Raw genomic sequence first — 56,579 nt, 5'->3', positions numbered from 1 at the left:
GCCGCTGTCGGCCAGCACGAAACGCAGCTGCAGGCCGATCAGCCCGAACACCCAGGACTCCAGCAGCAGGTCCACCGCGCGCCAGACCGCCGTCTCCTGCAACCGGGTCGCGTAGCCCGCGCGTGGCGCGTTGTGGCCCAGGTACAGGCCCGCCGCCACCACCGCCAGCACGCCCGAGGTCTGCGCCGCCTCCCCGATCAGGTACGCGCCGAACGGCACCAGCATGCCCAGGCCGCTCTCCAGCAGGCTGTCGCGCAGCCGCAGGCGGATCCAGTGCACCACCACGCCGATCAGGTAGCCGATCAGCGTGCCGCCCACCGATGCCGCCAGGAACGTCACGATGCCCGTACCCCACGACATCGCCTCGCCCGTGGCCGCCGCGACCGCCACCTTGTAGGCCGTCAGCGCCGTCGCGTCGTTGACCAGGCTCTCCCCCGTGAGCAAGGTCATGATCCGCCGCGGCAGGCCCAGCTTGCGGCCGATCGCCACCGCCGCCACCGCGTCCGGCGGGGCCACGAGCGCGCCCAGCACCAGCGCCGCCGGCAACGGCAGCGCCGGGATCACCAGGTGCGCCACCAGCCCCACGCCCAGCGTCGTGGCCAGCACCAAGCCCACCGCCAGCAGCGCGATCGGCCGGATGTTGCGGCGGATGTTGACGTAGGAGCTGTCCAGCGCCGAGGAGTAGAGCAGCGGCGGCAGCACGATCACCAGCACCAGCTCGGGCTCCAGCCGGAAGTCCGGCACGCCCGGCGCGAACGACACCGCCAGGCCCACCGCCACCAGCAGCAGCGGCGCCGGCCAGTCCAGCCGGCGGGCCACCGCCGTCACCGCCAGCGATCCGGCCAGCAGTAGGAGAATCTGCACACCTTCCACAGCGGGAGCGTATTGAGGACCGCCGGGTTCCGTGCGCCGGCCGCCGGCCTCCGACCGCACCTGTAGGCTGTTCGGTCGTGCGCGTCCTCGTCATCGGGTCTGGTGCCCGGGAGCATGCCCTGTTGCTGGCGTTGGCCAAAGACCCGGCCGTGACCGCGTTGGCCTGCGCCCCCGGCAACGCCGGCACCTCGGCCGTGTCCGAGACCTACGGTGTCGACCTCACCGACCCGACCGGCGTGGCCGCCCTGGCCAAGGAGTGGAACGCCGACCTGGTGGTGATCGGGCCCGAGGTGCCGCTGGTCGCCGGGGCCGCCGACCCCGTGCGCGACGCCGGCATCCCGTGCTTCGGGCCGTCCAAGGAGGCCGCCCGGATCGAGGGCTCCAAGGCCTTCGCCAAGGACGTCATGCTCGCCGCCGACGTGCCGACCGCCCGCAGCGAGATCGTCGACACCCCCGCTCGGCTCGACGCCGCCCTGCGCCGCTTCGGGCCCACCTGGGTCGTCAAGGACGACGGTCTGGCCGCCGGCAAGGGCGTCGTCGTCACCAAGGACTACGACGTCGCTCGGGCCCATGCCATGCACCTGCTCGACGGTGGGCACCCCGTGCTGCTCGAGTCCTTCCTGGACGGTCCCGAGGCCTCCCTGTTCTGCGTCGTCGACGGCGCCACCGTCGTTCCCCTGCTGCCCGCCCAGGACTTCAAGCGCGTCGGCGACAACGACGCCGGGCCCAACACCGGTGGCATGGGCGCTTACAGCCCGCTGCCCTGGGCCCCCACCGACCTCGTCGACGACGTCGTCGCCCGCTGCGTGCAGCCCGTCGTCGACGAGCTCGCCTCCCGTGGGGCCCCCTTCTCCGGGCTCCTCTACTGCGGCCTCGCCCTGACCTCGTCCGGTCCGCAGGTCATCGAGTTCAACTGCCGCTTCGGCGACCCCGAGACCCAGGCCGTGCTGGCCCTGCTCAAGACCCCCATCGCCGGCCTCTTCCTGGCCGCCGCCGAGGGCCGTCTCGCCACCCATCCCGCCCTCGAGTGGGAGGACGGGGCCGCCGTCACCGTCGTCATCGCCGCCGAGGGCTACCCCGGCCGTCCCCGCACCGGCGACGTCATCACCGGCGCCGAGCTCGACGGCGTCCTCCACGCCGGCACCCGCCGCCGCGACGACGGAGCCGTCGTCTCCGCCGGCGGCCGTGTGCTCTCCGTGGTCGGCACCGGCCCCACCCTCGCCGCCGCCCGCGCCGATGCATACCGCCTCGTCGACCGTGTCGAGCTCACCGGCTCCCACCACCGCACCGACATCGCCCTCAAGGCCGTCGACGGTGAGGTTCGCATCCCCTCCTAGGGAACCCCCGCACCCCCTCCCACGTCGAACACAGGCACGGCACACACCATCGTTGGTAGCCTGCGAACCGGGTCCGACTAGTCACGAAGCGTGCGGGGGCGGTCTTCATGGAAAAGGCGGAACAGGTCGGCGCCGACCTCGGCGTCATCAACGCCATCACGGCGCCGTTCGCTCCGGTCGCCGACGAGTACGCCGGCATCGCCGGCGGCCAGATCACGGTCAACCACGACACGGTCCTGCAAGCCGGAAAGATCATTCAGCAGCAGGTCGACCAACTGAACGCGATCACCCGACCCAAGCTGCTCAACATCGACACGGGTGTGCTCGGCAACGATCTGGTCAGCCAGGCGGCGACCGAGGAATGGTCCAAGCTCCTGGCGACCAATGAGGACTCGTACACGAACCGGATCGGCCAGTACATCGACGGCCTCGAGAAGCTGGCCGAACAGCTCAGGACTGCGGCGCAGCAGTACGGCTTCACCGAGGAGCAGATCAAAGACGCGTTTGGAGCCAAGTAGTGCGAGTCGGTACTCGAGTCGGTGTCGCGGTCGTGCTGGTCGGCGTTGCGGCGGCCGGCTGCACAACCCAGGATCCAGGCACCGCGAGCCCCGGATCGACCTCGACGGCGGGCAGCCCGTCGGTATCGGTTCCCGCGCGCCCGAAGAACCTGAACGTGGCGAATGTCGACCCGTGCACGGTGCTGTCCGCCGACCAGATGGCACAGCTCAAGGTCAAGAGCAGCGCTCCTGGCCCTGGATGGGACCAGACCGGTGCGACATCGAGTTGCTCGTTCCAGGTGACCGACCCGGTCGCCTACACCATGAGTTTGCGGCTCGACCCGAAGCGTGGCATCGATTACTGGCTCACCTATACCGGCACCTGGACGGCTCGGCAGACCACGGTGTCGTCGTTTCCGGCGGTGCAGACCATCGTGAAGGGCGACAACTGGGACACCGCGGTCGGCCACCGTTGCGAGACGATAGTCAGCACGGCCGACGGACAGGAGCTGGTCGCCGCGGTCCTGCCGCACAGCGGCAATCTCAGCAACACCCAGATGCTTGACCTGTCGAAGCAATTGGCCAGCCTGGCGTTGGCGACGTTGCAGGCGAAGAGCTAGGGCGGAGGACGACCATGGCATCGAAGCTGGGTGACATCCGATTCGAGGGTTTCTCCAACGCGCAACTCGCGGATCAGGTGAACAAGCTGAAAGAAGGACAGGGTGCCGCCGCGTTGCACCCGGTCATCGACGCGCTACACAGCATCGCCCAGGACCTCGACGCCACGAACCAGATCCTCACCACGCAACTCGGCAAGATCGGGATCGACTGGCAGAGTGTGGCCGGCCAAGGTGGCCACCAGGTGTTGACCTCGACGGTGAATTACGGTGACCAATCGCAGTACCACATTGACACCGCGAACTCCGGGCTGACGACGCAGAGCGATTCCTATGCGGTGGCGAAGAGCGCGCCGGCGCCGTCCAGCGACACCAACAAGACCTTTGTCGACAACGCGGCTGGCTTCTTCGGGTATCAGACCGACCATGCCAAGGACGTCGAGCAGGCGCAGGCCGACCGCGATCAGGCGATCCAGCAGCTGAATGGCTATCAGCAGAACTCCGCCGATGCGATTGCCAGCACTACGCCGATGAGTGCGCCGCCGACCATCGGGTTGACGGCGCAGCCGGTGCAGGGCACGTCGATCGGGCAGGTGGGCTACAGCGGAACGGCCGGGGGCTATGCGGGCCCGGGCGGCGGTGGCTATGGCGGCGGGGGCTACTCCCAGGTGGGAGGCCCAGGCGGCGGCGGATATGCGGCGCCGGGGGCGGTTCCTGGGGGCGGCGCGGGTGGCGTGCCGGGGCCGGGGGGCGTGTCGGGGGTGGGCCCGGGAATGGGTCGGCTGCCGAGCGCGATGCCGCCGGCGGCGGCAGCGGCGAGTGGGCTGCTGGCGGAGGAAGTGGGGCTGGGGGCGGCGCTGGCCGGAGGCGCGGGGGCGGTGGCGGCGGGGGCCAGGAGTGGCAACCCGAGCACGATCGTGCGAGGCGGCGGGACGAGCGGGGCCCCCGGGGAGAAGGCGAACACGCCGAGCAAGGCGAGCGCCACTGCCGGGGCGATCGACGAGGAGCAGGCGGCGCAGGCGAGGGCGGCGGAGCGGATCGCGCCGGGCAAGCCGGGGGCGTCGATGATGCAGCCGGGAGCGGCCGGCGGCCGGGGCAAGAAGGAAGAGGACAGCGAGCACGACCGGAAGTACACGGTCGAGGAGGACCTGTTCGGCGAGCAGCGGATGGTGGCGCCGACGGTGCTCGGCGAGGACCCGGACGCGTAGCCGGCGATGGAGCCGACGGTTCTGTCCCTCCTGGACTTCGACGTGCTGTGGGAGAGCGAACGCTTTCCCCGCCGGCACGTGGCGCTGAACGTGCCGAGCCCGGGGACGACGCACACGGAGCGAGCCCGGATCGTCGCGGACGCGTGGCGGTCGCTGGAGCAGCGGGGCCTGGCCGAGCACGGCCGGGCCACCCCGGACGTGTCCGACGACCTGGCGCTGCTGGCCTACCCGAGGCGGGCGGTCTACGGCTTCGTCTGGGCCCCGGATCGCAAGATCACGCTGCTGGCGGCCTCGAACGGGAACAGCGCGCTGATGGGCGTGGTGGACGGCGACGAGGTGTGGCTGATCCGCACCCGTGACGACGCGATCGCCGACGCGGCGGTGTCGGTGGCGGGCGAGATGCCGCCGGGCCCGGGCCAGTCGGTGAGCCTGCCGACGAAGCTGCTGACCAGCGCGGACAGCCGGGCCCATGGCGATCCGCAGCGGCTGGTGCTGGAGCTGACCGACGAGGACGTGCCGCTGGCCCAGGCCCAGACCCTGGTCGGCATGGTGGCGGGCATGACCACCCGGGGCCAGTTCGGGGTGGAGACGGCCCGCGGCGCGGAGCGGCCCCGGCGGGCGGACCGGGTGGTGGCCTTCCACGACACCCCGAACGGGCGCTACCTGCATCTGGTGAAACCCAGCGCGGACCGCACGGAGTGGAGCACCATCACACCGGCGGACAACCAGCGGCTGGTGGTCAGCGTCCGGGAGCTGCTCGACGAGGTCTGATCACCCGTCGGGCTGAATCTGGAACCGCGAGGCCGAGCCGCCCGTCAGAGTTACGCGAGAAGGGGGGCGCCGTGACGGCCACGAAGTACAACTGGGACGCCATCGAGGCCTGCCGCAGCGCCATGAACGCCCAGGCCGGCCAGTACGGCGGCGTCGGCGACGGCTTCCAGGGCGGCGCGACCAGCGCTGACGTGTTCGGCAAGCTGACCGCGTCGGCCGGCTTCGCGAGCGCGATCGACGGCTTCGCGAGCACGGTGCACGGCGAGCTGCAGGCGGCGGAGAACCTGCTGCGCAAGGTCGAGTCCGCGCTGGACTCGATCGAGACGGCGATGCAGGACCAGGAGAAGCAGAACGCGAGGGGACTGACGGCGACATGAGCGCTGCCGACGACGTCGCGGGCCTGCCCGGTGGCGGCGAGGTCGCCGAGATCGCCCGCAAGGTGGAGACGGCCCAGCCGCAGTCCATTCGGGACACGGCCACGCACTGGCGGGACGCCGCGACCAAATGTGACGGCCAGGGCAAGTCGGTGACCTCGGCGGTGACCGCATTGGACGGCGCGTGGGCCGGCGGCTCGGCCGACGCCTTCACGGCCTACATGGGCAACTTCGGCAAGGCCGGCACCTCCCTGTCGGAGGCGCTGACCAACGCCGCGGCGGCGCTGGAGTCGGCGGCCGGCGTGCTGGAGCAGGCCAAGTCCGCTGTGGACAGTCGCTGCGAGGGTCTGCTGGGCGAGGTCCGCACGTGGGACGCGGCGCACCCGCAGCCCAAGGACGGCGAGCGCGAGGCGGCGATCAAGCCGTTGTGCGACGCGGCCAAGGGTGACGTGCAGAAGGCCGTCGACACGGCTAACAACGAACTGAGCAACGCTCTCAACCAGCTCAAGGGCGCCACGAACGTCGGCACGAAGTTCTCGACGCTGCCGGCCCCGGGCGACCAGTCCTTCTCGCCGGGCCCCGGCCGCACCATCGACTGGAAGGCCAAGCCGGATCCCGGCCCGGCCGCCACGGCCACGCAGGGCGCCGAGCACCACGCGCCCGGCGGCGGTGGTGGCGGGGGCGGGGGCGGGGGCAGCTATGGCGGGGGCGACGGTGGTGGCGGGGGCGGCGGCCTCGGCCCCAGCGGCGGCCCACCGGCCGGCGGGGGCGGCCCGGCCCCGCAGGGCCAGGTGAAGGAGTGGATCGAGGAGGCGATGAAGATCCTCCAGGAGAACGGCGTCGACACCTCGAAGATGAGCGAGAACGACATCTGGGCGATCATCCAGCACGAGTCCGGCGGCAACCCGCACGCGATCAACATGTGGGACTGCGTGCCCCTGGACACGATGATCCTCACTCGCCGGGGTTGGTTGAAGCACGACGAGGTCCGGGCGGGTGACCTGACGATCGGCTACGACCCGGTCGCCCGCCACAGCGGCTGGACGCGGATCACGCGAGTGGTCCGTCACGCCAACGCGCCGCTGGTGCGAATCGGCAACTCCCGTTGGCACGCCACCACGACGCCGAACCACCGATGGCTGACGTGGCCTCGGGTCTCGTGGCGGCAGGACGGGTTGCCTGCGGTGTGCCCCGAGTGCGGATGGACGTCCCGGTCGGTGGAGCACGCGGTGAACGGCGTCGCTGTTCACCGGCACAAGATCCACGGCGTGGTCGCGCCGCCGCAACGGCATGGCAATGCGACCGACCCGCGGTTCGTCGAGACCGCGGACATCGGCAGTCGCGATCGCCTCATGCTGTCCGCGCCTGCTCGGACGGACTCGTGCCTGGATGTCTCGATCCGTGAAGCGGCGATCCTCGGGTGGATCGCGGGTGACGGCCACGTGGAGTCCCGCAAGCACAGGCCGTCGATGAGCATCGCGCAGTCCAAGCCCGCCATGGTGGAAAAGCTCGTCAGGCTGCTCGACGGCGTGCCGCACGCGGTGTACGTCGATGATCGAGGCGGTTGCGGACCCCGTCACCAGTTCCGCTTCGACCATCGCTACACCCAGGACTTGCTGCTGAGGGCTGGGCACCCGAAGGCCGCCGCAGTGGAGCAGGTCCTAGCGATGTCCACGGACCAGCGCGTCGCCTGGCTGGAGGCGCTGACGGACGCCGAGGGCAGCGCGATCACCGGCCCTGGCTACACAAAACCGCAGGTGGTGATCTACCAGGCCCCGGGAACGGTGCTCGACGCGGCGACGCTTGCCACCTATCTGTCCGGCGCCCGGCCTCGAGTGCTGCACACGCGCCGAACGGTCGACCGCGACCGCTGGCAACCTGAGGCCTCGGTCCGGCCGAACACGCCGGTCGTCACGGGCGCGTTCCTGCGTAAGGAGGACTTCGGCCGAGCCGATGTCTGGTGCGTCACGACCGAACTGGGCACGTGGACGGCGCGTGAAGGCGACCACGTGTTTCTCACGGGGAACTCCAACGCCAAGGCGGGCCACCCGTCCAAGGGCCTGATGCAGTGCATCGACTCCACGTTCCAGTCGAACAAGCTGCCCGGCCACGACGACATCTACAACCCGGTGGACAACATCATCGCCGGCGTCCGCTACTCGATCGCCCGCTACGGCTCGGTGTCCAACGTGCCGGGCATCCGCTCCATGTCGCACGGAGGCGCGTACCAGGGCTATTAAGGTGTCGACATGGTCGTCGCCAGGCGTGCGGATGTGCCGCCGTTTCACGTGATGGACGTGGTGTCCGCCGCCGCCGAGCGGCAGCGGACCCACGGTGACGTGCTGTCGCTGGCCGCGGGCCAGCCTTCCACGCCCGCGCCGGCCCCGGTGCTGGCGGCGGCGCACCGCGCGCTGGAGACGCAGCCCTTCGGCTACACCGAACAGCTCGGCATCCCGGAGCTGCGCACGGCCATCGCCGGCCACTACAAGACGCGCTACGACCTGGATGTGTCGCCGGAGTCGGTGGTGGTGACCACCGGCTCGTCCGGCGCCTTCCTGTCGGCGTTCCTGGCCGCCTTCGACGCCGGCGACCGGGTGGCGCTGCCCCGGCCGGGTTATCCGGCGTACCGCAACATCCTGGCCGCGCTGGGCTGCGAGGTCGTGGACCTGCCGTGCGGGCCGGAGACCGACTTCAAGCCGACGGTCGAGATGCTGGCCGCCCAGGGACCGCTGCGGGGCGTGGTGATCGCCAGCCCGGCCAACCCGACCGGCACCGTGCTCGAGGCGGCCCGGCTGGCCGAGTTGGCGGCGTGGTGCGAGGCCAACGGCGTGCGCCTGGTCAGCGACGAGATCTACCACGGCATCAGCTACGGCGAGCAGCTCGACTGCGCCTGGCGGACCTCCCGCGAGGCCATCGTGGTGAACAGCTTCTCCAAGTACTTCTCGATGACCGGCTGGCGGCTGGGCTGGATGCTGGCCCCGGACGAGCTGGTCCGGCCGGTGGACCGGCTGACCGGCAACTTCACCCTGTGCCCGCCCGCGCCCAGCCAGCACGCCGCGGTCGAGGCGTTCACGCCCGAGTCGTACGCCGAGGTCGACGCGCACGTGGAGCGCTACCGGGCCAATCGGGACCTGCTGGTCAAGGGCCTCGGCGAACTGGGCATCGACAAACTCGCCCCGGCCGACGGCGCGTTCTACGTGTACGCCGACGTCTCGCACCTGACCGACGACTCGATGGCCTGGTGCAAGCGGCTGCTGGCCGAGACCGGCCTGGCCATCGTGCCGGGCATCGACTTCGACCCGGTGCACGGCGACCGGTTCGTGCGGCTGTCCTTCGCCGGCGCCATGCTGGACATGGAGCGGGCCCTGGAGCGGCTCGCCGGGTGGCTCCCCAGGACCTGACGCCCCTACATCAGGGCGACCCTGATCTGTCCCTGATCTGGGGCCGAAAAGCCTCCGACCGTCAGACCCGGATGGCAGGCTGGTGCCAAGGCAAACCGCTGAAGGAGACCGCCATGTTGTTCGTGGGCATCATCGCCGTGCTGCTGATCGTCTGGCTGGCCATCACGGTGCTCGGCGCCGTGCTCAAGGGCCTGTTCTGGCTCGCCATCATCGGCGGCCTGCTGTTCATCGCGACCGCCGCGTACGGCGCGATCAAGAACCGTTCGCGAACCTGATCAGCGTCGGGGCCAGCTCCTCGGCCGAGGTCCACAGGTGGGCCGACAGCCCGACGGCCTTGGCCCCGTCCACGTTGACCTGACGGTCGTCCACGAATAGGCAGTCCGCCGCCTCGGCCCCGAGGGTGCCGAGCAGGGACCGGTAGATCTCGGCGTCCGGCTTGGCCATCCGCAGGTCGCCGGAGAACACCACGTGCGTGAAGTGCTCGGCCCACGGCTGGCGCTCGGCCACCCGGCCGAACGAGCCGGGGGCGTTGGACAGCAGCGCCAGCCGGGCGCCCATGCCGGCGAGCCGGCCGAGCAGCTTCACGGTGTCCTCGTCGGTGGGCAGCCAGCCCTCGATGTCCATCCGGGTCAGCTCGTCGGACAGCGCGTCGTCCACCTCGACGCCGACCGGCCCGCAGACCGCCCGCCAGTAGTCGATGTCCGGGCAGCCGCGGTCGTAGGCCTCGCGCGCGGGCCAGTAGTGCGGCTCGAAGACCTCGGCGGCCACGCCGACGCGGGCCGCCATCGCCGGAACCGCCTGCGTGTGCCGGCTGATCACGCCGCCGTAGTCGAAGACCAGCCAGGGCTCGTTGCTCAACTCGCGCTCCCGATTCGGTGCAGGGCTTCCTTGACGTCGGCGGTGCTGAGGTCCCGATGGGTGACGAAGCGGACCTGGCCGGACATCGGCCCGGTCTGGATGCCAAGGCGGCCCAGCATCTTGATGGCGTTGCGCACGTCCGGCACGGCGGCCAGCACGATGTTGGTCTCCGGGGTCCGCACGCTCCAGCCGAGCTCGGTGAGGCCCTCGGCCAGCAGCTTGGCGTTGGCGTGGTCGTCGGCCAGCGCGTCGATCCGGTCCAGCGCGACCAGCCCGGCCGCGGCCATGATGCCGCCCTGCCGCACGCCGCCGCCCAGCATCTTGCGCACCCGGCGCGCCTCGACGACGAACTCCTCGGTGCCGGCGACGGCCGAGCCGACCGGCGCGCCCAGGCCCTTGCTCAGGCACACCTGCACGCTGTCGACGCCGACGGCCAGCTCGGCCGGGGCGACGCCGAGCGCCACCGAGGCGTTCCACAGGCGGGCGCCGTCCAGGTGCACGCGCAGCCGGCATTCCCGCGCGGCGGCGACGAGTTGCATGTGCGCCTCGAGCGGCATCACGGCCCCGCCGGCGGCGTTGTGGGTGTTCTCCAGCGACAGCAGGGTGGTGTGCAGGCCGTCGTAGCGCGGCTCGTTGCCGGCGACGTCGTGGATGGCCGCGGCCGACATCCGGCCGGGGCCGGCGTCCCAGTCCATCGGGTGCGGCATGCCGCCGGCGATCCAGGCGGCGGTGCCGAGTTCGGCGTCCAGCACGTGCGACCCGGTCGCGGCCAGGAACCGGTCGCCCTTGCGCAGCTGGAGGAACAGCGCGATCAGGTTGCCCATGCTGCCGCTGGGCACCCACAGCGCGGCCTCGGCGCCGAGCAGCCCGGCCACCCGCTCCTCGAGGGCGCGCATCGTGGGGTCGTGTTCGAGCACGTCATCGGCCACCTCGGCGGAGGCCATCGCGGCGCGCATCGCCTCGTCCGGCTTGGTGACGGTGTCCGAGCGGAAGTCGAGCAGCGGCTGCTGGGTCACGGTCGGATCACACCACATCGGGTAAAGGGGGCCAGCACCCACCCGTATGGCGGACGTCACCGCGAGCATGCAACCGTAGACGCCGACCTTTCCGTCCGGTGGGTGTCGACACGAAGAGCAGAGAGAGCCCGCGTGGAGCAGCGCGAGGAGCAGGAGTTCGCGGAGTACTTCGCGGCCCGGCGCGATGCCGTGCGCCGGACCGCGTACCTGATGTGCGGCGACTGGCACCGCGCGGACGATCTCGCCCAGACTGCGTTCGTCGCGCTGCACCGGAAGTGGAACAAGATCAGGGACCGGGAGGCCCTGGACGCCTACGTCCGCCGGACGGTGGTGCGCGCGGTGATCGACGAGTCGCGCCGGCCGTGGCGCCGGGAGCGCTTCACCGACCAGCTGCCGGACCGGCCGGACGCGACCGGCGAGATCGGCGACGCGGTCGCCACCAGGCATGTGCTGCTCGACGGGTTGCGCAAGGTGCCGCCGCGCCAGCGGGCGGTGCTGGTGCTGCGGTTCCTGGAGGGACTCGACGTCGCCGCGGCGGCGAAGGTCCTCAAGTGCACCGAGGGCACCGTGAAGTCCCAGACCGCGCGGGGCCTCGAGACGCTGCGGGCGGAGCTGGGGGACGTGCTCGACGACTTGCGGCCGGCGACGTGACCGTGACGAGGAGGTGGAAGTGATGGACGAGCAGCAGTTGGCAGACAAGTTCCGGGACGCAGTCGGCGAGGTGCCGCCACCGTCCTTCGACACCCAGGACGTCCTGGTCGCGTCCAAGCGGGCCACGGCCCGGGCCCGCAAGCGCTTGCAGTCCGGCGTCGGCGTGGCGTTGGGCGTGGTGCTCATCGGCGGTGTCCTGGTGCTGACCAGGCCGTTCGGCGAGAACCCGGCCAGCACGAGCAGCGCGGGCGCCGCCGCGGCCCCGAACTCCTCCTCGTCGCTGGCGCTCGGGCCCGACGACACCACCGCCCAGGGCGGGGCCGGCGGCGGCAAGATGGGGCCCAACACCCCCGAGACCGGCAACGTCGCCAACTGCGGGCCCGCCGACCAGGGCCTGGCCGCCGCACTGGTCGGCGAACTGCCGATCGCCACCGGGGCCGAGGCGCTCGCCGCCGACCTGGGCTGCCCGGCCGGCTCGGCCGGGGTGGCGTTCCAGCTCAACGACGGCACCAGCGCCGGCCGGCTCGAGCTCGTGCTGGTGCCGGCCTCGGCGCCCAACGACCCGAAGACCGGGGCCAAGCCGGCGGTGAAGGTGACCGGCGGCGGCTCGGTGACGGTGAAGACCCGCGGCGGCGGGGCGCTGACCCTGGCCAGCCTGCCGATGAACGGCTCGGCGGCCGGCCCGTACGTCGGCCAGCTGTCCGACATCGCGGCCCGGCTCGCGACCCGCTACTGAGCACTGGCACCATCGCAGGGCATGACCGCCGCGAGCACCCCCAAGGGGGAGCGCCGCCGCCACGAGCTGGTCGCCGCGGCAGCGGCCCTGCTCACCGAGGGCGGCTTCGACGCCATCCGGCACCGTGCCGTCGCCGAGCGCGCCGGCCTGCCGCTGGCCTCGACCACCTACTACTTCGACTCGCTGGACGACCTGATCGAGGCCGCCGTCGAGTTCAACGGCCGGGCCGAGCTGACCGACGGCCGGGCCCGGCTGGCCCGGATGCTGGCCGGCGAGCCGACCGACGTCATCGAGTTCGTGCTGGACCAGCTGATCGGCGAGAGCGACAGCCAGGCCGTGATGCTGCGCTACGAGCGCCTGGTCGGCACCGGCCGCCGGCCCTACCTGCGGCCGCTGATGCGTCAGATGGGCGTCGAGCTGCACCAGCTGCTGCTGGAGATCCTCACCGCCGGCGGCTTCCGGATGGATCTCGAGCGGGTCAACCAGCTGATCTCCGTTGTGGACGGCGCGGTGGTGAACGCCCTGATCGAGGTGCACCCCGACCCGCGCGGGGCGGCCCGGCGCATGCTCTTGTCGGTCATGCCCGACCTGGGTGACCAGTAAGCTTGTTCCACGTGACGACCAAGCCGCTCATCCCCAACGTGCTCGCCGGCCGCTACGCGTCGGCCCAGCTGGTCGGCCTCTGGTCGCCGGAACACAAGGTCGTGCTGGAGCGGCGGCTGTGGCTGGCCGTGCTCAGGGCCCAGGCCGAGCTGGGCATCGACGTGCCGGCGACCGCGGTCGCCGACTACGAGCGGGTGCTGGAGCAGGTCGACCTGGCCTCTATCGCCGCCCGGGAGCGGGTCACCCGGCACGACGTGAAGGCCCGGATCGAGGAGTTCAACGCCCTGGCCGGCCACGAGCAGGTGCACAAGGGCATGACCTCCCGGGACCTGACCGAGAACGTCGAGCAGTTGCAGATCCGGCAGTCGCTGGAGTTCGTCCGCGGCAAGACGGCGGCGGCGCTGTCCCGGCTGGCCCGGCTCGCCCTCGAGCACTCCGATCTGGTGATGGCCGGCCGTTCGCACAACGTGGCCGCCCAGGCCACCACCCTGGGCAAGCGGTTCGCCTCCGCGGCCGACGAGCTGCAGGTGGCCTTCACGCGGCTGGAGGAGCTGGTCGAGCGCTACCCGCTGCGCGGCGTGAAGGGGCCGGTCGGCACCGCCCAGGACATGCTGGACCTGCTCGGCGGCGACGCGGCCAAGCTGGCCCAGCTGGAGCACAAGGTGGCCGAGTTCCTGGGCTTTCGCCGGGTGCTGACCAGCGTCGGCCAGGTGTACCCGCGGTCGCTGGACTTCGACGTGCTCTCGGCCCTGGTGCAGCTGGCCGCGGCCCCGTCCAGCCTGGCCAAGACGATCCGGCTGATGGCCGGGCACGAGCTGGTCACCGAGGGCTTCAAGCCGGGCCAGGTCGGGTCGAGCGCCATGCCGCACAAGATGAACACCCGGTCATGCGAGCGGATCAACGGACTGGCCGTGATCCTGCGCGGCTACCTGTCGATGACCGGCGAGCTGGCCGGCGACCAGTGGAACGAGGGCGACGTGTCGTGCTCGGTGGTGCGCCGGGTCGCGCTGCCGGACGCGTTCTTCGCGCTGGACGGCCTGCTGGAGACGCTGCTGACCGTGCTCGACGAGTTCGGCGCCTACCCGGCGGTGGTGGCCCGCGAGCTGGACCGCTACCTGCCGTTCCTGGCCACCACGAAGGTGTTGATGGCCTCGGTGCGGGCCGGCGTCGGCCGGGAGACCGCCCACGAGGCGATCAAGGAGAACGCCGTAGCGGTCGCGCTGGCCATGCGTGAGCAGGGGCTCGAGCGCAACGACCTGCTGGACCGGCTGGCCGCCGACGAGCGCATCCCGCTGGACCGGGCCCAGCTCGACGAGCTGCTGGCCGACCGGCTGTCGTTCACCGGCGTGGCCGGGGCCCAGGTAGACGCGGTGGCAGCGGAGATCGCCAAGACGCTGGAGCGGTTCCCCGACGCCGTCGGCTATGCCCCGGAGCCGATTCTGTGAGCGAGCTTGCGAGCGAGCCATTCAGCGCAGGACGTCCGCGAACGCGGACACCGGGCGCTAGCGAGGTGCCGCGCGTGAGCGAGCTTGCGAGCGAGCCATTCAGCGCAGAGCGTCCGCGAACGCGGACACCGAGCGCTAGCGAGGTGCCGCAGTGAACCCCCGGGTGTCGGCCCTGGTCAGCTACCCGATCAAGGGCTGTGCGGGCACGCCGACCGAGGTCGCCACCGTCACGCCGACCGGCCTGCGGCACGACCGGTCGTGGATGGTCGTGGACGCCGACGGCGTGTTCCGCAGCCAGCGCAACGAGCCCCGGCTGGCCGTGGTGCGGCCGTCGGTGCTGGACGGGCAGTTGCGGCTGACGGCGCCCGGCATCGAGGACCTGGTGGTCGACGTCGTGCCGGACGGGCCTCGGCGACCCGTCCGCGTGCACATCTGGGATGGCGTCGGGGTCGATCAGGGCGACGCGGCCGCCGAGTGGTTCAGCGAGGTGCTCGGCGAGCCGTCCCGGCTGGTCGGGCTGCCGCCGGAGCACACGCGGCCGTCCAGCGGCGAGCACGCGGGGCTGGTCGGGTTCGCCGACGCGCACGCCCTGCTGGTGACCTCGCTGGCCTCGCTGGACGGCCTCAACGAGCGGATCCTGGCCCGTGGCGCCGAGCCGGTGCCGATGGACCGGTTCCGGCCCAACATCGTGATCAGCGGCTGGCCCGAGCCGCACACCGAGGACCTGGTGCGCCGGATGGCCATCGGCGACGCCGAATTCGGCTACGCCAAGCCGTGCGTGCGGTGCGCGGTGCCCATGGTCGACCAGGACACCGGCAAGCGCGCCGGCCCCGAGCCGATCCGCTCGCTCGCCCAGTACCGCCGTGACCCCGGCGGCGGCGTCACCTTCGGCATGAAGGCCGTCGTGCTGCGCCCCGGCTCCGTCGCCGTCGGCGACGAGGTGCTGGTCGAGCGGTGGAGCGAGCTGGCTAGTTGCGCAGCCGAACCCGCCTGACCCGGTAGTCCGGCGACAACGTCAGCTCACGGCCGCCGCGCAGCGCCACGTGCAGCAGGTCCCCCGGGGCCGGCTGCGCCCGCGCCACCTGCGCCGCCGGCCCGATGCCGCCGTAGGGCCGGAACCAGTCACCCGCCCGAAGTTCCGACGCCGCCGCCGAATCCAGGTTCACCGCCCACGAACACGGCTGCACGTAACGAGTCCACACCTCCCACAGCGCGAAACCCGCTGCCGCGCAGGCGATCGGCAGCCACGACGGCCCGAACGGCAGCGCCGCCAGCAGTCCCGCCAGCGCCGGCCAGACCCCCGAGCTGATCGGCACCCGCCCCACCTGCACGAATCCCGTGGTCCGGACCATGCCGTCGGCACGCAACCCGCGCGGCGTCCGGCCATCGGGAAGTCGCGCGGTCATGAGGGGTGAATACGTGCCGCCCGAGGGCCCGTTTCGCCGCCTCCGCCGGGTTCACTCGAACGGCCGGGTGACCGCGCACCTAGTCGCGCAGCTCCACCGGAGTGATCCGGAAGTCCGGCGCCAGCGTCAGTTCCCGGCCGCCGCGCACCCAGATCCGCAGCCATCCGCCCTGATCCAGTTGCAGCGCCTCGACCTCGGCCACCGGCCCGGCCGAGCCGTAGAGCCGGAACCATTCGCCGGGCGTCAGTTCGGCCACCGGCCTGGCCTCCAGGTTCACCACCCGGGACGACGGCCGCACCCGCAGCGTCCAGATCTTCCAGCCCGCGTATCCCAGTGCGGCGGTGAGGAAAGGCAGCCACCCCAGCTGGAACGGGAGGGGCAGGAAGAACCCGGCCAACACCGCCCACAGGCCGGAGCTGATCGGCTTGCGGCCGATCTGCAACCAGCCGGTGGTGCGCACGATTCCGTCGGGGCACAAGCCGCGCGGCGCGCTGCCGTTGGGAAGGCGCACGGTCATGTCGTTGTCGGGCAACCACATGGTCATGCCGCCCTCCATCGAAGCCTCGAATCGGTGGCGGTTCGGCTGCACACCATGGGTTTCCCGGTCTTGGTGACCCCGGTCGCCCCCTCGGTCGAGCAGAACGCGCCCGGGGTGACGTACACCGGCTCGCTCGGCGGCGGCGCCGGTGCTTCGGTCGGCGGCGGTGGCGCCGGCTGATGGGTGGCCGGCGGCGGCTGGTGCGTGGCCGGCGGCGGCGCGGGCGCCTCCGTCGTGGTGGTCGTCGTGCTCGTGGTGGTCGGCGCGGTGCTGCTGGTCGTGGTCGTGCCGATGGTCGTCGCGGTGGTGGTGATGGTCGCGACGACGGGCTGGGCCCCGGGCTGCTGTGCCGGCACCTTGGGGCCGAACAGTCCGAAGAGGACCATGAGCGCCACGAAGCCGCCGCCCACCGACGTGAGCAGGCGCGACCACACCGGCGTCCGCCACCACCAGCGCGCCAGCGCGGAGGGTTCGGGGTCAGCGGGAACGGTCATGCGTGATCAATAGGTCGCAGTCCCGACGCCGTTAGGGCGGCTCCGCCGGGTTCACTCGAACGGGCGATGGGATGCGCACGTTAGGCTGCCGCTCGTGCCCGCTCTCACTGACTACGCGCAGATCGCCGCCGGCAAGGTTCGCGAGCTCTACCGGGTGGACGACGAGCTGTTGCTGCTGGTGGCGTCCGACCGGATCTCGGCATTCGACTGGGTGCTGCCCACCGCGATCCCGGACAAGGGCGCGGTGCTGACCGCGATGAGCGTGTTCTGGTTCGAGGCGCTGGGCGACATCGTGCCCAACCACCTGGTGGCCGACGACGACCCGCGGATCCCGGCCGAGGTGCGGGGGCGGGCGCTGCTGGTGCGGAGCCTGGACATGATCCAGTTCGAGTGCGTGGCCCGCGGCTACCTGACCGGCTCGGGGCTGGTCGACTACAAGCGCACCGGCGCGGTGTGCGGCGTGGAGCTGCCGGCCGGGCTGGTGGAGGCCTCGCGGCTGGCCGAGCCGATCTTCACCCCGGCCACCAAGGCCCCGATCGGCCAGCACGACGAGAACATCAGCTACGAGGAGATGGTCGCCGACGCCGGCGAGGAGACCGCGGCGGAGCTGCGCGACCTGACGATCAAGGTCTACAGCCGCGGGGCCGAGATCGCGGAGAAGGCCGGGGTCATCCTGGCCGACACCAAGCTCGAGTTCGGCCGCGACGCGTCCGGCCGGATCGTGCTGGGCGACGAGGTGCTCACGCCGGACTCGTCCCGGTACTGGCCGGCCGAGGGCTACGTGGCCGGCAAGGTGCAGCCCTCCTACGACAAGCAGTACGTGCGGGACTGGCTCACCTCGCCGGAGTCCGGCTGGGACCGCAAGTCCGACACCCCGCCCCCGCCGCTGCCCGACGAGGTCGTGGCGGCGACTCGGGCGAAGTACGTGGAGGCGTACGAAAGGGTCACCGGCAAACGGTTCTGACAGGGTTCGCCGACGCGACACCTCACCGTCAGGCCGGGGCAATGCCGGTGCTGCGCACTTGACGGGTGAGCTCCCGGCTGGTCGTCTCGCTGTCCGGCATCAACGCTCGAACGCTCGCGCAGGCCACCGGCCTGGCCGCCGAGCTGGATTCGCGCGGGGTGCCCCTGTCGCTGTTGGTCGCGCCCCGCGTGGACCGGCAGTCGGCGGACTCGCCCGCACTGCGGTGGGTCCGCGGCCGAGCCGCCGGCGGCGACGCCGTCGTGCTGCACGGCCTCGACCACGACCTCGACCCGTGCCGTCGGACCCTGGTGATCCGCCGCCAGGCCGAGTTCGCCGCGCTGCCCGCGCACGAGGCGAACCTGCGCCTGGTCGCGGCCCGGGCCCTGCTGGAACGGCTCGACCTGCGCACCGACTACTTCGCCCCGCCGCGCTGGCTGGTGTCCAACGGCACGCTGATCGCCTTGCGCCGCAACGGTTTCCGGCTCTGCGCGGACGTGACGGCGGTGCGCGACCTGCACAACGGCACGGTGCTCCCCGGGCGCGTGCACGGCCTGGCCCGCACCGAGCGTGGCGAGCAGTGGCTGTGCTGGGCGCTGGTGCTCGGCGTCGCACGGTCGGCCCGGCGCGGCGGCCTGGTGCGGGTCGCGGTCGACGCGGGCGACCTGCACCGGCCGGGGCCGCGGCAGGCCGTGCTCGACGCCGTGGACATCGCGTTGCACCACGGCGCCGAACCGCTGACCTACGGCGGGCTACACCGCCGTCGACTGGCCGTGAGCTAGCAGCTTGATCTCGGCGGTGGCCGCCGGCCTGGTCTGGTTGAACCAGTTCAGGGTCAGGCCGACGCCCACCTCGGTGTAGAGCGCCTCGTGGATCGGCACCACCGCGCGGGGCCGCACCGCCTTGATGAAGTCGACCGCCTCGGCCAGCTTCAGCCATGGCGCGGCCACCGGCACGCCGAGCACGTCCACGTCCCGGCCCGGCTGCGCCAGCGAGTCGCCGGGGTGCAGGAACGCGCCGTCGTCGACCAGGTAGGCGGCGTTGGTGATGCCCGGCAGGTCGCCGTAGATGCTCGCGTGCTGGCCGCCGATCACCTCGACCGTCGCGCCGGCCAGCGTCAGCTTGTCGCCGACGGTCGCCACCGTGTGCTCCAGGCCGAGCTCCTTGGCCACGCCCACGGTGTCCGGGTCCACCACCAGCCGCGCGCCCGGGTTGGCCGCCAGCAGCGCCGGCAGCCGCTTCTGGTCCACGTGGTCGAAGTGCTGGTGCGTGATCAGCACCGCGTCCAGCCCCTCGGTCTGCTCGAAGCCGGTCGAGAACGAGCCCGGGTCGATCAGCAGCCGCGCCGAGCCGGTGTCCAGCAGCACACACGAATGTCCGAAGTGGACGATATGCATCGATGGCTCCTTCGCTACGTCTGGCTCCACCCTATGCCTGGAGCTTGTCCAGGACCTCCTTCTCCTGTCCGGGGGTGAGGCCCGACTTGCGCTCCCGGTCGAAGCCCAGTTCCTGCTCCACCGCCAGCGCGCCGCGCACCGCGTCCTCGAACGGCCGGATCCGCAGGCCCGCGGCCAGTGCCGCCGACGCGTCCCTGGAGGCGAAGCCCAGGTGGGTCGGCGGCAGCCACAGCGGCAGTGACCTCGGACCGCCCCAGTACTGAACCTCGTTGTCCCGCAACTGCTCCTCGGTCGCCACCACCGTCTCCGTGCCGGCCGGCGCGACGATTTCCCTGATCTCGTCGAGGAAAGCTGTCAGCGGCCGGGGCGGGCAGATCCCGTTGTAGACGCCGGTCGTCCGCTGCTCGCCCGCGTCCACGATCCACGACGCCAGGTCGCGGACGTCGATGTGCTGGGTCATCTGCCCCTCGGTCGGCGGCAGCAGCACCCGGCCGCCCCGGGCGAAGCGCCCCGGCCAGTACCCGAACCGGTCGCTGCGGTCCCGCGGCCCCGTGATCAGGCCGGCCCGCACGATGAACGCCCGGTCGGCCAGGTGCGCCAGCACCTCGTTCTCGCTGGCGACCTTCACCGCGCCGTACAGATCCGGATCCGCGTCCGGCACCGATCCGTCCACCTGGCGCGGCGCCAGCAGCTCCGCCGACTCCGTCTGCCCCGGCGTCGCCGCGTCCGCGTAGACGTTGCCCGTCGACACGAACGTCCAGTGCCCCGCGCCGGGCCCCAGCACCCGCACCGCGTCCCGCACCCAGGGGTAGGACACCGTCGCCACGTCCACCACCGCGTCGAACCGCTCCCCGGCCAGCGCCGCCAGCCCGTCCGGCTCGTTCCGGTCCACCCGCACCAGCCTCGCCCCGGCCGGCGCCTCCCCGCTCGTCCCCCTGGCCGCGCAGACCACCTCGTGACCCCTACGCAGCGCCTCGGCCGCCACCGTGTGGCCGACGAACACCGTCCCACCCAGCACCAGTAGTCGCATGGCTCACACCATTTCCCGGTTCGGTGAGCGCCGCCACCCCTCTCGCGCTGGGCGAACGGCCAAGGTCTAACCGGTCGATCGATTCAGCTCAAGTAGCCGCGAGTCGATCACTGCCTGGTGAGTGTGCACGCCTTCGTCGACGAGTCCCGCCGCGGTGACACCTACCTGGTGGTCGCGGCCCTGGTCGACCCCCGAGATCTCAAGAAGCTCCGCAAGCTGCTGAGGAGCCTGCTGTTCCCCGGCCAGCAGGAACTGCACTTCAAGAAGGAGACGCCGACACGCCGGCGCATCATCATCGCCAAGCTCGTGTCGGCCGGGGTGCACACCCGGATTTATCGCAGCAGTTGCCCGGGAACCGACGAGCAGGCTCGGCAGACCTGCCTGGCTCGGTTGACCGACGACCTGCTTGACCTGGGCGCGCATCGCCTCGTGCTGGACAGCCGGGACGACCGTGATCGGCACGACGAGCTGACCATCCGCATCGCACTGGGCAAAAGCGCCCGGGACACCGGCCTGACCTATGAGCACAGGGTCAGCACTGGTGAGGAGTTGCTGTGGGTGGCGGACACCGTCGCGTGGTGTGTCGGGGCCGGCGGCGACTGGGCCCGGCGGGTCGAGCCGGTGGTGACGGAAATCATCGATCTGGGAAAAAGTGGCCCGGACAGCGCGAAACCCGGCCGCCGACCGTCCGGACGTTGACCGGGTTCACTTCCTTGGCTTACGGGCCAAAGCTGCCGTCAGACTACCAACAACCAGCGACTTCGACCACTTCGTTCCCTCGATAGCGCGAACGCGGCCGCCGTCCGTCCGGACGGGGACCGCGCTCACTTCCGAGGCTTACGGGCCTCGGCTGATGGCCACGTTAACCAGGCGTTCGGCGGGTGTCCATCGACTTCACCCAGGTCAGGTAGGCTCTGGCGGTACCGCGACCCCTCCACACCGGGAGCATCCTCAGTGGCCCGAGTCGTCGTCGACGTCATGCCCAAGCCCGAAATCCTCGACCCGCAGGGTCAGGCGGTGGCCAACGCGCTGCCCCGCCTCGGTTTCGACGGCATCGGCAGCGTCCGCCAAGGCAAGCGCTTCGAACTGGACGTCGACGACTCGGTCGACGACGCCACCCTCGCCAAGATCGCCGAGACCTTCCTGGCCAACCCGGTCGTCGAGGACTGGGTGGTCCGGCGGGTGGAGTCGTGACCGCCCGGATCGGGGTGATCACCTTCCCCGGCACGCTGGACGACCACGACGCGGCCCGGGCGGTGGACCGGTCGGGCGCGCGGTCGGTGCCGCTGTGGCACGCGGACGCCGACCTCAAGGGCGTGGACGCGGTGGTGGTGCCGGGGGGCTTCTCCTACGGCGACTACCTGCGCGCGGGGGCGATCGCCCGGTTCGCGCCGGTGATGACCGAGGTGGTGGCGGCGGCCGGCAAGGGCCTGCCGGTGCTGGGCATCTGCAACGGCTTCCAGATCCTGTGCGAGGCGGGCCTGCTGCCGGGCGTGCTGATCCGCAACAAGGGCCTGCACTTCGTCTGCCGCGACCAGTGGCTGAAGGTGGAGAACACCACCTCGGCCTGGACCTCGCGGTTCGAGCCGGGGGCGGAGATCCTGATCCCGCTGAAGTCGGGCGAGGGCTGCTACGTGGCCGACCGGCACGTCATCGACGAGCTGGAGGGCGAGGGCCGGGTGGCCTTCCGCTACGTGGGCGGCAACCCGAACGGCGCGCTCAACGACATCGCCGGCATCACCAGCGCCAACGGCCGGGTGGTGGGCCTGATGCCGCACCCTGAGCACGCGATCGACGCGCTGACCGGCCCGTCGGACGACGGCCTCGGCCTGTTCCTGTCCGCTCTCGACACCCTGGTGGCAGCGTGACAACCACTGAGCACCTGATCGACACCGTCGAGCACGCGGCGGCGACGCCGGAGCACGCGCAGCCCTACCGCGAGCTGGGCCTGAAGGACGACGAGTACCAGCGCATCCGCGACATCCTCGGCCGCCGGCCCACGGACGCCGAGCTGGCCATGTACTCGGTGATGTGGAGCGAGCACTGCTCGTACAAGTCCTCCAAGATCCACCTGGCCTACTTCGGCAAGACCACCACCGACGAGATGCGGGCCAAGATGCTGGCCGGCATCGGCGAGAACGCCGGCGTGGTCGACATCGGCGACGGCTGGGCGGTCACCTTCAAGGTGGAGAGCCACAACCACCCGTCCTACGTGGAGCCCTACCAGGGCGCGGCCACCGGCGTCGGCGGCATCGTCCGCGACATCATGGCCATGGGCGCCCGCCCGATCGCGGTGGTGGACCCGCTGCGCTTCGGCCCGGCCGACGCCCCGGACACCCGCCGCGTGCTGCACGGCGTGGTCGCCGGGGTCGGCGGCTACGGCAACTGCCTGGGCCTGCCCAACATCGGCGGCGAGCTGGTGTTCGACGCGTCGTACGCCGGCAACCCGCTGCTCAACGCCGGCTGCATCGGCGCGCTGCGGGTGGAGGACCTGCACCTGGCCCACGCCTCGGGCACCGGCAACAAGGTCATCCTGTTCGGCGCGCGCACCGGCCTGGACGGCATCGGCGGCGTGTCGGTGCTGGCCAGCGACTCGTTCTCCGGCGACGAGGGCGGCGCCGGCCGCAAGAAGCTGCCGAGTGTGCAGGTGGGCGACCCGTTCACCGAGAAGGTGCTCATCGAGTGCTGCCTCGAGCTCTACCGCGAGGGCATCGTGGTCGGCATCCAGGACCTCGGCGGCGCCGGCCTGTCCTGCGCGACCAGCGAGCTGGCCAGCGCCGGCGACGGCGGCATGCACGTCTGGCTGGACCGGGTTCCGTTGCGGGCCAAGGGAATGACGCCGGCCGAGGTGCTGTCGTCTGAGTCCCAGGAACGCATGATGGCCGTGGTGAAGCCGTCCGATGTGGACGCCTTCATGGCGGTCTGCCGCAAGTGGGACGTCATCGCCACCGAGGTCGGCGAGGTGACCGACGGGGACCGCCTGGTCATCACCTGGCACGACCAGGTCGTGGTGGACGTGCCGCCGCGCACGGTGGCCCACGAGGGCCCGGTCTACCACCGCCCGATCGAGCGGCCGGCCGACCAGGACGCGTTGCAGGCCAACGGTCCCGAGTCGCTGGCCCGGCCGGTGACGGCCGAGGACCTGCGGGCCCTGCTGCTGCGCATGATCTCCTCGCCCAACCTGGCCTCCAAGCGCTGGGTCACCGAGCAGTACGACCGCTACGTGCGCGGCAACACCGTGCTGGCCCAGCCGTCGGACTCCGGCATGGTCCGGGTCGACGAGCAGACCAACCGCGGCGTGGCCCTGGCCACCGACTGCAACGGCCGGTTCTGCAAGCTCGACCCGTACCAGGGCGCGCAGCTGGCGCTGGCCGAGGCCTATCGCAACATCGCGTCCACCGGGGCGACACCGTTGGCGGTCACCGACTGCCTGAACTTCGGCTCGCCCGAGGACCCGGCCGTGATGTGGCAGTTCGAGCAGGCCATCAAGGGCCTGGCCGACGCCTGCGCGGTGCTGGGCATCCCGGTCACCGGCGGCAACGTCAGCTTCTACAACCAGACCGGCAGCACGGCGATCCTGCCCACGCCGGTGGTCGGCGTGCTGGGCGTGATCGACGACGTCACCCGGCGCATCCCGACCGGTTTCGGCGCCGAGCCGGGCGAGACCCTGCTGCTGCTGGGCGACACCCGGGACGAGTTCGGCGGCTCCGAGTGGGCCCATGTCGAGCACCGCCACATCGGCGGCCGGCCGCCGCAGGTGGACCTGGAGCGCGAGCGGCTGCTGGCCGAGGTGCTGGTGGCGGGTTCCCGGGACGGCATGCTGTCGGCCGCGCATGACCTGTCCGACGGCGGTCTGGCGCAGGCGATCGTCGAGTCCTGCCTGATCGGCGAGACCGGCGCGCGGATCATCCTGCCCGAGGGCGTGGACCCGTTCGTGCAGCTGTTCTCCGAGTCCTCGGGCCGGGTTGTGGTCGCGGTGCCGCGCAGCGAGGAGCTGCGCTTCACCGAGATGTGCACGGCGCGGGAGCTGCCGTGGACGCGGATCGGTGTGGTGGACCAGGAGTCGGGCGAGCTGGAGATCCAGGGCGTGGCGACGTACGGCCTGGACGAGCTGCGCGAGGCCTGGGAAGGCACCTTGCCGGCGTTGTTCGACTGATTTACGTTCAGCCCCATGCGCTATGGGGCGATGTACGGGCCGGATGTGACGTTTCTCGGCGTGGATCGCTGTGATCTCGCCGAGCCGGCCTCCTTCGCGGAGGCCGATGTTGTCATCGTGGGCGCTCCCTACGACGGCGGCACGTCACACCGGCCCGGCACGCGTTTCGGACCGCAGGCCATTCGCACCACGGATTACCTGGGGCACAACGGTTCCCGTCCGAGCCTGGCCCTGCGGGTGGACGCCCTGAGGGACCTTCGGGTGCTCGACGCCGGCGATGTCGAGATGTACGCCGGCGACGAGATGGGCAGCCACGCCGCCATCGAGGAGGCGGTGCACACCATCACCGCCTCCGGCGCCATCCCGGTGGTGCTGGGCGGCGATCACAGCATCGCGCTGCCCGACGCCCGCGGCGTGGCCAGGCACTTCGGCTTCGGCCGCGTCTCGATGATCCACTTCGACGCGCACGCCGACACCGGCGACATCGAGTTTGGCCACCTCTACGGCCACGGCCAGCCCATGCGCCGGCTGCTGGAGTGCGGGGCCATCCGCGGCGACCGGTTCCTCCAGCTCGGCCTGCGCGGCTACTGGCCGGAGCCGGAGACCCTGGACTGGATGGCCGGGCAGCATATGCGCTCGTACGAGATGACCGAGATCGTCACCCGCGGCCTCGACGAGTGCCTCACGGAGGCCTCCGCCATCGCCGTCGACGACTGCGACGGCGTGTACCTGTCGGTCGACGTCGACGTCTGCGATCCCGGCCACGCCCCCGGCACCGGCACCCCCGAGCCCGGCGGCCTGTCCGCCCGCCAGCTGCTCGACGCCGTCCGCCGCCTCTGCTACCAGCTTCCCGTGGTGGGCGTGGAGATCGTCGAGGTCTCGCCGCCCTACGACCACGCCGAGATCACCGCCGCCCTGGGCAACCGCGTCGTCCTGGAGGCCCTGTCCGGCATCGCCCGCCGCCGCCGCGACGCCGCCACCGGCGACACCTGGGACCCGGCCCGCCCGCTGCTCGACGGTCGCTGAGAACTCCCAGTGGCGCCAAGGTTTTCCCTCGGCGCCACTGGGCTGGGGAACGGCTGGGGTCAGCCGAGGGCGAGGGCCTGGAGGCGGTCGTAGGAGCCGTTGAAGACGTCCTGGTCACCGGGGAAGGTGCCGGAGTCGGCGTACTGCCAGAAGGTGTAGAAGGTCCAGGCGTAGGGCAGGGCGCCGACGCTGGTGGCGTACCTGGCCACCCACAGGGGGTTGGTGGAGGTGAAGTCGCCGCGGTTGCCGGTGCAGTCCTGCCACCAGAGCTGGGCGGTGTAGATGACCGGCCAGGCGCCCGTGCGGGCGTGGTAGGTGTTGCTGAAGTCGAGGATCCACTGGACCATCCCGGCCTGGGACAGGCCGTAGCACTCGGCGCCGCTGGGGTTCCACTCGATGTCGAGGGCGCCGGGCAGGGTCTTGCCGTCGGCGGACCAGCCGCCGCCGTGGTCGACGAAGTAGTTGGCCTGGGTGGTTCCGTTGGTGGTGTTGGGCGTGGCGAAGTGGTAGGCGCCGCGGATCATGCCGACGTTGTAGGAACCGTTGTACTGCTGGGCGAAGTAGGCGTTCTGGTAGTAGGTGCCCTCGGTGGCCTTGATGTAGGCGAACCGGCCGCCGTTGTTCCAGGCGGTCGTCCAGTCGACGTTGCCCTGGTACGAGCTGACGTCCATGCCGTACACGGCGGCGAGCGGTCCGAAGGAGACCGGCACGGTGGCGGTGCGATGGCCGAGGTGCCGGGCGACCTGGGAGCCCATGGTGTGGTTGTGCTGGGCGTCCTGCACGGAGTCGGGGGGATTTCCGCCCGTGGTGGCGGCGCCGGCAGGGGTGGTGGCGCCGAAGGTCACGGACAGCAGGAAAGCGGCGGCCAGGGCCGTGAGCCGGCGGCCGCGGCCCGCCGGGAGTAACCGAGTGTTCATGGTGGAACCTCTCGATCTGCTCGCAGGGAAGCGGATCACGTGGGACTTCCACGTAACGTGAAGTGTGAACGAGCATTAACAGTTGCGCCAGATTGACGGTGATTTTCTCACGTATACGGAGTAGCGGTATTACGTCGTCGGAGTGAACTCGTTGGCCTGACAGCGTTGTCGCCACGCCGTCAATCGCTAGTCTGCGCCATGTGTCAACCCCGGCGCCATGCTTCCGGTTAAGAACTCACGACACTAGCCGAGCGTGAGCGCTCGCAGCCGGTCCCCGTTGCCGTTGAACCGGTTCTGATCGCCTGGGAACACGCCCTTGTCGGCGAACTGCCAGATGGCCTGGGCGGTCCAGCCGCCCGGCAGCGTGCCCACATCCGTGCCGTAGCGCGGGATCCACAGCGGATTCGCGCGGAAGGCGGTGGTGTTGCCGGTGCATTTCGTCCACCACGTGTAGCTGGTGTAGATCACCGGCGCGACATGGGTGCGGTACCAGATCTGGTCGCTGAAGGCCTTGACCCACGCGGTCATCTGGTCCGGCGTGAGCTTGTAACACGTGTCCCCGTAGGGGTTGTACTCGACGTCCAGCGCCGGCGGCAGCGTGCGGCCGTCACGGGACCAGGCCCCGCCGTGGTCGACCAGGAAGTTGGCCTGGGTGGCCCCGTCGGAGACGTCGGGCAGCGCGAAGTGGTACGCCCCGTGGGCCAGCCCGGCGGCGTAGGAGCCGTTGTACTGCTGGCCGAAGGCCGGGTTGGTGTACGTGACGCCCTCGGTCGCCTTGGCGTAGGCGAAGCTCGCGCCGGCGCGGGCGACGGCGGCCCAGTCCACAGTGGGCTGATAGCTGGACACGTCCAGCCCCATGGCGTCGTCGTTGGCCTTGACCTCCAGCAGCGGCGTGGAGGCGGTGCCCTCGTGCCTGGCGATCTGCGAGCCGGCGTAGTCGTCTTCGGGATGGGCCAGCGGTTGAGCGGACGCGGGCGTCGGGGTGGCGAGCATCGCCGGGACGAGCGCGGCCGCCAGCAACGCCCGCACAACTGTTCGTGTTCTCGACTCCATGGGCGTCTTCCTTCCCCGTTGGGGACCGAACGAACTATCACACTAGGCCGAATGGCCTAACATGTCGCGCTGGGCGGCCCCGCGTGTCCGGGACTAGCGTTGTCCGGCATGGGTCTCAGGCATCCGGCCGACAGCAGGGGCCGGCACTCCGACGTCTCGGTCAATCCCGTGTTCACCCGCGAGCCGGTGCGCATTCCGCGCGATGTGCTGCCGGCCGAGGGCATCGATCCCGAGCTGGCCTACCAGGTGGTGCACGACGAGCTGATGCTTGACGGCAACGCCCGGCTCAACCTCGCCACGTTCGTGTCGACCTGGATGGAGCCGCAGGCGACGCGGCTGATGGCCGAGACGTTCGACAAGAACATGATCGACAAGGACGAGTACCCGCGCACCGCCGACCTGGAGGCGCGCTGCGTGCGGATGCTCGCCGATCTCTGGCACGCCGAGGATCCGGCCCGGGCGGTGGGCTGTTCCACCACGGGCTCCAGCGAGGCCTGCATGCTGGCCGGCCTGGCCATGAAACGGCGGTGGCAGCACAAACGGCGCGCGGCGGGCCAGCCGACCGATCGTCCCAACATCGTCATGGGCGTCAATGTTCAGATATGTTGGGAAAAGTTTGCGAACTTCTGGGACGTCGAGGCCCGGCTGGCGCCCATGGAGGGCGACCGGTTCACGCTGTCGGCGGCCGAGGCGGTGGCCCGCTGCGACGAGAACACCATCGGCGTGGTGGCGATCCTGGGGTCCACTTTCGACGGATCGTACGAGCCGGTGGCGCAGATCTGCGCCGCTCTCGACGAGTTCCAGCAGCGGACCGGCCACGACATCCCGGTGCACGTGGACGGCGCGTCCGGCGCGATGATCGCCCCGTTCTGCGATCCCGACCTGGTGTGGGACTTCCGGCTGCCCCGGGTGGCCTCGATCAACACCTCCGGGCACAAGTTCGGGCTGGTGTATCCGGGCGTGGGCTGGGCGGTCTGGCGGGACGCCGACGCGCTGCCCGAGGACCTGGTGTTCCGGGTCAACTACCTGGGTGGCGACATGCCGACGTTCGCGCTGAACTTCTCCCGTCCCGGTTCGCAGGTGATCGCCCAGTACTACAACTTCCTGCGGCTGGGCTTCGAGGGCTACCAGCGGGTGCAGCTGGCCTGCCGCGAGGTGGCGACCTGGCTGGCCGGCGAGATCGGCAAGCTCGGCCCGTTCCGGCTGCTGACCCAGGGCGACCAGTTGCCGGTGTTCGCCTTCACGCTGGCCGAGGAGGTGACCCGGTACTCGGTGTTCGACGTGTCGGCGGCGCTGCGGCAGGCCGGCTGGCTGGTGCCGGCCTACACCTTCCCGGCCGACCGCACGGACCTGTCGGCGCTGCGGATCGTGGTGCGCAACGGCTTCAGCCGGGACCTGGCCGAGCTGCTGCTCGACGACCTGCGGCGGGCGCTGCCGCTGCTGGAACGGCTGGAGCGGCCGCTGCACGGCCCCGAGTCGGCCGGCTTCGACCACGGCCAGCACCGCTGAGCGGTGTCTTGACGAACGCGCGGCCCGCTCCCATTCTTAGGAAAGTTTCCTAACAAATTGGGAGCGTGTCCCGTGACCAAGCGCCTGAGCCTGTTCCTGATCACCGCGCTGGTCGTGGGCGGTGTGGCCTTCGTGCCGGATCTGCTCGGCGGCTGCCTGTGGCGCTGCCCGGCCCAGGGCGTGGTCGCCGCCGCCACGGTGACCGTGCGCGCCGTGGACGAGAACGGCCGGCCGCTGGGCGATCCGCGGACGGTGTCACTGGCCAACGGTCCCGCCATGACCGTCGCCGAAGCCCCCGGCCACATCGCCGAACCCGTGGTCCTGGGCCTGGAGGACGCCGGCAAGACGGTCGACGTGCGGCTGCTGGACGACCACGGCGGCAAGCGCTTCGCGGTGAACTCGGCCGGCGACGTGATGTTCGGCCGGCGCTACCAGAGCGACTCGCTGATCCCGGCCAACGACGCCGCCACCGGCGCCAAGGCCGTCGTGGACTCGATCGCCCCGGCCTTCCGGCTGGCCGACCTGAGCACCGTGAACCTGGAAACCGTGGTGAGCTCGGCGGCGGCCAGCCAGGCCTACCCCAAGAAGCGGTTCATCCTGGAGTCCCCGCCGGCCAGTGTCGACGGCCTGAAGGCGCTGGGCGTCACGGTCCCGCTGCTGGCCAACAACCACACCCGAGACTTCCTCGACAGCGGCGTCGCCGACACCGAGAAAGCGCTCACCGACGCCGGTTTCCCGGTGGTCGGCACGACCGTCGGCGACGAGCCGGAGAAGCCGTTCCGGACCGAGGTGCACGGCACCGGCGTGGCCATCCTGGCCTACACCAGCGTGGACGGCTCGTACGTCAACGACTCCTACCCCAAGGCCGGCCGGCCGACCAGCGACGAGGACGCCTGGCAGTACCAGCCGAGGTCCTGGGGCTACGGCCGCGTGCCGACCCAGGACCGGACCATCGGCCAGGCCTGGGCCGCCTACGAGAAGCTGCCCAAGGCCGATCAGGCCGCCGCCTGGGACTCGCTGACCAGGATCTACCCGGAGATCCAGGACTGGGTGGCCCGCCGCGGCCACGGCGGCGCGGCCCGGTGGGACGACACCGCGTCCCCGGCACAGATCCGGGACGTGGCCGGCCAGTCGCCGCTGACGATCGTGGAGATGCACACCGGTTTCCAGTTCCAGACCGCCAGCGCCAAGGACACCCGGGCGATGGCGCGCGCGGCCATCGACGCCGGCGCGGACATCGTGATCTGCCACCATCCGCACGTGTTGCAGGGTTTCGAGTGGTACAAGGGCCACCTGATCGCCTACAGCATGGGCAACTTCGTGTTCGACCAGGACTTCGCGTCCACCTTCTCCTCGGCCTTCCTGCGCACGGTCTGGGACGGCGACCAGCTGGTGGAGGCCCGCCTGGCGCCGGTGGAGATCGACGGCTACAAGCCGGAGTTGGCCACCGGCACGGCCGCGAAGCGCACGGTGCTCGGCGTGTCGGCGGCCAGCCGGCGGCCGGTGCAGACCCAGCGCGGCCCCGGCGGCGTGCTGACCGTGCCCACGCCCGCGGATCCCGACACCAAACCGGCGCAGTTCCACGCCGACCACGGCACGGCGCTGATCACCGCCGAACCACCGCCGGCGACGCCGGTCAAGGTCACCGCGGCCCCGCACGCCGTCACCAGGATCGGCTTCGACGGCCTGATCGATCCCCGGCAGCCGACGCCGAACGTCGACGTCGGACGGGACCTGTTCGGCTGGGGCGGCTTCGAGGACGACACCGTGGACGGCAAGCCCGACGGCGACACCCACTGGAGCAACGACGTCGTCGGCAACGGGGCCCTGGGCGACGCCGGCTACCTGCACGTCCAGGGCGCGGGCGGGGACGAGCGGCTTGACCGGCCGGTGGCCCGGATCCCGCTGCCGCTGCACCGGGAGGAGGCGGCCGACGGCACGCCGATCGACCCGGATCCGACCTACACGCTCAGGGCCCGGGTCCGGGTGACCGGCGGCGCGACCCCGCTGGTCCGCCTCACGCCGTACCACTTCGACGACTCGGATCCGACCGAGGACCCGGAGTCCACGCCGCTGCGGGACGTGAACCGGCCGGTACAGGTGCCCTCGGACGGCCAGTGGCACGACGTGTCGATCGACCTCAAGCCGCAGGACCTGGGCCAGGGCGGCAACATGGTCCTGCTGCGCCTGGGGCTGGCGGCCAGCCGGGCCGGCTCCGTCGCCGGGCAGGGGGTCGACTTCGACGACGTGTCCTTTGTGGAGTGGCGACCGGCCGACGCGGCGCCGGCCGAGGCCGGCGCCTACGACTTCGTGCGCAACGCCGGTGCCGAGCCGGTCGCCCTCTCGTTCACCGGCTACGCCTATTAGGCGGCGTCGAGCCGGGCGATCTCCTCGGCCGTCAGCTTCACGTCCACGGCGGTGGCCGAGTCCTGGATGCTCGCCGGCCGGCTGGCGCCGGGGATCGGCACGACCACCGGCGACTTGGCCAGCATCCAGGCCAGCGTCAGCACGTGCGGGCTGACGCCCTTGTCCGCGGCCAGTTCGGCGAACGGGGCGAACCGGCTGCCCAGCTCGGCGGCCCGGGTGATGCCGCCGAAGGGGCTCCACGGCAGGAAGGCGATGCCCATCTCGTCGCACAGGTCCAGCTCGGGCTCGCTGGACCGGAAGGCCGGCGAGAACTGGTTCTGCACGGAGACGAGCCGGCCGCCGAGGATCTCGTCGGCCAGCTTGATCTGCTCCGGGTTCGCGTTGGAGATGCCGGCGTAGCGGATCTTGCCGGCGTCCAGCAGGTCCCGGATCGCGCCGACCGAGTCGGCGTAGTCGACCCGGGGGTCGGGCCGGTGGAACTGGTAGAGGCCGATGACGTCCACGCCCAGGCGCTTGAGCGAGGCCTCGGCGGCCTGCTTGAGGTACTCGGGGCGGCCGTCCAGCGTCCAGCTGCCGTCGCCGGGGCGCAGGTGCCCGCCCTTGGTGGCGATCAGCACGTCGGAGGTGTCGCCACCCCAGCTGGCGACGCCCTTCGCGATCAGCGTCTCGTTGTGCCCGACCTCGGGGCCGCCGAGCGAGTACGCGTCGGCGGTGTCGAAGAAGGTGATGCCGGCGTCCAGCGCGGCGTGCACGGTGGCGATGCTGCGCGCCTCGTCCGGCCGCCCCTCGATGGACATCGGCATGCCGCCGAGCCCGATCGCGCTGACCTGGGCGTCGCCGATGCGGCGAGTCTGCATCGTGGTCCTTTCGTCGGTTGTTGACCCGACTCCAGCCTGCTGACACCGTATTAAGCTGTCCAACAGAAGAAAGTGATCCGCCCGATCATCGGGGATGCTCAATCGTGGAACTGCGCCAGCTCGAGTACTTCGTCGCGGTCGCCGAGGAGTGCCACTTCACGCGCGCCGCCCAACGCCTGCACGTGGCCCAGTCGGGCCTGTCGGCGTCCATCCGCACGCTGGAGCGGGAGCTGGGCGCGACCCTGTTCCTGCGCAGCACCCGGCAGGTGGAGCTGACCGAGGCCGGCCGCGCGCTGCTGGTCGAGGCCCGCCGGGCGCTGACCAACGTGGCCGCGGCCAAGGACGCCGTCGCCGCGGTGCAGGGCCTGCTGCGCGGCCGGCTGGCCGTCGGCACCATCCAGTGCCTGTGCACGGTGGACCTGCCCGGGATTCTTGCTCGATTCAGCAGGGCCCATCCCGGCGTCGACATCCAGCTCCGGCACGACAGCTCCGGCGCCCTGGTCGAGCAGGTCCGGGCCGGCCGGCTGGACGTCGCCTTCGTGACCCGGCCGCCGCGCATCCCGGACGAGGTGATGGTGACCCCGCTGGACACCATCCCGATGATGCTGGCCTGCGGCCCGGACCATCCCTTCGCCGACCGCGACCGCGTGGACCTGCGGGAACTGGACGGCCTGCCGTTCGTCGACTACCACCCGGACTGGGGCACCCGGGACACCGTGGACCGGCTGCTGGCCGCCGGCCGCGTGGACCGGCACGTCGCCCTGGAGGTCAACGACGTGCACTCGCTGCTGGACCTGGTCGCCAACGGCCTTGGCGTGGCCATCCTGCCGGCCAACTTCGTGCACAAGGGCTCCCGGGCCCGGTTCGTGCCGCTGGACGGCCCGGCGCCCACCTGGGACACCGCGATCGTCACGCCGGCGTCGCTCGGTGCAGCCGCCGGCGTGCTGTTGGACATGGTTGCCCCATCGGGCCGCCTCCAGCCTGTGTGATTCGCCTCAAGCTGACACCATGTCCGCCGAACGAGTGGTCCACTGGAGCGCTGCCGCCGCGGCGTATGGGGGGAGGAACCCGTGACACCCGGTTTTCACAGTGAAGGGGTTTACCCCGCCTGGCACCGGGTGTCGTCCGGCCGCAGGGAGAAAACGTGACGTTAGACGCCCGGCCGGCCCGGTCGTATGCTCGCCACCGGTCCTACTCGGGTGGGCAGACGCCAGGGACGAGAGGTGGCCGCGTGGAGCGCCCGGAGATCGACCTGCGCAGCGCGAGCGTGGCCAGGATCTTTGACTACTACCTCGGTGGCGCGCACAACTTCGCCGTCGACCGGGTGCTGGCCGACGCCGCCGCGAAGCTGATGCCCGAGCTGCCGCGGATGATGCACCTGCACCGGCGGTTCCTGGCCCGGGCCATGGGCCACGTCGTCGAGCAGGGCGTCACCCAGTTCATCGACCTCGGCTCCGGTCTGCCCACGCCCGGCGGCTCGGCCGAGGTGGCCCGCCGGCTGGACCCGTCCAGCCGCGTGGTGCACGTGGACATCGACCCGGCGGTGGAGGCGCACGGCAAGCGGCTGCTGGACGCGGCCGACAGCGCCGTGGTGGTCGGCGACATGTGCGACCCCGACGCGATCCTGGACCACCCGGAAACCCGCCGGCTGCTCGACTTCTCCCGGCCGGTGGGCCTGCTGCTGGTCGGCGTGCTCGACTTCGTCGGCTACGACGTCGACCTGCCGGCGATCATCGCCCGCTACCGGGACCGAGTGGTGTCGGGCAGCCACATCGTGCTCACCAACTTCTCCGTGGACGGCGGTGACGAGGAGTACCAGCGCACCGAGCAGCTCTATCGGGACCACACCATCGATTTCCACCCCAGGAGCGCGGCGGAGGTGACCGAGTTGTTAGCCGGCTTCGAACTGGCGGAACCTGGAGTGGTGGACGTGTCGTTGTGGCGTCCGGAGGCGGTGGTGGAGGACCTCGATGAGCATCCGGAGCGCAGCGCGGTCCACGTGGCGGTGGGACGCAAACCATGACGGGATGGACCAGGCAGGACATACCGCGGGCGCGGTCGGCCGTGACTGAGCCCGTCGCCGCCGGCATGGAGGCCTTCGCGCAGTCGTGGGCATCGGCGATCATCGGCACCAGCTACGTGCCGATGACCAAGGCCGAGGTCGTCGACCACCTGCGCGGCCTGACCGAGCTGCTGGTGGAGGCCCTGCTGGCCGACACCTTCCGCACCTCGGCCGCCCACGAGGTCGGCATCCGTCTGGTGGAGGCCCATTTCACCGGCACGGAGACGCTGGACCGCACCGTGCAGCTGATGGGCGACGAGCTGCTCACCGAGCTGGGCCGCGACGCCGAGCCGCATCTGCGCTCGCGCATCGCCGCGTTGCAGGGCGCGCTGTCCGCCGGGTACGCGCAGAGCCTGCGGGAGCGGACCTTGGACGAGCAGGAGGCGATCCGCGAGGCCGTGCTGGACGCCCGCGACCACGCCGAGGCGGCGCTGCGGGCCAGCGAGGCCCGGTTTCGCGCGGTGTTCGCCGAGGCGGCCATCGGCATGGGCATCTCCGACACCGACGGCAACATCCTCGAAGTCAACCAGTCGCTTCAGGACATGCTCGGCTACCCGGCATCGGAGCTGCGCCAGCGCAACCTGCGCTCGCTCATGCACCCGGCCGACGCCGAGAGCGTCTGGGGCTTCTACCAGCAGCTGCTGCACGGCGAGCGGGACCACTTCCGCGTGGAGAAGCGCTTCAACCGCCGCGACGGCGAGGCGGTGTGGACGCATCTGACCATCTCCCTGGTCCGCGACGACGACGGGCAGCCGGCCTACCAGGTGGCCATTGTCGAGGACGTCACCGACCGGCACCTGCTGCAGAACCGCCTGCGCTACCAGGCCTTGCACGACCCGCTGACCACGCTGCCCAACCGGGCGCTGTTCCTGGAGCGGCTGAGCAAGGCCTTCGACGGCGGCACGGCCGGCACCCGGATCGGCCTGTGCTACCTGGACCTCGACGGCTTCAAGGTGATCAACGACAGCCTTGGCCACGACATCGGCGACCAGCTGCTGGTCTCGGTGGCCAACCGGCTGGACGAGTCGGTGGCCGGCGACGGCCGGCTGGTGGCCAGGATGGGCGGCGACGAGTTCGTCATCCTGATCGAGGGCTCGACCGGCACCCAGTCCATTGTGGACATCGCCGACCGGGTGCTGGACTCGCTGACCGGGCCGATCCGCATCGACGGGCACGAGCTGTCGGTGTCGGCCAGCATCGGCCTGGTCGAGCGGGAGATCAACGGCACCACATCGGCCGACCTGATGCGCGACGCCGACATCACGCTGTACTGGGCCAAGGCCGACGGCAAGGGCCGCTGGGCGATGTACGACCCGGAGCGCAACGCCCGCGAGGTGGCCCGGTTCACGCTGTCCGCGACCATGCCGGCGGCGCTGGAGCGCGACGAGTTCTACGTCGACTACCAGCCGCTGGTTCGCTTGGAGGACAGCAAGGTTCTCGGCGTCGAGGCGCTGGTTCGCTGGCAGCACCCCGAATTCGGGCGGCTGGCCCCGGACCGGTTCATCGAGCTGGCCGAGGAGACCGGCCTGATCGTGCCGCTGGGTCGCTGGGTGCTGCGCAAGGCCTGCCAGCAGGCCCGGCGCTGGCTGGACGCCTTCGGCGAGGCCACCCCGTTCGTCAGCGTCAACCTGGCCGTGCGCCAGTCCCGGGACCCGGCGCTGGTCAACGACGTGAAGTCCATTCTCGAGGAGTTCGCGCTGCCGCCGCACCTGTTGCAGCTGGAGCTGACCGAGAGCGCCATCATGGGCACCGCCGACGAGCCCCTTGAGGCGCTGCGGCAGCTGTCCGGCATGGGCGTGCGCATCGCCATCGACGACTTCGGCACCGGGTACTCCAACCTGGCCTACCTCAAGCACCTTCCGGTGCACGAGCTCAAGATCGCCGGCTCGTTCATGGAGGGCATGCGGGCCGCCGACGGCGCCGACCCGGTCGACGCCAAGATCGTCAGCACCCTGGTCTCGCTGGCCCACGCGCTCGGCCTGACCGTGACCGCCGAGGGCGTGGAGACCCCTTCCCAGGCCGAACGCCTGCGCAAGATCGGCTGCGACGCCGGCCAGGGCTGGCTCTTCGCCCGCCCCGGCCCGCCCCACCAGATCGAAGCCCTCTTCTAGCCCCCGCTTTGTGTCATGAAGGGCCCCATACTGACGTTGAACGTCATGAAGGGGCCCTTCCTGACGTTGAACGTCATGAAATGAGCGTTGATCTTGGGGGTGGGTCAGGCGCGGAGATCGACGGTCACCTTGATGTCGTCGCCGGGCTCCAGGGCGGTCGGCCAGCGGGAGAGGGGGACGCGGCGGGTGATCAGGCGGCGCAGCCAGTCCTGGTCGGCCTTGGCCAGGGCCTCGGCGGCGGTGCGGAAGTGGGTGGGGGCGGAGTTGACGCTGCCGACCACCGAGGCGTTGCCGAAAACCAAGGTGTCGTTGAGGTTTCCCGGCGACAGCGGCACTGCGGCGTCCGAAGTGGACAGTCCGACCAGCACGGCCACGGCGTTGCGGCCCAGCTTCAGAACCGAGTCGAACATCAGTGGGCCGACGCCGGTGCACTCGATGACCGCGTCCACCACGGGAACGGTGTCCAGGCCGAGGTGGTAGGTCGCGCCAAGGGACCGCACCAGCTCGGGCTTCACGCCGGCCTCGATGCGGTCGAGCACGTGCACCTCAAGACCCCGCTGCACGCCCAGCAGCGCGGCCAGCAGGCCGATCGGGCCGGCGCCGGTGATCAGAACCCGTTGCGGGGTATGGAAAGTGCGACCGCCGACGATGTCGACCTGGTCCCAGGCCTTGGCCACGATGGAGGTCGGCTCGGCCAGCACGCCGCAGTCGCCGACCTCGGGCGCCAGCCGCACGGCGTACTCGGCCGGCACGGCCCAGCGCTGCGAGCCGAAGCCGTCCAGGCCGGTGACGCCGCGCTCGGTGTAGCGGCCGTTCTGGCAGAAGTCGGAGCGGCCGGCGGCACAGGGCGGGCACGGCAGCGGATCCGGCCGCCGGACCACACCGGCCACCAGGTCGCCGGCGGCGAAGCCGCTGCCGGCCGGGGCAGCCAGCACCCGGCCCAGCGACTCGTGGAACAGCACCATCCGGTCCTGCCCCGGCGGCAGCGAGTCGATGCGGCCGCTGATGATCTCCAGGTCGGTGTGGCACAGCCCGACGAGCAGGCCCTCGACGAGCAGCTCCCCGGGCCCGGCCACGGGCTCCGGCCAGTCGGACACGCGCAGGTCGTCGGGCCGGCCCGGGGTGACGGTCGCGGCCCTCATCGTGTTCGCCACCCGACCGAGCCTAGGGGGTGTCCCGTGGATCTGGGCGATGAGAGTCGGGATCGAGGTGGTTCCTGGCGGCGCTGCGGAAACGCCCTCATACCGGGTTGTATTCGGGCGTTTCCGCGGTGTCGTCAGGGGGCGCGTCGGCGCGGCTGTCGCGGTCTTGATCCACGGGACACCCCCTAGCCCTGGCGCACCCCCGCGGCGGCCAGCAGCGCCTCGGCCGGGATCAGCGCCCCGGGCTTGCTGCCCGGATTGATCAGCAGCGGGCAGCCGGCCAGCCTGGCCACCAGGTCGGCGCCGGCCATGGCCCGCGCGTGCGGCCACTGCTCGGGCACGAACCGGCGCGATGTGCAGGCGGCCACCAGGATCTGGCCGGTCACCTGGTCCTGGAAGCCTTGCAGCTCCCGGTCTTGCGGCCCCTTGGCGTACACCAGCAGCGTCGAGTTCAGCACGCCGTTGAGCACCGACTCCTCGGGCTCGTAGCCGGTGCGGGCCTGCTGCATGGCCCGCTCCAGCTGCGTTTCCGGCGTGGGCATGCCGGCCGAGACCGGCGAGGGCCGCCAGTTCGGGTTGGGTTCGAAACGCTCGTCGACGTCGCCGTGAGCGTCGACCCGGAACGAGCCGACGACGCCCCACGGCGGCACGTCGTCGCCGGGCCGGAACGCCGGGTCCAGGATGTGCAGCCAGGTGTTCGGGTTGGACTTCGCGTGCTCGCGCATCTCCTGCGTGATCGTCAGCAGGTGTGTGTTCTCAGTGGACAAGGTAGTCGAGCCCCTCGAAAGTGCCGTTCGGGCACTTCACCTTCTCATAACAACGAGGGCTCCCCGAACCACTCTTTGTAACTAACATGGGTGAGCTTTCCCGGCCCCCGAACTCGGCGGGAAAGCCCACCCATGGGCCTACCTCGGGCCGGCCGGCACCGTCCTTGCTGCCACATTCACGCCGGCGACCTGCACGTTCGGCGTCGCGCCGCCCAGGTCGGCGGTCCGGTAGTCGGCCTTGAGGGTCACCGACTCGCCGGGCCAGATCGTGACATAGTCATCACTCCACGTGATCGGCGCCAGCTCGTCGCCGGACGCCCCCTTGCGGATGGTCGCCCGCAGGAAGAACGCCACCTTGCCGCCGCTGTTGGTCAGCTTCACCGACGTGGTCGAGCGGTCGCCGCTCGTTGTCGTCGACGCGGCGACGTCGACCTTGCCCGTGCCCAGGTTCTGTAGCCCGGTCAGGTCGGCGTAGCCGCTCTGCGGCGTGTCGTACCAGGTGGAGTTGTCGTAGTTCAGCGTGTCCGCCTTGGTGGACAACCAGTACACGTTGCGGTCCACCACGGCGCCGCTGGAGTCCTTGAGCAGCAGGCGCACGAAGTACGTCGCCGACAGCCCGCTCGGCGTGGCCACCTTGTCCAGCGTGGTCGAGCCGTTGGCCTTGGCGGTGACGGCCGACTGCGTGGTGTCGGACTTCACCGTGCCGTCGGCGTTGAAGATCGTCGTCTGCACGGACAGGCCCGACTGCGCCGAGAGCCCGGTGTTCACCAGCGCCACCGAGCGGTCGTCGTAGGAGTACTGGACGTGCAGCGGCCGCAACCCCGTCTTGGCCCCGAAGTAGGAGCCCGACGGCTGCATCGAGTAGTCGTACAGGTGCCAGAACAGCGTGGGCCACGGGTTGTTCAGCATCCAGTAGATGACGCCAGTGGCCGGCTTGCCGGACTTGGACTGGTTGCGCCCGAACGCCTCGAACTGGGCCCGGTTGACCTCGTAGTTGGTCAGCTGGGCCTTGACCGTGAAGTCGTCCAGGCTCTTGGGCGCGCCGTAGCGCTTGCCCAGCGCGGTCAGGAACGAGCCCAGCTTGGAGAAGTCGCCGCTGGGCGAAAGGTGGTACTGCGCCTTGGACCCGTTCTGCCACAGGTCGGAAAGCTCCTGTGGGGACAGATACTTCCTGAGCGCGTCGGCGTCGGGGATGGTCGGGCCGGGGCCGACCTCGGAGGCGAAGCCGAAGGCCCCGCCGAGCTGGCTGCCGTACCAGTAGTTCGGCGGGATCCACCAGTACGGGCCGTCCATCTTGTTGCCCGACGCCCCGGTGACCGGGCTGGAGGCCGTGGCCGCCGAGGAGATGATCGGGGCCTGCCAGTCGGAGACCTTCAGCCCGTCCAGGTAGTCCTTCTCCACCGCGGCCGGCGGCGCGGTGTCACTGCCGATGTAGAAGCCCAGCACGCTGGGGTGGTTGCGCAGCCGCAGGCCCTCGGTGACGGCCGAGGCCTTGGCCACCGTGTGGTCGGCGTCCTTCCAGCTGCTGTAGCTCTGCCAGTACGAGCAGCACTCCCAGCCCGGCATCACCATGATGCCCAGCTTGTCGGCGAGCTCGTAGAACTCGTCGTTCTCCTCCTTGCCCTCCAGCCGGACCGTGTTCAGACCGAGGTCCTTGACGTAGTCCAGCTGGTCGCCCAGCTTGCGGCTGTCGTAGCGCAGGAACAGATCCGAGGACCAGCCGCCGCCGCGCACCAGGAACGGCTTGCCGTTCACGGTGAACGCCATGCCGCCGTCCTTGATCGACGACTTCACGTCGCGCACGCCGAAGTCGGTGGCGGCGCTGTCGGAGACCTGGCCGTCCACGGAGGCGTTGAGCGCCAGGTGGTACAGCGGCTGGTCGCCCATCTCGTAGGGCCACCACACCCTGGGATTGGCCAGGTGCTGGGCGATGCTGACGGTCTTGGTCTGGTTGGCGGTCAACGTCACCTGCTGGCTGAACGGCGTCGAGTCCACCGTGCCGGCGACCGTCGTGGTGACGGAAGCGTTGGTGTTGTTGGTGATCTCCGCCTTGATGGTGAGATCGGCGCTCTTGAGGTCCCCGGCCACCGAGGTCACCACGCGGGTGTTGCGGACCGTCACCGCGCCGGACTCGGCCAGCTGGACGTCCCGCCAGATGCCCATGTTGTTGTCCGGCGGCAGCTGCGTCCAGTCCACCCAGGAGATGGACAGCTGCTTCTTCGGATCGGCCGGCGAGGCCTTGATCGCCAGCGCGTTGGCGCCGGACTTGAGCACGCCGGTGACGTCGAACTCGTGGGCCGGGTAGGCCCCGGTGTCAGTGGTGCCGATCTTGGCGCCGTTGAGCCAGATCTCCGAACCGCCGATGATCCCGTTGTCCAGCCGCAGGAAGGTGTGCTTGCCGGCGGCCGGGGTGGCGCTGAAGGTCTGGCGGTACCACCACGGCGCCGAGAAGTCGGATTTGGTGACGTTCTTCAGGTTCGTCGAGTAGTTGAGGTCGCCGTACTTGCCGGCCGAGATCAACCCGCCCAGCACGGTCGACCGGGCCGGCACCGTGGTCCAGGCGCTGTCGTCGTAGCTCGGCGCGGACAGCGTGGCCCCGCCCTGGGTCGCGGTCTTGCTCGTCTGGAGCTTCCAGCCGGGCACCGTGACCGTCTGACCCGGGACGGTCGGCGCCGCGGTTCTGGGCTGGGCGCTGGCGTCGGACACGCCGGCCGGCAGCACGAGCGCCAGGCCGAGCGCGGTGACAAGCCAGGGGACCTGGCTCTTGCGGAGCATGGACCGCCTCCTCACGGGAGTTCTGGGGGCGGCGGCGGAATAGTAAAGAAGGTTTCCTTAAGGAACGTTTACCCGCAATGCTCCAAACGGTCGTAACGCTACGGTTGGACCGTGCCGTCCACCGTGGATCCGCGTGACCTGATGGCCGCCGTCGAGGCGGTGCTGCCCTGGCTCGACGGCGCCGAAGACGCCCCTGACCGGCCGAAACTCGCCGCCGCGGTGCGGCTGAGCCTGCGGACGCTGGCCCAGGACGCCCCCGGCAGGAGCGTCGAGGTGCGGGTGCCGCCATTCGCGGCCGTGCAGTGTGTCGAAGGAATTCGCCACACCCGCGGCACGCCGCCCAACGTCGTCGAGATGGACGCCCGGACCTGGCTCGAACTGGCCACCGGCCGGCTGACCTGGGGTGATGCCGTGGCCGGCGATCGGGTGTCGGCTTCGGGCAGCCGGGCCGACCTGTCCGGGCTGCTGCCCTTGCTGCGTGCGCGTTCGTGACCGCCCCTTTACCATCGGGTGGGCGGGCAAGTACGATCCTTATGTGTCCGTTTTCGCACGTACGAACGATCTCGGACGATTTGTCCGGATCGTGACCCGGTGACGGCGATGCGCAGGCTCGCGCTGATCGCGACCGGGGTTCTGGCGTGCCTCGGACTCGTCGGCGTGGCCACCGCGTTCGTCTACGGCGTCACCCCGCGCGAATGGGACGGCAACCTCGACTTCACCGTCGCCCAGCTCTGCGCCCCGCGCGACAACCATCCCACCTGCGCGCTGCTCGAACAGCAGCCGGCCGACCCGGCCGACGCCCCGCTGACCAACGTCGACTCGATCAGCATCGAGGCCTGGAACCTGCCGGCCGGCATCCGCGTGGGTGATCTTCTGCTCTGCCACGTGCACCAGCAGGACGTGGCCATCGACAGCTCCGACGCGGTCACCAGAATCGACGACTGTCACAGCTGAGGGTGTGGGTTGTGCCACTCCCGCTGGTCACGGACACCCTGCGTTGGCCGTTTCGCCACATACACTGAGGTCGGTCCGACGCCGTCCCTAGGGAGTTCTCGGTGCCCACCCACCGGTCAGTGCCCGATTCCGTGTCCGACGAACCCGAGCGCGAACCCCGTGAGGAGTGCGGCGTCTTCGGCGTCTGGGCTCCGGGTGAAGACGTGGCCAAGCTCACCTACTACGGGCTCTACGCCCTCCAGCACCGCGGTCAGGAGGCGGCCGGCATCTCGGTCGCCGACGGCAAGCAGATCGTGGTGTTCAAGGATCTCGGCCTGGTCAGCCAGGTCTTCGACGAGCAGATCCTGTCCTCGCTGCACGGCTACCTGGCCGTCGGCCACTGCCGCTACTCCACCACCGGCTCCACCACGTGGGAGAACGCGCAGCCGGTGTTCCGCACCACCGCCACCGGCAGCGGCATGTCCCTCGGGCACAACGGCAACCTGGTCAACACCGCCGAACTCCTGGCCCGGGCCAAGGAGATGGGCGTGGACATGCGCGGCGGCGCCACCACCGACTCCGACCTGATGTCCGGCCTGCTCGCGGCGACCGCCGCCGACAAGGGCCTGGAGCAGGCGGCGATGGAGTTACTGCCCACCCTGCGCGGCGCGTTCTGCCTCGTGTGGTCGGACGAGCACACCCTGTACGCGGCCCGCGACCCGCAGGGCGTGCGGCCGCTGGTGCTGGGCCGGCTGGAGCGCGGCTGGGTCGTGGCCAGCGAGACCGCGGCGCTGGACATCGTCGGCGCCTCCTTCGTCCGCGAGGTCGAGCCGGGCGAGCTGCTGGCCATCGACGCCGACGGGCTGAGGTCGGCTCGCTTCGCCAACCCCGAGCCCAAGGGCTGCATCTTCGAGTACGTCTACCTGGCCCGCCCGGACACCACCATCAGCGGCCGCTCCGTGCACGCCACCCGGGTCGACATCGGCCGCCGGCTGGCCGCCGAGCACCCCGTCGACGCCGACCTGGTCATCCCGGTGCCCGAGTCCGGCACCCCGGCCGCCATCGGCTACGCCCAGGCGTCGGGCATCCCGTACGGCTCCGGCCTGGTCAAGAACGCCTACGTCGGCCGGACGTTCATCCAGCCATCGCAGACCATCCGGCAGCTGGGCATCCGACTCAAGCTCAACCCGCTGCGGGACGTGATCCGCGGCAAGCGGCTGGTCGTGGTGGACGACTCCATCGTGCGCGGCAACACCCAGCGGGCCCTGGTCCGCATGCTGCGCGAGGCCGGCGCGATCGAGGTGCACGTGCGGATCGCCTCGCCGCCCGTGCGCTGGCCCTGCTTCTACGGCATCGACTTCGCCTCCCGGGCCGAGCTGGTGGCCAACGGCCTGGACTTCGACGGCATCCGCCGCTCCATCGGGGCCGACTCGCTGGGCTACGTGTCGCTGGAGTCCCTGGTGGCGGCCAGCGAACAGCCCAAGTCCCGGCTGTGCAGCGCCTGCTTCGACGGCGACTACCCGATCCCGCTGCCCGAGGAGACGATGATCGGCAAACACCTGTTGGAGGGCATCGAGGAGAAGGCCGTCTCGGGCTCCGCCGCACCCGTGCTCGTCAACGGGTACGGTGCCGAAGACGCACTCCGACGACCCTGATCGGGGCGCGGACCTGATCCCTCTGACCAGTAACGGAGCTTCTCGACCGTGAGCACGGAGACCAACAGCCCGAAGGCCACCTACGCGGCGGCCGGCGTCAGCATCGCCGCGGGCGAGGAGGCGGTCGAGCAGTTCAAGCCGTGGGCCGCCAAGGCCAACCGGCCCGAGGTGCTGGGCGGCATCGGCGGCTTCGCCGGTCTGTTCAAGCTGAAGCTGGACCGGTGGAAGGAGCCGGTGCTGGCCGCCTCCACCGACGGCGTCGGCACCAAGATCGCGGTGGCCCAGGCGATGGACGTGCACGACACCATCGGCGTCGACCTGGTCGCCATGGTGGTGGACGACCTGGTGGTGTGCGGGGCCGAGCCGGTGCTGTTGCAGGACTACATCGCCATCGGCAAGGTCGTGCCGGAGAAGGTCGCGGCCATCGTCAAGGGCATCGCCGAGGGCTGCGTGCAGGCCGGCTGCGCGCTGCTCGGCGGCGAGACCGCCGAGCACCCGGGGCTGATGTCCGACGGCGCGTACGACGTGTCGGCCACCGGCGTCGGCGTGGTCGAGGCGGACAACATCCTCGGTCCGGAGCGGGTGCGCGACGGCGACGTGGTGATCGCCATGGGCTCCACCGGCCTGCACTCCAACGGCTACTCGCTGGCCCGGCACGTGCTGCTGGACATCGCCCGGATGCCGCTGGACGGGCACGTCGAGGAGTTCGGCCGGACCCTGGGCGAGGAGCTGCTGGAGCCGACCAAGATCTACGCCAAGGACTGCCTGGCCCTGGCCGCCGAGGCCGACGTGCGCACGTTCGCGCACATCACCGGCGGCGGCCTGGTGTCCAACCTGGCCCGGGTCATCCCGGACGGCCTGACCGCCACCCTTGACCGCGGCACCTGGACCCCGGCCCCGGTGTTCGCCCTGATCGCCCAGCGCGGCCGGGTCGAGCGGGACGAGATGGAGAAGGCGTTCAACATGGGCGTCGGCATGGTCGCCGTGGTCTCGCCCGAGGACGCCGACCGGGCGCTGGCCGTGCTCACCGCCCGCCACGTGCCGGCCTGGGTGCTCGGCGAGATCGGCCCGGCCACCGGCGAGCGGACCGTGCTGCGGGGCGACCACCCCCGGTTCTGACCGGGTTTTTCGGTGGACGGTCCCCGTAACCTGGGGACCATGGCCGACGAACTCCAGGTGACGCCGTCGCTGGTGATCGCCGGCGCGGAACTGCGCGAACGGTTCTCCCGGTCCTCCGGACCGGGAGGCCAGGGCGTGAACACCACCGACAGCCGGGTGGAGCTGTCCTTCGACGTGGCGGCGTCCCCGTCCATCCCCGACCACCTGCGCCCGCGCCTGCTGGCCCGGCTGGCCAGCCGGCTGGTCGACGGCGTGCTCACCATCGCCGCCAGCGAGTACCGCTCGCAGCTGGCCAACCGCAACGCCGCCCGGGAACGCCTGGCGGCGACCCTGCGCGCCGCCGCCGCCCCGCCGCCTCCCAAGCGACGCCCCACCAAGCCCTCTCGTGGGGCCAAGGAGCGACGCCTGGCGGCCAAGCACCAGCGCAGCGAGACCAAACGCAACCGCCGCACCACCACCGACGACTGACAACCCCGGCGAGTCACGCTCACCGGCATACCGGACGCACGGTTCCGGCAGAAGATCAACTGACTCGCGGGTACTCGCCGGACTTGGGCTCCACCCGCAGCACGTCGATACGGGCCTGCACGGTGTCCAGCGCGCCGACCGCGTAGCCGAAGCCGAGGCCCTCGATGCCGATCTCGGCGACCATCACCTCCGACTCCGGGCCGATCAGTTCGCCCGACACGGTGACGAAGTCCCAGGCCGGGTCGGCCTCCAGGCCGAACACCTCCTGGATGTAGTCGCTGAGCTCGTCCAGCTCCGCCGCCGACTCCACCTCGACCAGCTTCTCCCGGTCACCCACCACGATCTTGAGCACGTGCGCCATCTCGTCGACGTCCCCGGGCACCGGCAGCAGGTCGTCGTAGTCGGCCTCCAGGGCCTCCTCGATGTCCCGCAGCGCCACCAGCTCGTCGCTCTCGGCCCGGAACTCCACCAGCTCCGGGTCGTGGTAGGCCTCGGCGAAGCGCTCCAGCAGCTCCGGCAGCCGCTCGTCCCACACCTCGCGCTGCTCGGGCGAGGCGGTGAAGCGCACCCAGGCGGTGATGATCTCCGGCAGCCGGGCCAGGTCCTCGTCGGAGATCTCGATGTTGGCCGGCACGCTCACGCTGAGCAGGTAGTCCAGCGAGGCCGGGCCGATCTGCCGGACCCGCCGCCCGTTGGACGAGGCCGAGCTGGCCGCCAGCACCGCCCACGACCGGGCCAGCTCCACGTCCTCGAACGGCCGCGAGGCCAGGAACTCGTCCACCGCCGGCTCGAAGTCCTCGATCTCCGGCAGGTCGTCGGACAGGCCGGCGATGCGGGCCTGTAGCAGCGCGAACTCCATCGCCGGATTGGTGTCGTCGGGCAGCTCCAGCATCTCGCTGTGCGCCTCCGGGCCGTCCACCAGGAACAGGCCCAGCGGCCCGTCGATCCGCTCCAGGGCCTGCACCGGCGTCAGCCGCACCGGCTTCGGCTTCGGGTCGATGTTCACGCCCAGCTCCCGGGCCAGCGCCTGGGCGTCGGTCTCCGACCGCTCCACCACCGCGATCTGCACGATGTGCAGCGCCGAGGCGTGGTCCACCAGCACGCCGATGACGATGTCCGAGTAGCCCAGGGTGATCAGCTCGATGTCGCCGAACAGGTCCGCCACCGACCAGGCGTCCACCAGCTCCGGCTGCTCCTGCCGGTACCAGTCCGGCGGCGACACGCCTTCGGCGGTCAGCTCCGTCGCCGCGTCCAGGAAGAAGTCCCGCTCCTCGTCGAAGCCCACCGAGCCCAGGGCCAGCAGCGCCGCCAGCGTCGCCGGGCTGCGCCGCTCCACCAGCGCCTCCACCAGCCGCTCGACCGAGCGGTCCATGGTCTCGTCCGGGTCGCCGTCCTGCCGCCACGCCGCCCGCCAGAACCCGCCGACCAGCCCGGCCGCCCACAGCTGCGCCTCGTACAGCGACTTCATGCCCAACAGGTCGTTCGCGGCGGTCACCGCCGCCTGGACCGGGGACTGCGGGCGGGGACGCTGCTGCCCCTTGCGCTTGGGCTTGCGGTTACGGCTGACCGGGCTCATGCGGCGAATCGTCGCACGACCCCGGTCCGCCGCTCCACTCAGCCGTGGGTGGGGAAGCCCAGGTCGATGCCGGACTGGCGGGGCCAGCGGGCGGTGACGGCCTTGGCCCGGGTGTAGAAGCGGACGCCCTCGGCCCCGTGCACGTGGGTGTCGCCGAACAGGGAGTCCTTCCAGCCGCCGAAGGAGTAGTAGGCCATCGGCACCGGGATGGGCACGTTGATGCCGACCATGCCGACGTGCACCCGGCGCTGGTACTCGCGGGCGGCGAGGCCGTCGCCGGTGTAGACGGCGGTGCCGTTGCCGTAGGGGTTGTTGTTGACCAGCCGGACGGCGTCCTCGAAGGTCTCGACGCGGACCACCGACAGCACGGGGCCGAAGATCTCGTCGCGGTAGATCGACATCTCCGGGGTGACGTGGTCGAACAGCGTTGGCGCGACCCAGAAGCCGTTCTCGAAGCCGGCGGGGGCGTGGCCACGGCCGTCGACCACGAGGGTGGCCCCCTCGGTCACGCCGGCGTCCACATAGGACACGACCCGGTCCCGGTGGACGCCGGTGACCAGCGGACCCATCTGCGACGACGTGTCGTCGCCGGGGCCGGTGACCAGGTCACGGGTGCGGGCGGCGATCGCCTCGACCAGGCGGTCGGCCACATCGCCGACGGCGACGACCACGGAAATGGCCATGCACCGCTCGCCGGCGCTGCCGTAGCCGGCCGACACGGCGGCGTCGGCGGCCACGTCGATGTCGGCGTCGGGCAGCACCACCATGTGGTTCTTGGCCCCGCCCAGGGCCTGCACGCGCTTGCCGTTGGCGGTGGCCCGGGAGTAGACGTGCTTGGCGATCGGCGTGGAGCCGACGAAGGAAACCCCGGCCACGTCGGGGTGGTCGAGCAGCGCGTTCACGGCGGTGGCGTCGCCCTGCACGACGTTGAGCACGCCGTCGGGCAGGCCGGCCTCGCCGAACAACTCGGCCAACCGGACCGAAGCCGACGGATCGCGGTCGGAAGGCTTGAGCACAAAGGCGTTTCCGGCGGCAATGGCCACCGGGAACATCCACATCGGGACCATCACGGGAAAGTTGAACGGCGTGATGCCGGCGACCACACCGAGCGGCTCCCGCACCGAGTACGCGTCCACGCCCCGGGAGACCTGCTCGGAGTGCTCGCCCTTGAGCAGATGCGGGATGCCGCAGGCGAATTCCACGACCTCCAGCCCGCGCTGCACCTCGCCGGCGGCGTCGGAGACGACCTTGCCGTGCTCGGAGCTGATGATCTCGGCCAGCTCGTCGGCGTGCTCGTGCACCAGCTGCCGGAACGCGAACAGCACCTTGCTGCGGGTGGCCAGCGACGAGTCCGACCACGACTGCGCGGCCTTCACCGCCGAGGACACGGCCAGGTCCACGTCGGCCTGGTCGGCCAGCGCCACCTGCCGGGCCACTTCGCCGGTGCTGGGCCGGAAAACGTCACCGGTGCGGGTCGATGAGCCGGTGGTGCGGGCCCCGTCGATCCAGTGCGGTGTCACGCTCACGTCGAATTCCTCCTGCTCGCGGTGGTCGCGCGGACCACGAGTGACGGGTGTAGGAGCCGGTGCAGGGCCTCGGTCCTGGCGCCGCGCACGCGGTCGATCAGGGCCTGCGCGGCCAGTCGGCCCATCTCGTGCCGGGGTTGGTCCACAGTGGTCAGTGAGACGTGCCGCAGCGCGGCCAGCGACGTGTTGTCGTAGCCGACGACCGAAACATCCTGGGGCACGCGCAGTCCGGCGTCCTCCAGGGCGGAGATGGCCCCGACGGCGTTGTAGTCGTTGGCGGCCACGATCGCGGTCGGCATCGGGCCGCCCTCGGCGATCAGGCCCCGCACCGCCCGGGCGCCGGCGGTGTCGGTGTACTCGCTGGCCACCACCAGAGGCTCCAGGCCGTGCCGCTGCATCGCGGCGACATAGCCCTTGCGACGTAAGGAAGCCTGCGAACCGCCGCCGCCGTCCAGGTGGGCGATGTGGTGGTGGCCGAGCTCGACCAGGTGGTCCACGGCCAGCCCGGAACCCACCTCGCCGTCGTCGTTTATCGTGTCCACAGTGGACAGTCGAGAGGCTCGGGAGACCAGCACCAGTGGGGACTGCTCGGCCGCTTTGGCGATGGTGGAGGCCGGCACGACCGGGCCGAGCAGCGCGATGCCGGCCGGCCGGAAGGACAGCAGGTTGTCCACGGCCCGGCGCTCCCGGGTCGGGCTGCGGCCGCCGGTGTTGATGATGAGGTCGAAGCCCAGCTCGGTGACGGCGGCGTCGAAGCCGTCCACCACCTCGGCGAAGAAGGCGTTGTTCAGGTCGGACACCATCGCCCCGAGCACCGTGGACGTGGCGCTGGCCAGCGACCGGGCCATCAGGTGCGGCGAGTAGCCCAGCTCCTCGGCCGCCCGCAGCACCGCGCTGCGCCGCTGCTCGCTGACCTTGGGCGACCCGCGCATGACCAGCGAGACCAGCGCGCGCGACACCCCGGCCCGCGCGGCCACGTCCTCCATGGTCGGACGGCCCATCGCACCTCCCGGCTTGACCGATCCAAGGTCACAAGGGTGAAACCGCCCCTTGACATCGGTGTGACGCACCCTACAGGGTTGGAGCGCTCCAACCAATAGAGCGCTCTAACGGAGGGGAACCCGCACATGCGCATCGGAGTTGCCGGCGTCGGGCGGATCGGCGCCATGCACGCCGCCAACCTCGCCTCCCTGGACCAGGTGGACGAGGTCGTCCTGTTCGATCCGGTTCCGGGTCGCGCCGAACAGGCCGCCGGCCAGCTGGGCTCAGGCGTCAGCCATGTCGACGACCTCGACACGCTGCTGACCACGGACGGCGTGCTGCTGGCCACCCCGACCAACACCCACCCGGAGATGCTGCGCCGCTCCATCGGCGCCGGCGTCCCGGTGCTGTGCGAGAAGCCCATCGCCGGCGACCTGGCCACCATGCAGGCCCTGGTCGACGAGGTGGAGACGGCCGGCGCGACCGTGCTGGTCGGCTTCCAGCGCCGCTTCGACCCGGCCATCGTCGAGTTGCACCGGCGGCTGCGTGCGGGTGAGGTGGGCAAGGTGTACCTGGTCCGAGCCCTGGGCAACGACGCCCAACCCCCGGACTTCGGCTACCTGCCGGCCTCCGGCGGCATCTTCCGCGACCTGTTCGTGCACGACCTGGACGCCGTGCCGTGGCTGGTCGGCGAGCCGGTGGTCGAGGTCTACGCCTCCGGCTCGGTGCTGGTCGACCAGGCCTTCGCCGACGCCGACGACGTGGACAACGCCGTCATCACACTCAAGTTCGCCGGCGGCGCGCACGCCCTGATCGCCGGCGGCCGGCACGACCCGCTCGGCTACGACCACCGCATCGAGGTCCTCGGCAGCCGCGACTCCCTCACCGTTGGTCTAGACCCTCGTACGCCGCTGACCTCGCTCGAAGCGGATGGGCCCAAGGTCGGCATTGACGCCTACCCGGGCTTCCCGGAACGATTCCGCAACGCGTACCTCAATGAGATGGCGGTGTTCGTCGACGTGGTGGCCGGTCGTGCCGACAATCCCTCCCCGGTTCGGGACAGCCTGGTCAGCCTGCGTCTGGCCGAGGCGTGCGAGGCTTCTCGCCGCTCGGGCAACCCGGTCCGTCTGCTGTCGGAGGTGGACGCGTGAGCGTGATCAAGGTCGCCGGGGCGCCGATCTCCTGGGGTGTCTGCGAGGTGCCGGGCTGGGGCCGGATGCTGCCACCGCGGACCGTGTTGTCGCAGATGAGCGAGCTGGGGCTGACGGCGACCGAGCTCGGTCCGCCGGCCTACCTGCCCGAGGACCCCGCTGTTCTCAAGAACACGTTGGCCGAGCACGAACTTACGCTGGTCGGCGGTTTCCTCGCCGTTGTCCTGCACGACGACGAGCGCACCGAGCAGACTCTGAGCGAAGCCGAGCACTCGGCCGAGGTGCTGGCCGCCGGCGGGGCCGAGGTCCTGGTGCTGGCCGCGGCCACCGGCCTGGACGGCTATGACGAACGTCCACAGCTGACCGACGAGCAGTGGGCGACCCTGATCTCCACCTGCGCCGCGATCCGGGATGTCGCCGCCCGGCACGGCCTGGACACGGTGCTGCACCCGCACGTGGGCACGCACGTCGAACGCGGGCCCGAGGTCGAGCGCTTCCTCGCCGACTCGGACCTGCCGCTGTGCCTGGACACCGGGCACCTGCTGATCGGTGGCACGGACCCGGTCGAGCTGGCCAAGCGCCACGCCGCCCGGATCAGCCACGTGCACCTCAAGGATGTCCGCGCCGCGCTCGCCGACGAGGTTCGGTCGGGGCGGCTCGGCTACGCCGACGCGGTCGCCCAGGGCATGTACGTGCCGTTAGGCGACGGTGACGTGGAGGTCGGCGCGATCGTGCGCTTCCTTCACGAGGCGGGTTACGACGGGTGGCACGTCCTGGAGCAGGACACCGCCCTTCCCGAGGATGGCACCGAGGGAGACAGCCAACCCCTGCGTGACACCGCTCGGAGCATCGCTTACCTCGACACGGTCGTCCGGGACCTGTAACCGGCGACCGCACTTCCCCAGGAGCGACAATGTTGTCCAAGAAGTCCAAGAGGATCCTGCTTGGCATGGCGGCCGCGGCGAGCGCGGTCGTGCTCGCCGCCTGCGCCGGGCCCGCCTCCTCGTCGAGCGGTGGGAGCGCCCCCGCCAACGGCTCGACGACCAGCGGCGGCCCGATGAACGTCGCGGTGGTCACGCACGGCTCGGCCGGCGACTCGTTCTGGAACGTGGTCAAGAACGGCGCCGAGGACGCCGGCAAGCAGCTGGGCGTCAACGTCACCTACAACTCCGACGGCGATCCTGGGGCGCAGTCGAAGTTGATCGACAACGCGGTCGCTCAGCACGTGGACGGCCTGGTGGTGTCCATGGCCAACCCGGACGCGCTCAAGACCTCGGTGACGGCCGCGGTCAAGGCCGGCATCCCGGTCATCACCATCAACTCCGGCCAGTCGCAGAGCGCCGCCTTCGGCGCCATCGCGCACGTCGGCCAGGACGAGGGCATCGCCGGCCAGCAGGCCGGGGCCAAGCTCAAGGCGTCCGGCAAGACCAACCTGCTGTGCGTGATCCACGAGGCCGGCAACGTGGGCCTTGCCCAGCGCTGCGACGGCGCCAAGCAGGGCTTCGGCAAGACCACCAACCTCCAGGTGGACATCAACAACCCGACCGACGTCGAGGCCAAGATCAAGGGCGCGCTGCAGACCGACTCCTCGATCGACGCGGTGCTCACGCTCAACCCGCAGATCGCGCTGTCCGCGGTGAACGCGGCCAAGGAGACCAGCTCCAAGGCCACCATCGCCACCTTCGACCTCAACTCGGACGTGGTCAGCGCGATCAAGGCCGGCCAGATCTCCTTCGCGGTCGACCAGCAGCAGTACGAGCAGGGCTACCTGCCGATCGTGATGCTCAAGCTCTACCACGACAACGCCAACACCGTGGGCGGCGGCCAGCCGGTGCTGACCGGTCCGGGCTTCGTCGACAAGTCCAATGTGGACAAGGTGGCGCAGTACGCGGCCAGGGGCACCCGATGAGTGATTTCTCGGGCACGCTGACGACCGACGAGCGCGTCGCCAGTCCCAGCCTGCTCACCCGACTGGCCGTCCGGCCGGAGATCGGCGCGCTGATCGGCGCGCTCGTGGTGTTCGTGTTCTTCTCGGTGATCACCAGCCAGTTCGTCACGCCGGCCGGGATCTCGACGTGGCTGGACACCTCGGCCACCCTGGGCATCGTCGCGGTGGCGGTGGCGCTGCTCATGATCGGTGGCGAGTTCGACCTGTCCGCCGGCGTGATGACCGCGTCCAGCTCGCTGGTCACGGCGATGCTGGCGGTGAAACTGGGCGTGAACGTCTGGCTGGCCGTCCTGGTCTCGCTGGTGTTCTCGCTCGCGGTCGGCGCGTTCAACGGCTGGCTGGTGATGCGGACCAGGCTGCCCAGCTTCATCGTCACGCTGGGCACCTTCTTCGCCTTGCAGGGCCTCAATCTCGGCGTCACGACGCTGGTGACCGGCACCGTCCAGGTGTCGGGCATCGCGTCCGTGCCGGGCTACGAGTCGGTCGGCTACCTGTTCGCCTCCACGTTCACCGTCGGCGCCGCGTCCTTCCCGATCTCCATCGTGTGGTGGATCGCGGTGACGCTGCTGGCGTCCTGGCTGCTGGTGCGGACCCGCTTCGGCAACTGGATCTTCGCCGTCGGCGGCTCCGCCCCCAGCTCCCGGGCGGTCGGCGTGCCGGTGGCCCGCAGCAAGATCCTGCTGTTCATGATGACCTCGGGCGCGGCCTGGCTGGTCGGCACCATCAACATCCTGCGCTTCACCACCGTGCAGGCCAACCAGGGCATCGGCCTGGAGTTCCAGTACATCATCGCGGCGGTCATCGGCGGCTGCCTGCTGACCGGCGGCTTCGGCTCGGCGATCGGGGCGGCCATCGGCGCGCTGATCTTCGGCATGGCCAACCAGGGCATCGTGTACGCGCACTGGAACAGCGACTGGTTCAAGCTGTTCCTGGGCATCATGCTGCTGGCCGCGGTGCTGGTGAACAACGGCTTCCGGGCCAGGGCGGAAAGGGTGCGGCGATGAGCTCACTGCTGGAGGTCCGCGACGTCGGCAAGACGTACGGCAGCGTCATCGCCCTGCGCGATGTGTCCACTGTGGTCAACGCCGGCGAGGTCACCTGCGTGCTCGGCGACAACGGCGCCGGCAAGTCCACCCTGATCAAGATCCTGGCCGGGCTGCACCAGCACGACTCCGGCCAGTTCCTGTTCGAGGGCGAGCCGGTCAAGCTGGCCTCCCCGCGCGAGGCCCTGGACCGCGGCATCGCCACGGTGTACCAGGACCTGGCCGTGGTGCCGCTGATGTCGGTGTGGCGCAACTTCTTCCTCGGCTCCGAGCCGACGAAGGGGTTCGGGCCGTTCCGCATGCTCGACCGGCGCAAGGGCCGGGACGAGACCCGCTGGGCGCTGGCCGACATGGGCATCGACCTGCGGGACGTGGAGCAGCCGGTCGGCACGTTGTCCGGCGGCGAGCGGCAGTGCGTGGCCATCGCCCGCGCGGTGCACTTCGGCGCCAAGGTGCTCATCCTGGACGAGCCGACCGCGGCGCTGGGCGTGAAGCAGGCCGGTGTGGTGCTCAAGTACGTCGCCCAGGCCCGCGACCGCGGCCTCGGCGTCGTGCTGATCACGCACAACCCGCACCACGCCTACCCCGTGGGCAACCGCTTCCTGTTGTTGAAGCGGGGCCGCAGCCTCGGATCCTTCGACAAGAAGGACATCAGCATCGAGGAGCTGACCCGGCAGATGGCCGGTGGGGCGGAACTCGAGGCGCTGCAACACGAACTGCGCGGTGCGGCGCAGTGAGTATCCATGCCGGGAGCACCGAGCTGGAGGCGCTCACGATCGGCCGGGTCGGGGTCGACCTGTACCCGGAGCAGAGCGGCGTGCCGCTCGCCGACGTGAGCACCTTCGCGAAGTCCCTGGGCGGCACGGCCACCAATGTCGCGGTGGCCGCCGCCCGGCTGGGCCGGCGCACGGCCGTGCTGACCAAGGTCGGCCCGGACGGCTTCGGCGACTACGTGCGGAAAGCGTTGGCGGGCTTCGGTGTCTCGCCGGAGTTCGTCGGCACCGCGCCGGATCTGCTGACGCCGGTGGTGTTCTGCGAGCTGAACCCGCCGGCCGATCCGCCGCTGCTGTTCTACCGCCTGCCGATCGCGCCCGACCTCACGCTCACCGAGGACGATGTTCCTTGGGACGTCGTGGAAGCCGTGCCGCTGCTGTGGGTCACCGGCACCGGCGTGTGCACCGAGCCGGCCCGCTCCACCCAGCGCAAGATCCTGGAGCGGCGGGCCCGGCGCGGGCACACCGTGCTGGACCTGGACTACCGGCCGATGTTCTGGTCCGATGTGGACACCGCCCGGGCCGAGATCGGCTGGATGCTCGACCACGTCACGGTGGCCGTGGGCAACCGGGCCGAGGTCGAGGTGGCGGTCGGCACCGCCGACCCCGACGAGGCCGCCGACCGGCTGCTGGCCCGGGGGATCTCCCTGGCCCTGGTGAAGAAGGGGGCCGACGGCGTGCTCGTGGCCACCCCCTCGGGGCGTGAAACCGTGACGCCGCAACGGGTCGAGGTGGTCTGCGGGCTGGGGGCCGGCGACGCGTTCGGCGGCTCGGTGATCAACGGCCTGCTGGCCGGCTGGGATCCGGTGACCATCGCCCGGCAGGCCAACGCGGCCGGCGCGATCGTGGCCGCCCGGCTGGCCTGCGCCGATGCCATGCCCGACGCCGGCGAGATCGAGGAGTTGCTTTCCCGTGTTGACTGACACGCAGTGGGCCGGCCTGCTGCACACCCGGGCGACCGACCCGCAGGCGGTGGCGATCGCCTACGCCACCCGGCGGCGTCGGCCCACTCTGTTGTCCGGCAAGGGCACGCTGTTCCTGATCGCCGCCGATCACCCGGCACGAGGGGCGCTGGGTGTCGGCGGCGACCCGCTGGCCATGTCCGACCGCCGCGAGCTGCTGGACCGGCTGCTCACCGCGCTGGCCAACCCGGCCGTGGACGGCCTGCTGGCCACCCCGGACATCGTCGAGGAGCTGCTGCTGCTCGACGCCCTGCACGACAAGATCGTCATCGGCTCGATGAACCGCGGCGGCCTGGCCGGCGCCGACTGGGAGATCGACGACCGCTTCACCGGCTACGACGGTCAGTCCATTTCGGACAACCGACTGGACGGCGGCAAGATGCTGCTGCGCATCGTGGATTCCGACGCCGGCACCATTCCCACGCTCCAGGGCTGCGCCGACGCCGTCACCGACCTGGCCGGCCAGGGGCTGATGGCCATGGTCGAGCCGCTGCCCTACACCCGGGACTCCTCGGGCAAGTTGGTGCTGCAGAAGGACGCCCAGTCGCTGGCGCGGGCCATCACCGTGGCCTCGGCGCTCGGCGTCACCTCGGCCTACACCTGGCTGAAGCTGCCCGCCCCCGGCGAGGTACACGTGCTGGACACCACCACGCTGCCGGTGGTCGTGCTCGGCGGCGTGCCGTCTGGCAACCCCGCCGACGATCTCGCCGCGTGGGGCAATGCCCTGTCGCATCCCGTGGTGCGTGGCCTGGTTGTCGGCCGTGCCCTGCTCTACCCGCCCGACGGCGACGTCGCCGCCGCCGTGCAAGCCGCAGCCAAGGTTCTGGAGGCCGCCCGATGACTCTGCACCGTCCACTCGGGACCTTGTCGGACGGTGAAGACCCGGTCCGGCTCGCGCCTTCCGACGCCGGCTGGGCCTACACGGGTCTTCGGGTGCTGCTCCTGCACCCCGGAACCTCGCGTGTGATCGAGACCGGCGAGTTCGAGGCGTTCGTGCTGCCGTTGGCCGGCGGCTGCGTCGTCGAGGTCGACGGCCAGCGCTTCGAGCTCGACGGCCGGGACTCCGTGTTCTCCCGAGTCACCGACTTCGCCTACGTGCCACGGGACGCCACTGTCACACTGTCCACTCGGGACGGTGTCGAGGTCGCCCTGCCGATGGCCCGCTGCACCCGGCGTCTGGAACCCAGGTACGGGCCGGCCGAGGACGTCCCGGTCGAGACCCGCGGGGCCGGCAACGCCACCCGGCAGGTCACCAACTTCGGCGTGCCCGGCGTGTGGGACCACGCCGACAAGCTCAACGCCTGCGAGCTGATCACCCCCGACGGCAACTGGTCCTCGTACCCGCCGCACAAGCACGACGAGGCGACCCAAAGGGATTCGACGCCGTGCGAGGTCGTCAACGAGGAGATCTACTACTTCCGCATCGCCGGCCGCGACGGCGTGAACACCTCGCGCGAGGGCTTCGGCCTGCACCGCACCTACACCGCCG

55 protein-coding genes and 2 pseudogenes (2 of these 57 only partly in view) are annotated in these 56,579 nt (G+C 71.0%); 40 read left to right on the top strand and 17 right to left on the bottom strand.

The window, feature by feature from the left end; all coding sequences use genetic code 11:
* Positions 1-873, bottom strand: partial view of a Na+/H+ antiporter gene (locus tag ACIG5F_RS17550; RefSeq protein WP_396518734.1) — the 5' portion only. 645 nt of this gene lie to the left of the window's left edge; 873 of the gene's 1,518 nt are visible here — the first part of the coding sequence; the start codon lies at positions 871-873; its stop codon lies beyond the left edge, outside the window.
* Between the two features lie 77 nt (positions 874-950).
* Between ACIG5F_RS17550 and purD the strand changes: the two genes are divergently transcribed.
* From purD to ACIG5F_RS17500, 10 genes and pseudogenes are all read left to right on the top strand, one after another.
* Positions 951-2,210, top strand: coding sequence for a phosphoribosylamine--glycine ligase (gene purD / locus ACIG5F_RS17545; protein WP_396518733.1), 1,260 nt, complete (start codon positions 951-953; stop codon positions 2,208-2,210).
* A 107-nt stretch (positions 2,211-2,317) separates the two neighbouring features.
* On the top strand, positions 2,318-2,728 hold the full coding sequence (locus ACIG5F_RS17540; RefSeq protein WP_396518732.1) for a hypothetical protein: 411 nt from the start codon (positions 2,318-2,320) through the stop codon (positions 2,726-2,728).
* A gap of 32 nt (positions 2,729-2,760) precedes the next feature.
* The gene (locus ACIG5F_RS17535) at positions 2,761-3,327 is read left to right on the top strand and encodes a DUF3558 domain-containing protein (RefSeq protein ID WP_396518731.1); all 567 of its coding nucleotides are present in this window, start codon (positions 2,761-2,763) and stop codon (positions 3,325-3,327) included.
* A gap of 14 nt (positions 3,328-3,341) precedes the next feature.
* Positions 3,342-4,532: a hypothetical protein gene (locus ACIG5F_RS17530; protein ID WP_396518730.1), complete on the top strand. Its 1,191-nt coding sequence runs from the start codon at positions 3,342-3,344 to the stop codon at positions 4,530-4,532.
* Positions 4,533-4,538: 6 nt separating this feature from the next.
* Entirely contained in the window at positions 4,539-5,303 is a 765-nt protein-coding gene (locus ACIG5F_RS17525) for an ESX secretion-associated protein EspG (RefSeq protein ID WP_396518729.1), read from the top strand.
* A gap of 71 nt (positions 5,304-5,374) precedes the next feature.
* Positions 5,375-5,680 (top strand): hypothetical protein, encoded by a 306-nt coding sequence (locus tag ACIG5F_RS17520; protein ID WP_396518728.1) that lies wholly within the window; start codon positions 5,375-5,377, stop codon positions 5,678-5,680.
* Positions 5,677-5,982, top strand: a pseudogene (locus tag ACIG5F_RS17515) (WXG100 family type VII secretion target); the annotation flags it as partial. The gene ACIG5F_RS17520 and the pseudogene ACIG5F_RS17515, both read left to right, overlap by 4 nt.
* 1,719 nt (positions 5,983-7,701) lie before the next feature.
* Positions 7,702-7,917 (top strand): annotated as a pseudogene (locus ACIG5F_RS17510) (transglycosylase SLT domain-containing protein); the annotation flags it as partial.
* A gap of 9 nt (positions 7,918-7,926) precedes the next feature.
* Complete coding sequence (locus ACIG5F_RS17505; RefSeq protein ID WP_396518727.1) at positions 7,927-9,078, top strand: pyridoxal phosphate-dependent aminotransferase; 1,152 nt, start codon at positions 7,927-7,929, stop codon at positions 9,076-9,078.
* A gap of 113 nt (positions 9,079-9,191) precedes the next feature.
* Complete coding sequence (locus ACIG5F_RS17500) at positions 9,192-9,353, top strand: hypothetical protein (protein ID WP_396518726.1); 162 nt, start codon at positions 9,192-9,194, stop codon at positions 9,351-9,353.
* Here the strand turns inward: ACIG5F_RS17500 and ACIG5F_RS17495 are convergent.
* Positions 9,331-9,936 carry an HAD family hydrolase gene (locus tag ACIG5F_RS17495; protein ID WP_396518725.1) on the bottom strand — a complete coding sequence of 202 codons (606 nt, stop codon included), beginning with the start codon at positions 9,934-9,936 and terminating at the stop codon, positions 9,331-9,333. The two genes, ACIG5F_RS17500 and ACIG5F_RS17495, sit on opposite strands and share 23 nt — an antisense overlap.
* Entirely contained in the window at positions 9,933-10,970 is a 1,038-nt protein-coding gene (locus ACIG5F_RS17490) for a threonine aldolase family protein (protein ID WP_396518724.1), read from the bottom strand. Before ACIG5F_RS17490 ends, ACIG5F_RS17495 begins: the two co-directional genes overlap by 4 nt.
* Positions 10,971-11,084: 114 nt before the next feature.
* Between ACIG5F_RS17490 and ACIG5F_RS17485 the strand changes: the two genes are divergently transcribed.
* The 5 genes from ACIG5F_RS17485 to ACIG5F_RS17465 all read left to right on the top strand — a co-directional run bounded on the left by ACIG5F_RS17485 (position 11,085) and on the right by ACIG5F_RS17465 (position 15,381).
* Positions 11,085-11,603, top strand: coding sequence for a SigE family RNA polymerase sigma factor (locus tag ACIG5F_RS17485; RefSeq protein ID WP_396518723.1), 519 nt, complete (start codon positions 11,085-11,087; stop codon positions 11,601-11,603).
* A gap of 22 nt (positions 11,604-11,625) precedes the next feature.
* Entirely contained in the window at positions 11,626-12,339 is a 714-nt protein-coding gene (locus tag ACIG5F_RS17480; protein WP_396518722.1) for a hypothetical protein, read from the top strand.
* Positions 12,340-12,360: 21 nt separating this feature from the next.
* The gene (locus ACIG5F_RS17475) at positions 12,361-12,942 is read left to right on the top strand and encodes a TetR/AcrR family transcriptional regulator (RefSeq protein WP_396518721.1); all 582 of its coding nucleotides are present in this window, start codon (positions 12,361-12,363) and stop codon (positions 12,940-12,942) included.
* A gap of 11 nt (positions 12,943-12,953) precedes the next feature.
* Positions 12,954-14,387 (top strand): adenylosuccinate lyase, encoded by a 1,434-nt coding sequence (purB, locus tag ACIG5F_RS17470; protein ID WP_396518720.1) that lies wholly within the window; start codon positions 12,954-12,956, stop codon positions 14,385-14,387.
* A gap of 151 nt (positions 14,388-14,538) precedes the next feature.
* Entirely contained in the window at positions 14,539-15,381 is an 843-nt protein-coding gene (locus tag ACIG5F_RS17465) for an MOSC domain-containing protein (protein ID WP_396518719.1), read from the top strand.
* Here ACIG5F_RS17465 and ACIG5F_RS17460 read toward each other — a convergent pair.
* The 3 genes from ACIG5F_RS17460 to ACIG5F_RS17450 all read right to left on the bottom strand — a co-directional run bounded on the left by ACIG5F_RS17460 (position 15,356) and on the right by ACIG5F_RS17450 (position 16,825).
* A complete protein-coding gene (locus ACIG5F_RS17460) occupies positions 15,356-15,793 on the bottom strand; it encodes a hypothetical protein (RefSeq protein ID WP_396518718.1) in 438 nt (145 codons plus the stop codon). The genes ACIG5F_RS17465 and ACIG5F_RS17460 overlap by 26 nt on opposite strands.
* A gap of 79 nt (positions 15,794-15,872) precedes the next feature.
* Positions 15,873-16,337 carry a hypothetical protein gene (locus ACIG5F_RS17455; protein ID WP_396518717.1) on the bottom strand — a complete coding sequence of 155 codons (465 nt, stop codon included), beginning with the start codon at positions 16,335-16,337 and terminating at the stop codon, positions 15,873-15,875.
* Positions 16,334-16,825 (bottom strand): hypothetical protein, encoded by a 492-nt coding sequence (locus ACIG5F_RS17450; RefSeq protein ID WP_396518716.1) that lies wholly within the window; start codon positions 16,823-16,825, stop codon positions 16,334-16,336. The genes ACIG5F_RS17455 and ACIG5F_RS17450 overlap by 4 nt, the downstream gene beginning before the upstream one ends.
* 94 nt (positions 16,826-16,919) lie before the next feature.
* Between ACIG5F_RS17450 and ACIG5F_RS17445 the strand changes: the two genes are divergently transcribed.
* Together ACIG5F_RS17445 and ACIG5F_RS17440 are read left to right on the top strand one after the other, a co-directional pair.
* Positions 16,920-17,789, top strand: a complete 870-nt coding sequence (locus ACIG5F_RS17445; protein WP_396518715.1) for a phosphoribosylaminoimidazolesuccinocarboxamide synthase — start codon at positions 16,920-16,922, stop codon at positions 17,787-17,789.
* 65 nt (positions 17,790-17,854) lie between these two features.
* The gene (locus ACIG5F_RS17440; protein WP_396518714.1) at positions 17,855-18,568 is read left to right on the top strand and encodes a DUF2334 domain-containing protein; all 714 of its coding nucleotides are present in this window, start codon (positions 17,855-17,857) and stop codon (positions 18,566-18,568) included.
* On the opposite strand, the gene ACIG5F_RS17435 is transcribed toward ACIG5F_RS17440, so the two are convergent.
* Both ACIG5F_RS17435 and ACIG5F_RS17430 read right to left on the bottom strand, forming a co-directional pair.
* The gene (locus tag ACIG5F_RS17435; RefSeq protein WP_396518713.1) at positions 18,539-19,183 is read right to left on the bottom strand and encodes an MBL fold metallo-hydrolase; all 645 of its coding nucleotides are present in this window, start codon (positions 19,181-19,183) and stop codon (positions 18,539-18,541) included. The genes ACIG5F_RS17440 and ACIG5F_RS17435 overlap by 30 nt on opposite strands.
* Before the next feature lie 31 nt (positions 19,184-19,214).
* Entirely contained in the window at positions 19,215-20,213 is a 999-nt protein-coding gene (locus ACIG5F_RS17430) for an NAD-dependent epimerase/dehydratase family protein (protein WP_396518712.1), read from the bottom strand.
* A gap of 117 nt (positions 20,214-20,330) precedes the next feature.
* Here ACIG5F_RS17430 and ACIG5F_RS17425 point away from each other — a divergent pair, with 117 nt between their 5' ends.
* The 5 genes from ACIG5F_RS17425 to speB all read left to right on the top strand — a co-directional run bounded on the left by ACIG5F_RS17425 (position 20,331) and on the right by speB (position 25,395).
* Complete coding sequence (locus tag ACIG5F_RS17425) at positions 20,331-20,912, top strand: DUF3800 domain-containing protein (RefSeq protein ID WP_396518711.1); 582 nt, start codon at positions 20,331-20,333, stop codon at positions 20,910-20,912.
* Between the two features lie 255 nt (positions 20,913-21,167).
* Positions 21,168-21,407, top strand: coding sequence for a phosphoribosylformylglycinamidine synthase subunit PurS (gene purS, locus ACIG5F_RS17420; protein ID WP_396518710.1), 240 nt, complete (start codon positions 21,168-21,170; stop codon positions 21,405-21,407).
* Positions 21,404-22,081, top strand: coding sequence for a phosphoribosylformylglycinamidine synthase subunit PurQ (purQ, locus tag ACIG5F_RS17415; RefSeq protein WP_396518709.1), 678 nt, complete (start codon positions 21,404-21,406; stop codon positions 22,079-22,081). Before purS ends, purQ begins: the two co-directional genes overlap by 4 nt.
* Complete coding sequence (purL, locus tag ACIG5F_RS17410) at positions 22,078-24,369, top strand: phosphoribosylformylglycinamidine synthase subunit PurL (protein ID WP_396518708.1); 2,292 nt, start codon at positions 22,078-22,080, stop codon at positions 24,367-24,369. Before purQ ends, purL begins: the two co-directional genes overlap by 4 nt.
* 15 nt (positions 24,370-24,384) lie before the next feature.
* Positions 24,385-25,395, top strand: coding sequence for an agmatinase (speB, locus tag ACIG5F_RS17405; RefSeq protein WP_396518707.1), 1,011 nt, complete (start codon positions 24,385-24,387; stop codon positions 25,393-25,395).
* A gap of 59 nt (positions 25,396-25,454) precedes the next feature.
* Here speB and ACIG5F_RS17400 read toward each other — a convergent pair whose 3' ends face one another.
* Both ACIG5F_RS17400 and ACIG5F_RS17395 read right to left on the bottom strand, forming a co-directional pair.
* Positions 25,455-26,312 (bottom strand): lysozyme, encoded by an 858-nt coding sequence (locus tag ACIG5F_RS17400; RefSeq protein ID WP_396518706.1) that lies wholly within the window; start codon positions 26,310-26,312, stop codon positions 25,455-25,457.
* Positions 26,313-26,555: 243 nt separating this feature from the next.
* A complete protein-coding gene (locus ACIG5F_RS17395; RefSeq protein WP_396518705.1) occupies positions 26,556-27,365 on the bottom strand; it encodes a lysozyme in 810 nt (269 codons plus the stop codon).
* A 108-nt stretch (positions 27,366-27,473) separates the two neighbouring features.
* On the opposite strand from ACIG5F_RS17395, the gene ACIG5F_RS17390 reads away from it, so the two are divergent.
* Both ACIG5F_RS17390 and ACIG5F_RS17385 read left to right on the top strand, forming a co-directional pair.
* Positions 27,474-28,874: a glutamate decarboxylase gene (locus ACIG5F_RS17390; RefSeq protein WP_396518704.1), complete on the top strand. Its 1,401-nt coding sequence runs from the start codon at positions 27,474-27,476 to the stop codon at positions 28,872-28,874.
* A gap of 72 nt (positions 28,875-28,946) precedes the next feature.
* The gene (locus tag ACIG5F_RS17385) at positions 28,947-31,241 is read left to right on the top strand and encodes a CapA family protein (RefSeq protein ID WP_396518703.1); all 2,295 of its coding nucleotides are present in this window, start codon (positions 28,947-28,949) and stop codon (positions 31,239-31,241) included.
* Here ACIG5F_RS17385 and ACIG5F_RS17380 read toward each other — a convergent pair.
* Positions 31,238-32,098 (bottom strand): aldo/keto reductase, encoded by an 861-nt coding sequence (locus tag ACIG5F_RS17380; protein ID WP_396518702.1) that lies wholly within the window; start codon positions 32,096-32,098, stop codon positions 31,238-31,240. The two genes, ACIG5F_RS17385 and ACIG5F_RS17380, sit on opposite strands and share 4 nt — an antisense overlap.
* A gap of 104 nt (positions 32,099-32,202) precedes the next feature.
* Between ACIG5F_RS17380 and ACIG5F_RS17375 the strand changes: the two genes are divergently transcribed.
* The 3 genes from ACIG5F_RS17375 (at position 32,203) to ACIG5F_RS17365 (ending at position 36,271) form a co-directional block, all read left to right on the top strand.
* Entirely contained in the window at positions 32,203-33,087 is an 885-nt protein-coding gene (locus tag ACIG5F_RS17375) for a LysR family transcriptional regulator (RefSeq protein WP_396518701.1), read from the top strand.
* 242 nt (positions 33,088-33,329) lie between these two features.
* Entirely contained in the window at positions 33,330-34,121 is a 792-nt protein-coding gene (locus ACIG5F_RS17370; protein WP_396518700.1) for an SAM-dependent methyltransferase, read from the top strand.
* Positions 34,122-34,162: 41 nt separating this feature from the next.
* Positions 34,163-36,271, top strand: a complete 2,109-nt coding sequence (locus ACIG5F_RS17365) for a putative bifunctional diguanylate cyclase/phosphodiesterase (RefSeq protein ID WP_396518699.1) — start codon at positions 34,163-34,165, stop codon at positions 36,269-36,271.
* Between the two features lie 104 nt (positions 36,272-36,375).
* Here the strand turns inward: ACIG5F_RS17365 and ACIG5F_RS17360 are convergent, their stop codons facing one another.
* The 3 genes from ACIG5F_RS17360 to ACIG5F_RS17350 all read right to left on the bottom strand — a co-directional run bounded on the left by ACIG5F_RS17360 (position 36,376) and on the right by ACIG5F_RS17350 (position 40,955).
* On the bottom strand, positions 36,376-37,425 hold the full coding sequence (locus ACIG5F_RS17360) for a glucose 1-dehydrogenase (protein ID WP_396518698.1): 1,050 nt from the start codon (positions 37,423-37,425) through the stop codon (positions 36,376-36,378).
* 173 nt (positions 37,426-37,598) lie between these two features.
* On the bottom strand, positions 37,599-38,180 hold the full coding sequence (locus ACIG5F_RS17355; RefSeq protein WP_396518697.1) for a type VII secretion system-associated protein: 582 nt from the start codon (positions 38,178-38,180) through the stop codon (positions 37,599-37,601).
* A 138-nt stretch (positions 38,181-38,318) separates the two neighbouring features.
* Positions 38,319-40,955: a glycosyl hydrolase 2 galactose-binding domain-containing protein gene (locus ACIG5F_RS17350; RefSeq protein ID WP_396518696.1), complete on the bottom strand. Its 2,637-nt coding sequence runs from the start codon at positions 40,953-40,955 to the stop codon at positions 38,319-38,321.
* Between the two features lie 141 nt (positions 40,956-41,096).
* Here ACIG5F_RS17350 and ACIG5F_RS17345 point away from each other — a divergent pair, with 141 nt between their 5' ends.
* The 5 genes from ACIG5F_RS17345 to arfB all read left to right on the top strand — a co-directional run bounded on the left by ACIG5F_RS17345 (position 41,097) and on the right by arfB (position 45,130).
* Positions 41,097-41,447, top strand: a complete 351-nt coding sequence (locus ACIG5F_RS17345) for a sterol carrier family protein (RefSeq protein WP_396518816.1) — start codon at positions 41,097-41,099, stop codon at positions 41,445-41,447.
* A 108-nt stretch (positions 41,448-41,555) separates the two neighbouring features.
* The gene (locus tag ACIG5F_RS17340; RefSeq protein WP_396518695.1) at positions 41,556-41,909 is read left to right on the top strand and encodes a hypothetical protein; all 354 of its coding nucleotides are present in this window, start codon (positions 41,556-41,558) and stop codon (positions 41,907-41,909) included.
* A gap of 101 nt (positions 41,910-42,010) precedes the next feature.
* Positions 42,011-43,543, top strand: a complete 1,533-nt coding sequence (purF, locus tag ACIG5F_RS17335; protein ID WP_396518694.1) for an amidophosphoribosyltransferase — start codon at positions 42,011-42,013, stop codon at positions 43,541-43,543.
* Between the two features lie 48 nt (positions 43,544-43,591).
* Positions 43,592-44,662: a phosphoribosylformylglycinamidine cyclo-ligase gene (gene purM / locus ACIG5F_RS17330; RefSeq protein ID WP_396518693.1), complete on the top strand. Its 1,071-nt coding sequence runs from the start codon at positions 43,592-43,594 to the stop codon at positions 44,660-44,662.
* Between the two features lie 39 nt (positions 44,663-44,701).
* Complete coding sequence (gene arfB, locus ACIG5F_RS17325) at positions 44,702-45,130, top strand: alternative ribosome rescue aminoacyl-tRNA hydrolase ArfB (protein ID WP_396518692.1); 429 nt, start codon at positions 44,702-44,704, stop codon at positions 45,128-45,130.
* Between the two features lie 55 nt (positions 45,131-45,185).
* On the opposite strand, the gene ACIG5F_RS17320 is transcribed toward arfB, so the two are convergent.
* From ACIG5F_RS17320 to ACIG5F_RS17310, 3 genes are read right to left on the bottom strand one after another with little or no spacing between them, the layout of a single operon-like run.
* Positions 45,186-46,706, bottom strand: a complete 1,521-nt coding sequence (locus tag ACIG5F_RS17320) for a hypothetical protein (RefSeq protein WP_396518691.1) — start codon at positions 46,704-46,706, stop codon at positions 45,186-45,188.
* A gap of 38 nt (positions 46,707-46,744) precedes the next feature.
* Positions 46,745-48,232, bottom strand: coding sequence for a CoA-acylating methylmalonate-semialdehyde dehydrogenase (locus ACIG5F_RS17315; protein ID WP_396518690.1), 1,488 nt, complete (start codon positions 48,230-48,232; stop codon positions 46,745-46,747).
* Positions 48,229-49,233 (bottom strand): LacI family DNA-binding transcriptional regulator, encoded by a 1,005-nt coding sequence (locus ACIG5F_RS17310; RefSeq protein WP_396518689.1) that lies wholly within the window; start codon positions 49,231-49,233, stop codon positions 48,229-48,231. The genes ACIG5F_RS17315 and ACIG5F_RS17310 overlap by 4 nt, the downstream gene beginning before the upstream one ends.
* A gap of 126 nt (positions 49,234-49,359) precedes the next feature.
* On the opposite strand from ACIG5F_RS17310, the gene ACIG5F_RS17305 reads away from it, so the two are divergent.
* From ACIG5F_RS17305 to iolB, 8 genes are all read left to right on the top strand, one after another.
* Positions 49,360-50,364, top strand: a complete 1,005-nt coding sequence (locus ACIG5F_RS17305; RefSeq protein ID WP_396518688.1) for a Gfo/Idh/MocA family oxidoreductase — start codon at positions 49,360-49,362, stop codon at positions 50,362-50,364.
* Between the two features lie 65 nt (positions 50,365-50,429).
* A complete protein-coding gene (locus ACIG5F_RS17300; protein ID WP_396518815.1) occupies positions 50,430-51,248 on the top strand; it encodes a TIM barrel protein in 819 nt (272 codons plus the stop codon).
* A 29-nt stretch (positions 51,249-51,277) separates the two neighbouring features.
* Positions 51,278-52,273 carry a sugar ABC transporter substrate-binding protein gene (locus ACIG5F_RS17295; RefSeq protein WP_396518687.1) on the top strand — a complete coding sequence of 332 codons (996 nt, stop codon included), beginning with the start codon at positions 51,278-51,280 and terminating at the stop codon, positions 52,271-52,273.
* On the top strand, positions 52,270-53,316 hold the full coding sequence (locus ACIG5F_RS17290; RefSeq protein WP_396518686.1) for an ABC transporter permease: 1,047 nt from the start codon (positions 52,270-52,272) through the stop codon (positions 53,314-53,316). Before ACIG5F_RS17295 ends, ACIG5F_RS17290 begins: the two co-directional genes overlap by 4 nt.
* Entirely contained in the window at positions 53,313-54,092 is a 780-nt protein-coding gene (locus ACIG5F_RS17285) for an ATP-binding cassette domain-containing protein (protein ID WP_396518685.1), read from the top strand. The genes ACIG5F_RS17290 and ACIG5F_RS17285 overlap by 4 nt, the downstream gene beginning before the upstream one ends.
* The gene (iolC, locus tag ACIG5F_RS17280) at positions 54,089-55,051 is read left to right on the top strand and encodes a 5-dehydro-2-deoxygluconokinase (RefSeq protein WP_396518684.1); all 963 of its coding nucleotides are present in this window, start codon (positions 54,089-54,091) and stop codon (positions 55,049-55,051) included. Before ACIG5F_RS17285 ends, iolC begins: the two co-directional genes overlap by 4 nt.
* The gene (locus ACIG5F_RS17275; RefSeq protein ID WP_396518683.1) at positions 55,041-55,931 is read left to right on the top strand and encodes an aldolase; all 891 of its coding nucleotides are present in this window, start codon (positions 55,041-55,043) and stop codon (positions 55,929-55,931) included. Before iolC ends, ACIG5F_RS17275 begins: the two co-directional genes overlap by 11 nt.
* Positions 55,928-56,579, top strand: partial view of a 5-deoxy-glucuronate isomerase gene (gene iolB / locus ACIG5F_RS17270; protein WP_396518682.1) — the 5' portion only. Its footprint extends 251 nt past the window's final position; 652 of the gene's 903 nt are visible here — the first part of the coding sequence; its start codon is at positions 55,928-55,930; its stop codon lies off the right edge, out of view. Before ACIG5F_RS17275 ends, iolB begins: the two co-directional genes overlap by 4 nt.

It is taken from the genome of Kutzneria sp. NPDC052558 (assembly GCF_044547355.1).
Taxonomy (GTDB): domain Bacteria; phylum Actinomycetota; class Actinomycetes; order Mycobacteriales; family Pseudonocardiaceae; genus Kutzneria.
The sequence above is the reverse complement of the archived record's forward strand: the minus strand, read 5'-3'. Positions and strand labels throughout refer to the sequence as shown.

Coding starts and splice junctions, on each gene's coding strand:
- ACIG5F_RS17490 (WP_396518724.1), bottom strand. CDS start 10,970: ATGTGGTGTGATCCGACCGTGACCCAGCAGCCGCTGCTCGACTTCCGC.
- ACIG5F_RS17380 (WP_396518702.1), bottom strand. CDS start 32,098: ATGCAGACTCGCCGCATCGGCGACGCCCAGGTCAGCGCGATCGGGCTC.
- ACIG5F_RS17450 (WP_396518716.1), bottom strand. CDS start 16,825: ATGACCGTTCCCGCTGACCCCGAACCCTCCGCGCTGGCGCGCTGGTGG.
- ACIG5F_RS17345 (WP_396518816.1), top strand. CDS start 41,097: ATGGCCGCCGTCGAGGCGGTGCTGCCCTGGCTCGACGGCGCCGAAGAC.
- ACIG5F_RS17500 (WP_396518726.1), top strand. CDS start 9,192: ATGTTGTTCGTGGGCATCATCGCCGTGCTGCTGATCGTCTGGCTGGCC.
- ACIG5F_RS17290 (WP_396518686.1), top strand. CDS start 52,270: ATGAGTGATTTCTCGGGCACGCTGACGACCGACGAGCGCGTCGCCAGT.
- ACIG5F_RS17300 (WP_396518815.1), top strand. CDS start 50,430: ATGCTGCCACCGCGGACCGTGTTGTCGCAGATGAGCGAGCTGGGGCTG.
- ACIG5F_RS17340 (WP_396518695.1), top strand. CDS start 41,556: ATGCGCAGGCTCGCGCTGATCGCGACCGGGGTTCTGGCGTGCCTCGGA.
- ACIG5F_RS17530 (WP_396518730.1), top strand. CDS start 3,342: ATGGCATCGAAGCTGGGTGACATCCGATTCGAGGGTTTCTCCAACGCG.
- ACIG5F_RS17435 (WP_396518713.1), bottom strand. CDS start 19,183: ATGCATATCGTCCACTTCGGACATTCGTGTGTGCTGCTGGACACCGGC.
- ACIG5F_RS17350 (WP_396518696.1), bottom strand. CDS start 40,955: ATGCTCCGCAAGAGCCAGGTCCCCTGGCTTGTCACCGCGCTCGGCCTG.
- ACIG5F_RS17540 (WP_396518732.1), top strand. CDS start 2,318: ATGGAAAAGGCGGAACAGGTCGGCGCCGACCTCGGCGTCATCAACGCC.
- ACIG5F_RS17285 (WP_396518685.1), top strand. CDS start 53,313: ATGAGCTCACTGCTGGAGGTCCGCGACGTCGGCAAGACGTACGGCAGC.
- ACIG5F_RS17505 (WP_396518727.1), top strand. CDS start 7,927: ATGGTCGTCGCCAGGCGTGCGGATGTGCCGCCGTTTCACGTGATGGAC.
- ACIG5F_RS17305 (WP_396518688.1), top strand. CDS start 49,360: ATGCGCATCGGAGTTGCCGGCGTCGGGCGGATCGGCGCCATGCACGCC.
- ACIG5F_RS17525 (WP_396518729.1), top strand. CDS start 4,539: ATGGAGCCGACGGTTCTGTCCCTCCTGGACTTCGACGTGCTGTGGGAG.
- ACIG5F_RS17460 (WP_396518718.1), bottom strand. CDS start 15,793: ATGACCGCGCGACTTCCCGATGGCCGGACGCCGCGCGGGTTGCGTGCC.
- ACIG5F_RS17400 (WP_396518706.1), bottom strand. CDS start 26,312: ATGAACACTCGGTTACTCCCGGCGGGCCGCGGCCGCCGGCTCACGGCC.
- ACIG5F_RS17320 (WP_396518691.1), bottom strand. CDS start 46,706: ATGAGCCCGGTCAGCCGTAACCGCAAGCCCAAGCGCAAGGGGCAGCAG.
- ACIG5F_RS17390 (WP_396518704.1), top strand. CDS start 27,474: ATGGGTCTCAGGCATCCGGCCGACAGCAGGGGCCGGCACTCCGACGTC.
- arfB (WP_396518692.1), top strand. CDS start 44,702: ATGGCCGACGAACTCCAGGTGACGCCGTCGCTGGTGATCGCCGGCGCG.
- ACIG5F_RS17475 (WP_396518721.1), top strand. CDS start 12,361: ATGACCGCCGCGAGCACCCCCAAGGGGGAGCGCCGCCGCCACGAGCTG.
- ACIG5F_RS17395 (WP_396518705.1), bottom strand. CDS start 27,365: ATGGAGTCGAGAACACGAACAGTTGTGCGGGCGTTGCTGGCGGCCGCG.
- ACIG5F_RS17310 (WP_396518689.1), bottom strand. CDS start 49,233: ATGGGCCGTCCGACCATGGAGGACGTGGCCGCGCGGGCCGGGGTGTCG.
- ACIG5F_RS17430 (WP_396518712.1), bottom strand. CDS start 20,213: ATGCGACTACTGGTGCTGGGTGGGACGGTGTTCGTCGGCCACACGGTG.
- ACIG5F_RS17480 (WP_396518722.1), top strand. CDS start 11,626: ATGGACGAGCAGCAGTTGGCAGACAAGTTCCGGGACGCAGTCGGCGAG.
- ACIG5F_RS17455 (WP_396518717.1), bottom strand. CDS start 16,337: ATGACCATGTGGTTGCCCGACAACGACATGACCGTGCGCCTTCCCAAC.
- speB (WP_396518707.1), top strand. CDS start 24,385: ATGCGCTATGGGGCGATGTACGGGCCGGATGTGACGTTTCTCGGCGTG.
- ACIG5F_RS17295 (WP_396518687.1), top strand. CDS start 51,278: ATGTTGTCCAAGAAGTCCAAGAGGATCCTGCTTGGCATGGCGGCCGCG.